Source organism: Nocardia sp. NPDC056000 (assembly GCF_042269265.1).
Classification (GTDB): Bacteria; Actinomycetota; Actinomycetes; order Mycobacteriales; family Mycobacteriaceae; genus Nocardia.
On the sequence record NZ_JBHJXS010000002.1, the window covers coordinates 1 to 56,831 of the forward strand.

General features: G+C 67.8%; 55 protein-coding genes, 1 tRNA gene and 1 riboswitch (1 of these 57 running past the window's edge). Of the genes, 39 read left to right on the top strand and 17 right to left on the bottom strand.

What is annotated here, in order from left to right; all coding sequences use genetic code 11:
• On the bottom strand, window positions 1–249 hold a 249-nt coding region (locus tag ACFC4D_RS05010), incomplete at its 3' end, for a haloacid dehalogenase-like hydrolase (RefSeq protein WP_376061900.1).
• Window positions 250–629: 380 nt separating this feature from the next.
• Between ACFC4D_RS05010 and ssd the strand changes: the two genes are divergently transcribed.
• From ssd to ACFC4D_RS05045, 7 genes are all read left to right on the top strand, one after another.
• Window positions 630–1,985 carry a septum site-determining protein Ssd gene (gene ssd, locus ACFC4D_RS05015; RefSeq protein WP_376061901.1) on the top strand — a complete coding sequence of 452 codons (1,356 nt, stop codon included), beginning with the start codon at window positions 630–632 and terminating at the stop codon, window positions 1,983–1,985.
• The gene (locus ACFC4D_RS05020) at window positions 1,982–3,166 is read left to right on the top strand and encodes a TadA family conjugal transfer-associated ATPase (RefSeq protein ID WP_376061902.1); all 1,185 of its coding nucleotides are present in this window, start codon (window positions 1,982–1,984) and stop codon (window positions 3,164–3,166) included. Before ssd ends, ACFC4D_RS05020 begins: the two co-directional genes overlap by 4 nt.
• Before the next feature lie 615 nt (window positions 3,167–3,781).
• The gene (locus ACFC4D_RS05025; RefSeq protein WP_376061903.1) at window positions 3,782–4,369 is read left to right on the top strand and encodes a type II secretion system F family protein; all 588 of its coding nucleotides are present in this window, start codon (window positions 3,782–3,784) and stop codon (window positions 4,367–4,369) included.
• A gap of 85 nt (window positions 4,370–4,454) precedes the next feature.
• Complete coding sequence (locus ACFC4D_RS05030) at window positions 4,455–5,060, top strand: type II secretion system F family protein (protein ID WP_376061904.1); 606 nt, start codon at window positions 4,455–4,457, stop codon at window positions 5,058–5,060.
• A gap of 69 nt (window positions 5,061–5,129) precedes the next feature.
• Entirely contained in the window at window positions 5,130–5,333 is a 204-nt protein-coding gene (locus tag ACFC4D_RS05035; protein WP_364637998.1) for a DUF4244 domain-containing protein, read from the top strand.
• Between the two features lie 59 nt (window positions 5,334–5,392).
• On the top strand, window positions 5,393–5,707 hold the full coding sequence (locus ACFC4D_RS05040; protein ID WP_376061905.1) for a TadE family type IV pilus minor pilin: 315 nt from the start codon (window positions 5,393–5,395) through the stop codon (window positions 5,705–5,707).
• 80 nt (window positions 5,708–5,787) lie between these two features.
• On the top strand, window positions 5,788–6,198 hold the full coding sequence (locus ACFC4D_RS05045) for an Rv3654c family TadE-like protein (protein ID WP_376061906.1): 411 nt from the start codon (window positions 5,788–5,790) through the stop codon (window positions 6,196–6,198).
• 354 nt (window positions 6,199–6,552) lie between these two features.
• Here the strand turns inward: ACFC4D_RS05045 and ACFC4D_RS05050 are convergent, their stop codons facing one another.
• Window positions 6,553–8,886 (bottom strand): DEAD/DEAH box helicase, encoded by a 2,334-nt coding sequence (locus ACFC4D_RS05050; protein WP_376061907.1) that lies wholly within the window; start codon window positions 8,884–8,886, stop codon window positions 6,553–6,555.
• Window positions 8,887–9,385: 499 nt separating this feature from the next.
• Here ACFC4D_RS05050 and ACFC4D_RS05055 point away from each other — a divergent pair, with 499 nt between their 5' ends.
• From ACFC4D_RS05055 to ACFC4D_RS05075, 5 genes are all read left to right on the top strand, one after another.
• The gene (locus ACFC4D_RS05055; protein ID WP_011206895.1) at window positions 9,386–9,592 is read left to right on the top strand and encodes a cold-shock protein; all 207 of its coding nucleotides are present in this window, start codon (window positions 9,386–9,388) and stop codon (window positions 9,590–9,592) included.
• A 252-nt stretch (window positions 9,593–9,844) separates the two neighbouring features.
• Window positions 9,845–12,790, top strand: a complete 2,946-nt coding sequence (topA, locus tag ACFC4D_RS05060; RefSeq protein WP_376061908.1) for a type I DNA topoisomerase — start codon at window positions 9,845–9,847, stop codon at window positions 12,788–12,790.
• A 116-nt stretch (window positions 12,791–12,906) separates the two neighbouring features.
• Window positions 12,907–13,413, top strand: coding sequence for a DinB family protein (locus tag ACFC4D_RS05065; protein WP_375962268.1), 507 nt, complete (start codon window positions 12,907–12,909; stop codon window positions 13,411–13,413).
• A 31-nt stretch (window positions 13,414–13,444) separates the two neighbouring features.
• A complete protein-coding gene (locus ACFC4D_RS05070; RefSeq protein ID WP_376061909.1) occupies window positions 13,445–14,662 on the top strand; it encodes a DNA polymerase III subunit delta' in 1,218 nt (405 codons plus the stop codon).
• Window positions 14,663–14,724: 62 nt separating this feature from the next.
• Window positions 14,725–14,800: transfer RNA gene (locus tag ACFC4D_RS05075), tRNA-Thr, on the top strand.
• Between the two features lie 48 nt (window positions 14,801–14,848).
• On the opposite strand, the gene ACFC4D_RS05080 is transcribed toward ACFC4D_RS05075, so the two are convergent.
• From ACFC4D_RS05080 to ACFC4D_RS05090, 3 genes are all read right to left on the bottom strand, one after another.
• Entirely contained in the window at window positions 14,849–15,100 is a 252-nt protein-coding gene (locus tag ACFC4D_RS05080) for a hypothetical protein (RefSeq protein ID WP_376061910.1), read from the bottom strand.
• Window positions 15,101–15,386: 286 nt separating this feature from the next.
• The gene (locus ACFC4D_RS05085) at window positions 15,387–16,451 is read right to left on the bottom strand and encodes a diacylglycerol kinase (RefSeq protein WP_376061911.1); all 1,065 of its coding nucleotides are present in this window, start codon (window positions 16,449–16,451) and stop codon (window positions 15,387–15,389) included.
• 13 nt (window positions 16,452–16,464) lie between these two features.
• Entirely contained in the window at window positions 16,465–17,253 is a 789-nt protein-coding gene (locus tag ACFC4D_RS05090) for an SDR family oxidoreductase (protein WP_376061912.1), read from the bottom strand.
• A 107-nt stretch (window positions 17,254–17,360) separates the two neighbouring features.
• Between ACFC4D_RS05090 and ACFC4D_RS05095 the strand changes: the two genes are divergently transcribed.
• On the top strand, window positions 17,361–17,987 hold the full coding sequence (locus ACFC4D_RS05095) for a TetR family transcriptional regulator (RefSeq protein ID WP_364637561.1): 627 nt from the start codon (window positions 17,361–17,363) through the stop codon (window positions 17,985–17,987).
• Here ACFC4D_RS05095 and ACFC4D_RS05100 read toward each other — a convergent pair.
• Window positions 17,962–18,411 (bottom strand): hypothetical protein, encoded by a 450-nt coding sequence (locus ACFC4D_RS05100; protein ID WP_376061913.1) that lies wholly within the window; start codon window positions 18,409–18,411, stop codon window positions 17,962–17,964. The two genes, ACFC4D_RS05095 and ACFC4D_RS05100, sit on opposite strands and share 26 nt — an antisense overlap.
• A 137-nt stretch (window positions 18,412–18,548) precedes the next feature.
• On the opposite strand from ACFC4D_RS05100, the gene ACFC4D_RS05105 reads away from it, so the two are divergent.
• Both ACFC4D_RS05105 and ACFC4D_RS05110 read left to right on the top strand, forming a co-directional pair.
• Window positions 18,549–19,001, top strand: coding sequence for a DUF2752 domain-containing protein (locus tag ACFC4D_RS05105; RefSeq protein ID WP_364637565.1), 453 nt, complete (start codon window positions 18,549–18,551; stop codon window positions 18,999–19,001).
• A gap of 53 nt (window positions 19,002–19,054) precedes the next feature.
• Window positions 19,055–19,243 carry a hypothetical protein gene (locus tag ACFC4D_RS05110; protein ID WP_375962281.1) on the top strand — a complete coding sequence of 63 codons (189 nt, stop codon included), beginning with the start codon at window positions 19,055–19,057 and terminating at the stop codon, window positions 19,241–19,243.
• Here ACFC4D_RS05110 and ACFC4D_RS05115 read toward each other — a convergent pair.
• Complete coding sequence (locus tag ACFC4D_RS05115) at window positions 19,240–20,553, bottom strand: aminotransferase class V-fold PLP-dependent enzyme (RefSeq protein ID WP_376061914.1); 1,314 nt, start codon at window positions 20,551–20,553, stop codon at window positions 19,240–19,242. The genes ACFC4D_RS05110 and ACFC4D_RS05115 overlap by 4 nt on opposite strands.
• A 53-nt stretch (window positions 20,554–20,606) precedes the next feature.
• Window positions 20,607–20,720, bottom strand: a riboswitch (SAM riboswitch).
• A 192-nt stretch (window positions 20,721–20,912) separates the two neighbouring features.
• Between ACFC4D_RS05115 and ACFC4D_RS05120 the strand changes: the two genes are divergently transcribed.
• Entirely contained in the window at window positions 20,913–21,578 is a 666-nt protein-coding gene (locus ACFC4D_RS05120) for a heme oxygenase (biliverdin-producing) (protein WP_376061915.1), read from the top strand.
• A gap of 111 nt (window positions 21,579–21,689) precedes the next feature.
• Window positions 21,690–22,328 (top strand): LysE family translocator, encoded by a 639-nt coding sequence (locus ACFC4D_RS05125; RefSeq protein ID WP_376061916.1) that lies wholly within the window; start codon window positions 21,690–21,692, stop codon window positions 22,326–22,328.
• Window position 22,329: 1 nt separating this feature from the next.
• Here the strand turns inward: ACFC4D_RS05125 and ACFC4D_RS05130 are convergent, their stop codons facing one another.
• From ACFC4D_RS05130 to ACFC4D_RS05140, 3 genes are all read right to left on the bottom strand, one after another.
• Window positions 22,330–22,794, bottom strand: a complete 465-nt coding sequence (locus ACFC4D_RS05130) for a flavin reductase family protein (protein WP_375963846.1) — start codon at window positions 22,792–22,794, stop codon at window positions 22,330–22,332.
• Between the two features lie 145 nt (window positions 22,795–22,939).
• Window positions 22,940–23,413, bottom strand: coding sequence for a YbaK/EbsC family protein (locus ACFC4D_RS05135; RefSeq protein WP_364637577.1), 474 nt, complete (start codon window positions 23,411–23,413; stop codon window positions 22,940–22,942).
• Window positions 23,414–23,452: 39 nt separating this feature from the next.
• Window positions 23,453–23,773, bottom strand: a complete 321-nt coding sequence (locus tag ACFC4D_RS05140; RefSeq protein WP_376061917.1) for a 2-oxo-4-hydroxy-4-carboxy-5-ureidoimidazoline decarboxylase — start codon at window positions 23,771–23,773, stop codon at window positions 23,453–23,455.
• A gap of 145 nt (window positions 23,774–23,918) precedes the next feature.
• On the opposite strand from ACFC4D_RS05140, the gene ACFC4D_RS05145 reads away from it, so the two are divergent.
• Entirely contained in the window at window positions 23,919–24,740 is an 822-nt protein-coding gene (locus ACFC4D_RS05145; RefSeq protein ID WP_375962288.1) for a crotonase/enoyl-CoA hydratase family protein, read from the top strand.
• 94 nt (window positions 24,741–24,834) lie between these two features.
• Here ACFC4D_RS05145 and ppa read toward each other — a convergent pair whose 3' ends face one another.
• Window positions 24,835–25,326, bottom strand: coding sequence for an inorganic diphosphatase (ppa, locus tag ACFC4D_RS05150; protein WP_364637581.1), 492 nt, complete (start codon window positions 25,324–25,326; stop codon window positions 24,835–24,837).
• A 154-nt stretch (window positions 25,327–25,480) separates the two neighbouring features.
• Between ppa and dacB the strand changes: the two genes are divergently transcribed.
• The 5 genes from dacB to ACFC4D_RS05175 all read left to right on the top strand — a co-directional run bounded on the left by dacB (window position 25,481) and on the right by ACFC4D_RS05175 (window position 31,028).
• Entirely contained in the window at window positions 25,481–26,914 is a 1,434-nt protein-coding gene (dacB, locus tag ACFC4D_RS05155) for a D-alanyl-D-alanine carboxypeptidase/D-alanyl-D-alanine-endopeptidase (protein WP_376062239.1), read from the top strand.
• Between the two features lie 13 nt (window positions 26,915–26,927).
• Entirely contained in the window at window positions 26,928–28,109 is a 1,182-nt protein-coding gene (locus ACFC4D_RS05160; protein WP_364637585.1) for a zinc-dependent metalloprotease, read from the top strand.
• 114 nt (window positions 28,110–28,223) lie between these two features.
• Window positions 28,224–29,186, top strand: coding sequence for a tRNA lysidine(34) synthetase TilS (gene tilS, locus ACFC4D_RS05165; RefSeq protein ID WP_376062240.1), 963 nt, complete (start codon window positions 28,224–28,226; stop codon window positions 29,184–29,186).
• 16 nt (window positions 29,187–29,202) lie between these two features.
• A complete protein-coding gene (hpt, locus tag ACFC4D_RS05170; RefSeq protein WP_364637587.1) occupies window positions 29,203–29,757 on the top strand; it encodes a hypoxanthine phosphoribosyltransferase in 555 nt (184 codons plus the stop codon).
• 383 nt (window positions 29,758–30,140) lie between these two features.
• A complete protein-coding gene (locus ACFC4D_RS05175) occupies window positions 30,141–31,028 on the top strand; it encodes a LysR substrate-binding domain-containing protein (RefSeq protein WP_364637589.1) in 888 nt (295 codons plus the stop codon).
• Between the two features lie 147 nt (window positions 31,029–31,175).
• Here ACFC4D_RS05175 and ACFC4D_RS05180 read toward each other — a convergent pair whose 3' ends face one another.
• Window positions 31,176–32,603: an amidase family protein gene (locus ACFC4D_RS05180; RefSeq protein WP_364637591.1), complete on the bottom strand. Its 1,428-nt coding sequence runs from the start codon at window positions 32,601–32,603 to the stop codon at window positions 31,176–31,178.
• 246 nt (window positions 32,604–32,849) lie between these two features.
• On the opposite strand from ACFC4D_RS05180, the gene ACFC4D_RS05185 reads away from it, so the two are divergent.
• The 3 genes from ACFC4D_RS05185 (at window position 32,850) to ACFC4D_RS05195 (ending at window position 38,523) form a co-directional block, all read left to right on the top strand.
• Complete coding sequence (locus ACFC4D_RS05185; RefSeq protein WP_376061918.1) at window positions 32,850–35,504, top strand: serine/threonine-protein kinase; 2,655 nt, start codon at window positions 32,850–32,852, stop codon at window positions 35,502–35,504.
• Complete coding sequence (locus ACFC4D_RS05190; RefSeq protein ID WP_376061919.1) at window positions 35,501–37,726, top strand: protein kinase; 2,226 nt, start codon at window positions 35,501–35,503, stop codon at window positions 37,724–37,726. The genes ACFC4D_RS05185 and ACFC4D_RS05190 overlap by 4 nt, the downstream gene beginning before the upstream one ends.
• Window positions 37,727–37,839: 113 nt before the next feature.
• Window positions 37,840–38,523 carry a nucleoside/nucleotide kinase family protein gene (locus tag ACFC4D_RS05195; protein WP_364637597.1) on the top strand — a complete coding sequence of 228 codons (684 nt, stop codon included), beginning with the start codon at window positions 37,840–37,842 and terminating at the stop codon, window positions 38,521–38,523.
• Here the strand turns inward: ACFC4D_RS05195 and ACFC4D_RS05200 are convergent.
• The gene (locus ACFC4D_RS05200; protein ID WP_376061920.1) at window positions 38,508–39,380 is read right to left on the bottom strand and encodes a PfkB family carbohydrate kinase; all 873 of its coding nucleotides are present in this window, start codon (window positions 39,378–39,380) and stop codon (window positions 38,508–38,510) included. The two genes, ACFC4D_RS05195 and ACFC4D_RS05200, sit on opposite strands and share 16 nt — an antisense overlap.
• A gap of 51 nt (window positions 39,381–39,431) precedes the next feature.
• Between ACFC4D_RS05200 and ACFC4D_RS05205 the strand changes: the two genes are divergently transcribed.
• Window positions 39,432–40,811, top strand: a complete 1,380-nt coding sequence (locus tag ACFC4D_RS05205; protein WP_376061921.1) for a TerD family protein — start codon at window positions 39,432–39,434, stop codon at window positions 40,809–40,811.
• A 78-nt stretch (window positions 40,812–40,889) separates the two neighbouring features.
• Here ACFC4D_RS05205 and ACFC4D_RS05210 read toward each other — a convergent pair whose 3' ends face one another.
• Complete coding sequence (locus tag ACFC4D_RS05210; protein WP_376061922.1) at window positions 40,890–41,720, bottom strand: SDR family oxidoreductase; 831 nt, start codon at window positions 41,718–41,720, stop codon at window positions 40,890–40,892.
• Complete coding sequence (locus ACFC4D_RS05215) at window positions 41,717–43,315, bottom strand: aldehyde dehydrogenase family protein (protein WP_376062241.1); 1,599 nt, start codon at window positions 43,313–43,315, stop codon at window positions 41,717–41,719. Before ACFC4D_RS05215 ends, ACFC4D_RS05210 begins: the two co-directional genes overlap by 4 nt.
• A 306-nt stretch (window positions 43,316–43,621) precedes the next feature.
• On the opposite strand from ACFC4D_RS05215, the gene ACFC4D_RS05220 reads away from it, so the two are divergent.
• Complete coding sequence (locus tag ACFC4D_RS05220; protein WP_376061923.1) at window positions 43,622–44,869, top strand: PucR family transcriptional regulator; 1,248 nt, start codon at window positions 43,622–43,624, stop codon at window positions 44,867–44,869.
• Window positions 44,870–44,890: 21 nt separating this feature from the next.
• On the opposite strand, the gene ACFC4D_RS05225 is transcribed toward ACFC4D_RS05220, so the two are convergent.
• Window positions 44,891–45,175, bottom strand: a complete 285-nt coding sequence (locus tag ACFC4D_RS05225) for a DUF2277 domain-containing protein (RefSeq protein WP_364637607.1) — start codon at window positions 45,173–45,175, stop codon at window positions 44,891–44,893.
• A 201-nt stretch (window positions 45,176–45,376) separates the two neighbouring features.
• Between ACFC4D_RS05225 and ACFC4D_RS05230 the strand changes: the two genes are divergently transcribed.
• Window positions 45,377–46,240, top strand: coding sequence for a DUF1266 domain-containing protein (locus tag ACFC4D_RS05230; RefSeq protein WP_364637609.1), 864 nt, complete (start codon window positions 45,377–45,379; stop codon window positions 46,238–46,240).
• 60 nt (window positions 46,241–46,300) lie between these two features.
• Here the strand turns inward: ACFC4D_RS05230 and ACFC4D_RS05235 are convergent, their stop codons facing one another.
• The gene (locus ACFC4D_RS05235) at window positions 46,301–47,230 is read right to left on the bottom strand and encodes a hypothetical protein (protein WP_375962313.1); all 930 of its coding nucleotides are present in this window, start codon (window positions 47,228–47,230) and stop codon (window positions 46,301–46,303) included.
• Between the two features lie 303 nt (window positions 47,231–47,533).
• Here ACFC4D_RS05235 and ftsH point away from each other — a divergent pair, with 303 nt between their 5' ends.
• The 10 genes from ftsH to panD all read left to right on the top strand — a co-directional run.
• A complete protein-coding gene (ftsH, locus tag ACFC4D_RS05240; RefSeq protein ID WP_364637613.1) occupies window positions 47,534–49,894 on the top strand; it encodes an ATP-dependent zinc metalloprotease FtsH in 2,361 nt (786 codons plus the stop codon).
• A gap of 232 nt (window positions 49,895–50,126) precedes the next feature.
• Window positions 50,127–50,747: a GTP cyclohydrolase I FolE gene (folE, locus tag ACFC4D_RS05245; protein ID WP_375962315.1), complete on the top strand. Its 621-nt coding sequence runs from the start codon at window positions 50,127–50,129 to the stop codon at window positions 50,745–50,747.
• 77 nt (window positions 50,748–50,824) lie between these two features.
• Complete coding sequence (folP, locus tag ACFC4D_RS05250) at window positions 50,825–51,682, top strand: dihydropteroate synthase (protein ID WP_376062242.1); 858 nt, start codon at window positions 50,825–50,827, stop codon at window positions 51,680–51,682.
• On the top strand, window positions 51,679–52,056 hold the full coding sequence (gene folB / locus ACFC4D_RS05255) for a dihydroneopterin aldolase (protein WP_375962318.1): 378 nt from the start codon (window positions 51,679–51,681) through the stop codon (window positions 52,054–52,056). Before folP ends, folB begins: the two co-directional genes overlap by 4 nt.
• A gap of 2 nt (window positions 52,057–52,058) precedes the next feature.
• A complete protein-coding gene (gene folK, locus ACFC4D_RS05260) occupies window positions 52,059–52,595 on the top strand; it encodes a 2-amino-4-hydroxy-6-hydroxymethyldihydropteridine diphosphokinase (RefSeq protein WP_376061924.1) in 537 nt (178 codons plus the stop codon).
• Window positions 52,592–53,062: a DUF3180 domain-containing protein gene (locus tag ACFC4D_RS05265; protein ID WP_375962323.1), complete on the top strand. Its 471-nt coding sequence runs from the start codon at window positions 52,592–52,594 to the stop codon at window positions 53,060–53,062. Before folK ends, ACFC4D_RS05265 begins: the two co-directional genes overlap by 4 nt.
• A gap of 69 nt (window positions 53,063–53,131) precedes the next feature.
• Entirely contained in the window at window positions 53,132–54,448 is a 1,317-nt protein-coding gene (locus ACFC4D_RS05270; RefSeq protein ID WP_376061925.1) for a DUF6779 domain-containing protein, read from the top strand.
• 114 nt (window positions 54,449–54,562) lie between these two features.
• On the top strand, window positions 54,563–55,492 hold the full coding sequence (locus tag ACFC4D_RS05275) for a Rossmann-like and DUF2520 domain-containing protein (protein WP_376061926.1): 930 nt from the start codon (window positions 54,563–54,565) through the stop codon (window positions 55,490–55,492).
• Window positions 55,492–56,421 carry a pantoate--beta-alanine ligase gene (panC, locus tag ACFC4D_RS05280; RefSeq protein WP_375962331.1) on the top strand — a complete coding sequence of 310 codons (930 nt, stop codon included), beginning with the start codon at window positions 55,492–55,494 and terminating at the stop codon, window positions 56,419–56,421. The genes ACFC4D_RS05275 and panC overlap by 1 nt, the downstream gene beginning before the upstream one ends.
• A gap of 14 nt (window positions 56,422–56,435) precedes the next feature.
• Window positions 56,436–56,831, top strand: partial view of an aspartate 1-decarboxylase gene (gene panD, locus ACFC4D_RS05285; protein ID WP_364637629.1) — the 5' portion only. The gene runs 24 nt beyond the window's last position; only the first 396 of its 420 coding nucleotides appear in the window; the start codon lies at window positions 56,436–56,438; its stop codon lies off the right edge, out of view.

Here is a 56,831-nt window from a genome sequence, read left to right on the forward strand (position 1 = left end):
GGAGCGCACCTGATCCACATCCCAGCCCGCGACCATGCGGGTCAGATGTTCGCGCATGCGCTCCATCTGATCGTGGTCCGCGCCCGACAGCAGGAACAGGAAATGCGCATAGCTGCTCTCCAGGACGGCACGGCGACTGAGCAGGCCCTGGTCCAGGAACGGCTTGCTGAAGACGAAGGCGCTCGACCTCGCGATCACCGTCTTGTCGAGATCGAAGAATGCGGCCACTCGTCCACGTTCGGCTGTCACGGCGTCCAGGATATGTTTCGCGAGTGACGGCTGCGTGTCGCGGTGTGCTCGATGCCGGATATTTCCCTGTTTGCCCGGGTTAGCCAGCGGGAAGCGGAGCCGGGTCCGCGGGAAAAAGACTCGCCCGGCGGACTTGCAAACCCGGCGGGGCTTGGGTGTAGTATCGCAGATACCTGGACTTGTTCCAGGCGCGTTCAGCCCGACCCCCCGGGGCTGAACCCGACGACCCCAGCCTCCTCCCCCCCCGGCTGGGGTCGTCCTCTATCTACGGACTGTTATGTCCCACTTGGTTACCCGGGTTTTATCCACAGCCCGCGTGTTATCCACAATCGCTATCTTCCCTCTTTCGGCGCGCTTCGCGCTGGGCGACGCTGACCTGCATGGACTCTCATATCGATGACTCGCCACGAGCCCTCGCCCTGCTGTCCGACCCGCGCCTGCGCGAAGAGGTCCGCCGCATAGCGGCCGCCGCCGACCGCCCCCTCGACGAACGCACCGCACCGGTCGCCCGCCACCCCTGGGCCGCCGCGCCCGTCATAGTCCTGGACACCCCCGCCGCCCGTTGCTGCATATCCGCCGGATCCACCCGCCGCCCCGGAATCCTCCTGGTGACCGACGGTGAACCGGGTTTGCTCGACTGGCAGACAGCCACCGAACTCGGCGCCGAAAACGTCCTCCCGCTCCCCACCGCCGCACCCATCCTCATCACCGCCTTCACCACCGGCAACCAGCCCGGCTCCGCCGACGGAGCGATAGTCGCCGTGGCCGGAGCCGCCGGCGGCTCCGGCGCCTCAACCCTCGCCGCCGCCATCGCCCTGGCCGCCGCCGCCCGCACCCGCCACACCGGCCACCCCAGAGTCGGCACCACCCATCCGCACCGGACCTCCGCACCGCCCCTCGCTCCTGGTCGCGATGAGCCGGTCACACTCGCGGGAGCGACCAGCCCGCTGGGCAGCAGCTCCGGGTCGCGCGGTGGTTCGAGTGCCACGCGCGGTGCGGGACAGGGTGTTTCGGCTTCGATGCGCAGTGGTTCGGTGTGGGGGCGTGGAGAGTTCGTGGCCGGTCGAGAACCTGCGCATACCCTGCTGGTGGATGCCGCTCCTTTCGGTGGCGGGATCGATCTGTTGCTCGGACTGGAGGGGGTGCCGGGTCTGCGCTGGCCGGATCTGGTGATCGAGGACGGGCGGGTGTCCGCGTCCGCTTTGCATGACGCGCTTCCGAGTGTCGGTGGCGCGGCGGTGCTGTCCTGTGGAAGAGGGCTCTCCACAACGGAACTCGCGCCCTCGGCGGTGCGGGCGGTGCTGGACGCGGGCCGGGGCGCGGGGGATCTGGTGGTCTGCGATGTATCCGCCGAACGCGGTCCGCATGCCGAGGAAGTGCTCGATGCGGCGGATCTGGTGGTGCTCGTGGTGCCCGCGCGGTTACGCGCCATCGCCGCGGCCGAATCGGCGGCCGCCTATCTGGCGCGGCGAAATCCGCACGTGCGCTTGCTGGTTCGCGGGCCGTCGCCGGGAGGGCTGCGCGGGCGCGAGATTTCCGAAACCCTGGGCCTGCCGCTGCTCGCCGCGTTACCACCCCAGCCGGGTCTGGCCGAACGTCTCGAGCGCGGCGGTCTCACCATCAAACGGCGTGGCCCACTGCGAACGGCGGCCGATCTGGTGCTCACCGAGCTGGGCCACCGTAGTGCTGTGCGGGCCAGTCGAATTGGATCGGCACTGGCGGGAGCTCGGCGATGAGCGCCCTGGTCACGCCCGAACTGCTGGATCGGGTGCGCGAGCGCCTGGCCGATGGCGCGGGCGATCCGGATCCGGCACGGGTGGCGGCCGCCATTCGGGCCGAGGCCGGTGGGGTGCTCGGCGATACCGATCTACTGCGGGCATTGCGGCTGTTGCAGACCGAGATGACGGGCGTGGGTGTGCTGGAACCGCTGCTGCATGACCCCGATGTCACCGATGTGCTGGTCACCGCCCCGAATGCGGTCTGGGTGGATCGCGGTCGCGGCCTGTGCCGAGCGCCGGTGCGCTTCGAAGACGAGGCGTCCGTGCGCAGGCTGGCCCAACGCTTGGCACTGTCCGCCGGCCGCCGGCTCGACGACGCGCAACCGTGGGTGGACGGCCGACTCTCGGGAACCGAAGCAGCCCTGGGCAATTCGTTCGGCGTTCGCCTGCACGCGGTCCTGTCGCCCATAGCGCACGGTGGCACCTGCCTGTCCCTGCGCGTACTGCGCCCCGCCTCGCAGGGCCTTGACGCCCTCGCCGCTTCCGGTGCGATCCACCCTGACGCGAAAGTGCTGCTGGAGAAGATAATCCGAGCCCGCCTCGCCTTCCTCGTTGTCGGCGGGACCGGAAGCGGAAAGACCACTTTGCTGTCCGGTTTGCTTGCCAAGGTCGACCCGTCCGAACGCATCATCTGCGTCGAGGACGCGGCCGAACTCGCCCCACCCCACCCGCACGTGGTCCGCCTGGTGGCTCGCCCCGCCAATGTCGAAGGCGCGGGCGAGGTGACGGTCCGCGACCTGGTCCGTCAGGCCCTGCGCATGCGCCCCGACCGCATAGTGGTCGGCGAAGTCCGCGGCGCGGAAGTCGTAGACCTCCTCACCGCCCTCAACACCGGCCACGACGGCGGCGCAGGCACCGTCCACGCCAACTCCCCGCGCGAAGTCCCCGCCCGCCTGGAAGCCCTCGCCGCCCTGGGCGGCATGTCCCGCGCCACCCTGCACAGCCAACTGGCCGCCGCCATCCAAATAATCCTGCACGTCCACCGCCACCCCGACGGCACCCGCACCCTCCGCGAAATCGGCCTGGTCACCCCCACCCCCACCCGAATCGACATAACCCCCGCCTGGTCCGCCGACCCCCGCCCAACGCCCGCCGCCGCAACCCTGAACGCCCTACTGAACGACAGAACCGCGCTATAGCCCGGGCGTCCCGCCCCTGCTCGAGCCGCTGACGAACCGGGAACGCTACCCGGCCCCTCCGGAAGGCCCTCTCTTCCGGCCTCCGCGTCCACACAGCCCATGACCGTGGTGCGAACCCATCCAAAAGCTCTCTACTCCAAGCCTATTCAGCTCCGCAGCGAAAGGACGAGCTATGACCGCCGCATCGAACGGCCCGGATCGGCACCCTTCCGTTCCGCCACAATCGCAACCCGACTGCTGCACCGACGAGCACTGTCCCATGCGAGATCAACGCTGCGGCAAGCTCTTTCACTGGCGCCACAGCCAGCCGCCCGGCCTACGCTCCGGCTGGCGGAGCCGCTGTGTCAATCACCGCACAGCCGCCCCGCCCACCGACGGCGGTGAGGATCGATGACTTCGGTTGTGGGGTATCCGGCTTCGATTCTCGGTTGTGTTGCGTTGGCGCTGGTGGTGGCTCCCGAGTCGGCGGGGCGGCGGCGGTTCGCGCGAATCTTTCGGCGCACCGGTCGGTTTCGCTTGTCTCGGCGTCTGACGGCTGGTCGGCTCGGTGTGGTCGCGGTGCTTCCGGTTGTGTTTTTCGTCGGGGTGGGGCCGTTGGTTGCCGGGATCTTGGTCGTGGGGACGCTGGTGTTGCGCTGGCGGCGGGCGCGGGCGGATCGGGAGCGGGCGGCGGAGAGTGCGCAGCTGCTGGAGGGGTTGGAGGCGGTGATCGGGGAGTTGCGGATCGGGGCACATCCGAGCGCGGCGGCGGAGGTCGCGGCGGTCGAGACCGTCGGTCCGACAGCGCGCGTCTTCGCGGTCAGCGCCGCGCGGAGTCGGCTCGGTGGCTCCGGTGCGGACGCGTTCCGCCGCACCGAGACCGCCGTGCCGGAGGAGCTGTCCAGGATCGCGGATGCGTGGCAGGTCGCGGATCGGCATGGGTTGGCGTTGGCGGAACTGCTGGCCGCCACCCGGCTGGACCTACTGGGCCGCAAGCGTTTCCGTGATCGGACCAGGGCCGCACTGGCCGGTGCGCGCGCCACCGCCGCGGTGCTGGCGCTGTTACCGCTGCTCGGGATCGCGCTGGGTCAGCTCATGGGAGCCGCACCGTTGCGCGTGCTGTTCGCCTCGGCGGCGGGTGCCTATCTACTACCGCTCGGGGCCGCTCTCACCTGCGCCGGTCTGCTCTGGACGGACGCCATTACCGGAAGGGTACTGCGGTGACCACCTCACTCGAAGTTGGGCGGCTGCCTCGATCAACCGGCCCAGTGCGGTCGGGTGTGTGGCTGTCTCGTGCGCGGGAGGCGTTGTGGTGAACGCGCTTTCGCTGGCGGGGGTGTGCGCCGCGCTGGCTTTGCTCGTGGAGCCGGGCCGTATCGCCGCACGACGGCGGTTGGCGCGGTTGGGTTCCGGTACCGCGCGGGGTGAGTCGGAGGTGCGGCCGATGCGGCGCGCGGCCGATCCACTGGGGTCTTCGGGGACCTTCGATCTCTTCGCGGCCTGTCTGCGCGCCGGGCTGCCTGCGGCGGCTGCCGCCGGGGCCGTCGCGCCGGGAGCCGGCGAGCCCCTGGGTTCGGTATTGCGGCGCGCGGCGGAATTGCTTGCGCTGGGGGCGGATCCGGTGGCGGCGTGGGAGCAGGCGGCCGCCGGGTGCGCGGATGAGGGCGTGGCGGCGCTGGCCCGGATGGCGCGGCGGTCGGCGCGCTCGGGGGCCGGATTGGCCACGGCGGTGGGTGAATTGGCGGAGCAGCGGCGCGGCGCGGTCGAGGACGCGGCGGCGGCGCGGGCCGAGCGGGCCGGGGTGTTGATCGGGGGACCGCTCGGCCTGTGCTTCCTGCCCGCCTTCGTCTGCCTGGGCATCGTGCCCGTGGTGATCGGACTGGCGAGTTACGTACTGGGCGGGGGTCTGCTGTGAACGGAAACGACTGTGCCGAAGCGGAATCGCCGCATCGGAGCGAGGAGAGGAGAGATCGTGCGCACATCCATTCGGGGCCCGGAGTGGGACCTGCGAAACCGGTTGCTGCTGGTCGCGGTTCGCGAGGACGGCATGAGCACCGCCGAATACGCCATCGGCACCATCGCGGCGGCGGCGTTCGGCGCCGTCCTGTACGGGGTGGTGACGGGGGACAGCATCGTCAGCGCGCTGACCGGGATCATCGACAGGGCGTTGAAGACCTCCGTCAACTGATCCAGGCGCGGCAGCCGCCGCCACGTCGCCTCCCCGATCGTGTCGGTGACGAGCTGGGCATGGCGACCGTCGAGGCCGCCATCGCCCTGGCTGCGCTGGTCACCGTCCTGGTGCTGTGTATCGGCGCGCTGCTGGCCGTTTCCGCGCAGGTGCGGTGTGTGGACGCCGCCAGGGAGACGGCGCGCCTGACCGCCCGAGGAGAGGCCGCCAAGGCTCTCCCCGCCGGGCAGCGGGTCGCGCCACCCCATGCCTCGATCACCGTCCGCTCCGAGGGCGACCTGGTGGTGGCGGTGGTGACCGTCCGCGCACCCTTGCTACCGCTCACCCTGCGCGCGGAGGCGGTGGCGGTCCGGGAGCCGGGGGAGTCACCGTGATCCGCCGGAACCGATGCCGCGAGCCCGGGAGATCCCCGGTGATCCGCCGGAACCGATGCCCTGAACCCGGGAGATCTGCGGTGATCCGGCGAGGCGCGCGCGGTCGGATCCGTGAAATCGCCGCATTTCGGCCGGATCGGCGAGGCGAATCAGGGGGAGTGACGGTGCTCGCAGGTGTGGCGTTGGTCGCTCTATTGAGCCTCACGGTGCTGCTGGCGCAGGTGGGTGTCGCGGTGGTGGGCAGGCATCGCGCGCAGTCCGCGGCCGATCTGGCGGCGCTGGCGGCGGCCGCCGGATTGGCGGCCGGTGCCGAATCGGGATGTGCGCGCGCACGGGAGATCGGTATGCGAATGGGTATGCGTGTGATCGATTGCGCGGTGCGCGAGTGGGATGTGACCGTCACCGTCGAGTCGCGAATGGCGCTGGGTCCACTCGGCACTCGATCGATCAGTGCGAAGGCAAGGGCGGGACCGATGGGACATAGCGACTAATGGCGACTATCTCGTACCGAGCGGTTGGTTAGAGAATGGATGGCGCGCACCACACCGCGTGTCGATCAATGTCGATATTGGATGAAAGTGGTAAGCGAATTGTTTGGATCTCGATCGCTTTCCTATTCGTTCCAGAAGTCGGAATCGAATGAATGCACTGGTAAATGCGTGATCGACAATATCGAACGGAGCAATCCTCCAGTTAACAGGATCACATCCCTTTTTATTCGGCTATCGGCCACGTGTCGCGAGACCGGCCCCGGACCGCCCGTGCGCCCGTCGGACACCTCCCAGTTGCCGGATTCCGGCCGGTCGGCGCGATGGCGGTCCGGCCTCGCTCCGGCTTCGAGCTGATCACGAAACGGTGTGAGCGCCGTCACCTTCGCCGAGCTCGCCCAATACCGCCGCCAGCAGCCGCGCCGCCCCCGCCTTATCCAGCGGATTATTGCCATTTCCGCACTTCGGAGACTGTACGCAGGACGGGCACCCGCTCGCGCAGCCGCAGGATTCGATGGCCGAGAGGGTCGCCCCGAGCCACTGCCGCAGTCGCGCGAACCCGCGCTCGGCGAAGCCCGCACCGCCCGGATGCCCGTCGTAGACGAAGACGGTGGGCAGTCCGGTATCGGCGTGTTCGGCGGTCGATACCCCGCCGATATCCCATCGATCGCAGGTCGCGACCAGCGGCAACATGCCGATGGCGGCGTGTTCGGCGGCGTGCAGCGCTCCAGGCGCCCGTTTCGCATCGATTCCGGCGCGTGCCAGCAGGTCCGGGGTGACGGTGTAGAACACCGCCCGGGTGGGCAGCAGCTGCGCGGGCAGGTCCAGCGGCACCATGTCCAGCACCTCGCCACTGGGGAGTTTGCGCAGGTAGCCGATGACCTGACGGGTCACCAGCACCCGTCCCAGCGCGATGGTCACCTCCCCGTGCACGTGTTCATGCAGTACTTCCTCGACCTCGATCGAGGTCACCGCCCGCGCACTGGTGGACCACCCCGGAGTCTCGGCGCGCACGAGCGCGACGCCCTCCTCCAAATCCAGCTCGTCCACCACGAAACTCTCGCCTTGATGCAGGTGAACGGCCCCTTCGTGCAGGGTCGCCGGCGCCCGCCCGGCATCGGTGGTGCCCAGCATGCGCCCGCTTTCGACATCCACCACCGCGATCGCCGTGCCGATGCCCCCGCGCACGTCGACGGCATCGTGCGGATGCGAGTCCACGGTGCTGAACCAGCGCGCCGACCCGTCCTTACCGGCCCCCGCCCGCCGCCGGATCAAACCCTGTTTCGCCAGGTCGGAGAGCAGTTCCCAGGCTCGATAGTCCAGGACTTCGGCATCGGTGAGCGGTTGTTCCATGGCCGCGCAGAGCAGATGCGGGCCCAATACATAGGGATTGTGCGGATCGGTGATGGTGGCCTCCACCGGCCGCCCGAGCAGCGCCTCCGGGTGATGCACCAAATACGTGTCCAGCGGGTCGTCCCGTGCGATGAGCAGCACCAATGACCCCTGCGTGCGCCGCCCCGCCCGCCCGGCCTGCTGCCAGAACGAGGCCACCGTGCCCGGATACCCCGCCACCACGACCGCGTCCAGTCCGGCGATGTCCACGCCCAGTTCCAGGGCATTCGTGGTGGCAGCGCCCAGCAGCGAGCCCTCGGACAGTGCGGTTTCCAGTGCCCGCCGGTCCTCGGCCAGATATCCGGCCCGATAGGCGGCGATCCGGCTCGGCAGCGCGGGGTCGACGTCGGCGAGCAGCCTTCTCGTATCCATTGCGATGGCCTCGGCCCCGACCCGGGACCGTACGAAGGTGAGCGTGCGCGCCCCCTCGGTCACCAGATCCGCCATCACCTTGGCCGCCTCGGCACCGGCCGAACGCCGCACGGCCGCACCATTTTCCCCGGTCACGCCCGCCCCGAGCAGCGGCGGCTCCCAGAGCGCCACGGTCCGCGCCCCTTGCGGTGACCCGTCCTCGGTGACTGCGACGCAGGGCGCTCCGATGAGCCGCGAGGCCGCCTCGGCCGGTTCGGCGGTGGTCGCCGAGCAGAGCACGAAAACCGGATCCGCTCCGTATCGCTGCGCGAGCCGCCGCAATCGGCGCAGTACCAGCGCCACATGCGATCCGAAAACCCCGCGATAGGTATGGCATTCGTCGACCACCACGTACTTCAACTGCCGCAGCAGCCGCGCCCACCGCTGATGCGATCGCAGCATGCCGACGTGCAGCATGTCCGGATTGGTGAAGACCCAGCGCGCGTTGGCCCGCACCCACTGCCGGATCTCGACCGGTGTATCCCCGTCATAAGGAGCGGGGTGGATTCCTCGAAGCGGGTCCTGACCGGTGAGTTCATTGACCATGCGCAGCTGATCGGCCCCGAGTGCCTTGGTCGGCGACAGATATAAGGCCGTGGCCCGCGGATCCTGCTGCAGGGCGGTGAGCACCGGCAATTGATATGCCATCGACTTACCGGACGCCGTCCCGGTGGAAACCACCACGTGCCGTCCCTGAGCGGCCAGGTCGGCGGCCCGCACCTGATGTGTCCAGGGCTGTTCCACCCCGGTCGCGCACATCGCGGCAACCACGTCGGGAGAGGTCCATTCGGGCCATTCCGTTACCTGAGCCGCACGTGGCGGTAGCTCCGCGACATGGGTGAGACGCGGGTCACCACCCACCGCCCCGGTAAGGACACGATTCAGCAACGATCGACCATAGCTGGGGGAGTTGTCACCGTCCGCGCGGTCCGCGGCGTCCGCGATATTCACGATCGCGGGGTCCTGCGGGGCGAGTGCGGTGCGAAACGTGTGTATGTCTGGTCCTCTACCTGCCATTTCACTACAGAGTAGCGGCCTGTCTCACAGGGGGTTTGCCGGATGCTCGCTCTGTTATCCGGAAGCAAACCTACTTCGAGTACGGATTTGGGCATTACGCCCCTCACCTGCGCATTCGCAAGATCAACTTTTTTGCAAATTGTGGGTAACTCAGCTGTTGAATTGCTCGCGGACATGGTTCACTGGTTCCTGGTCGCAAGCTTCTGTGTTCGAGGGAACGGATCCAAAGTCCAAACCATCAAGCAGGATCGATGTTGCGAACGGTGTACTGATGGCTTTCCTGCAGGGGGAACAGAGTACAGCGGTCTCAACGGACCCGGTGGACGAACCTACTTGTCTACCGTTCCGGTATGGAAAGAGAAGGAACAGAATGGCACAGGGAACTGTGAAGTGGTTCAACGCGGAGAAGGGGTTCGGCTTCATCGCGCCCGAGGACGGCTCCGCTGACGTCTTCGTCCACTACTCCGAGATCCAGGGTTCGGGCTTCCGCACCCTCGAGGAGAACCAGAAGGTCGAGTTCGAGGTCGGTCAGGGCACCAAGGGCCCGCAGGCCACCGGTGTTCGCGCGCTCAGCTGAGCGGGCCAACCCCCAGGTACCCGTCCCCCATCGCCACATGGCGGTGGGGGACGACCCATATCTGCACCCATTACACTCGATCACAACCCGGGGCCATATCGTCGCTGCGACCGAGGCTAAGCCTCTGAACACGGTATAAACGTTGCTGGCAGCGATATAACGAGTCGCAGCCGCTTGCCCCACCCGCGTATCGGCGCGGCCGTGCCGCTGAAATATGAGCGGCGCGGATCGACAGGAAAGGTGTGTTCGCCGGTGGCAACACGAGACCGCGGTGCAGCGCCGAACTCCAAGGCAGCGCCCGACCAGGGCCGCCCCCTGCGTCGTCTCGTGATTGTCGAGTCACCGACGAAGGCCCGAAAAATCGCCCCCTACCTGGGCCGCGGCTATGTGGTCGAGGCATCGGTGGGTCATATTCGGGATCTGCCCAGAGGCGCCGCCGATGTACCCGCCAAATACAAGGGACAGCAGTGGGCCAGACTCGGCGTCGACGTCGACAATGACTTCGAGGCCATCTATGTGGTGAGCCCCGATAAGAAGGCCAAGGTCGCCGAGCTCAAGAGCCTGTTGGCCGATGCCGACGAACTTTATCTCGCCACCGACCCCGACCGCGAGGGCGAAGCCATCGCGTGGCATCTGCTGGAGACGCTGAAGCCCAAGGTCCCGGTCCGGCGCATGGTGTTCCACGAGATCACCGAGCCCGCCATCCTCGCGGCGGCCGCCGACACGCGCGAGCTCGACAAGGATTTGGTCGACGCGCAGGAGACCCGGCGCATCCTCGACCGGCTCTACGGTTATGAAGTCTCGCCGGTGCTGTGGAAGAAGGTCATGCCGCGTTTGTCGGCGGGCCGCGTGCAGTCGGTGGCGACGCGCGTCATCGTGCAGCGCGAGCGGGAGCGCATGGCGTTCCGGTCCGCCGAGTACTGGGATATCGCGGCCAAGCTGGACGCGGGCGATCAGGGCGAGGGCAATCCGCGGGTCTTCGGTTCGCGGTTGGTGAGTGTCGACGGCGCTCGCGTGGCGGCCGGTCGTGATTTCGGATCCGACGGGCAGTTGAAGTCCTCGGGCGTCACCGTGCTGGACGCCGATTACGCGCAGCGGCTCGCGGAATCGCTCACCGGGGTCGATCTCAATGTCACCTCGGTCGAGTCCAAGCCGTACACGCGTAAGCCGTACGCGCCGTTCATGACCTCGACGTTGCAGCAGGAGGCGGCGCGCAAGCTGCGTTTCACCTCCGAGCGCACCATGCGGGTCGCGCAGCGGCTGTATGAAAACGGCTACATCACCTATATGCGTACCGACTCGACCACGTTGTCGGACACCGCGATTCAGGCCGCGCGGGCGCAGGCGACGCAGTTGTACGGTGCGGAGTATGTGAGCCCGACGCCGCGGCAGTACACCCGCAAGGTGAAGAACGCGCAGGAGGCACACGAGGCGATCCGCCCGTCGGGTGATGTGTTCGTCACCCCGGGGCAGATTCATTCGCGGGTCGACAATGACGAGTTCCGGCTGTACGAGCTGATCTGGCAGCGCACCGTGGCCTCGCAGATGCAGGACGCGCGTGGCACCACCATGACGGTGCGCATCACCGGTATCGCGAATACCGGTGAGGAGTGCGTGTTCTCGTCGTCCGGCCGGACCATCACGTTCGCGGGCTTCCTGAAGGCGTATGTGGAGAGTGTCGACGAGGACGCGGGCGGTCAGTCCGATGACGCCGAATCGCGACTGCCGGTGCTGACCGAGGGCCAGGGCGTGACGGCCGTCGAACTGCTGCCGGATGGGCACACCACCAATCCGCCCGCGCGGTTCAATGAAGCCTCGCTGATCAAGACGCTGGAAGACCTCGGTATCGGGCGTCCTTCCACCTACGCGTCGATCATCAAGACGATTCTCGATCGCGGGTACGTGTACAAGCGCGGTAATGCGCTGGTGCCGTCGTGGGTGGCGTTCGCGGTGGTCGGTCTGCTGGAGGCGCATTTCGGGCGGCTGGTGGATTTCGATTTCACCGCGGCCATGGAGGATGACCTCGACGCCATCGCCGGTGGGCGCGAGCAGCGCGGAAACTGGTTGTCCAGCTTCTACTTCGGCGGTGAGCACGGCGCCGAGGGTTCGGTGGCGCGCGAGGGCGGCCTGAAGAAGATGGTCGGCGAGCGGCTCGACGGTATCGATGCGCGCGAGGTCAATTCGATCAAGCTGTTCGTCGATGACGAGGGCCGCGATGTGGTCGTGCGGGTCGGCAAGTTCGGTCCGTATCTCGAGCGCATGATCGTCAATCCCGATGACCCGCAAGGGGATCCGATCTCGCAGCGGGCGAACCTGCCCGATGAGCTGCCGCCCGACGAGCTGACCGCCGAGGTCGCCGAGAAGCTGTTCTCGACGCCGCAGGAGGGTCGCTCACTCGGTGTGGATCCCGAGAGCGGGCACGAAATCGTCGCCAAGGAAGGACGTTTCGGTCCGTATGTGACCGAGGTGCTGCCCGCGCCGCCGGAAGAGGCCGAGCCCAAGAAGGGCGCGAAGAAGGCCGAAGCGCCGAAGCCGCGTACCGGATCGCTGTTCAAGTCAATGGATTTGGAGAGCATCACGCTCGATGACGCGTTGAAGCTGTTGTCGCTGCCGCGTGTTGTCGGTGCCGACCCGGCTACGGGTGATGAGATCACCGCGCAGAACGGGCGCTACGGGCCGTATCTGAAGAAGGGCACCGATTCGCGGTCGCTCACCGGTGAGGACCAGATCTTCACTGTCACTTTGGAAGACGCGCTCAAGATCTATGCCGAGCCCAAGCGGCGCGGTGGGCAGTCCGCGAGTGCGCCGCCGCTGCGTGAACTGGGTGTGGATCCGGTGTCGGAGAAGCCGATGGTGATCAAGGACGGCCGGTTCGGGCCGTACGTCACCGACGGTGAGACCAATGCGAGCCTGCGCAAGGGTGATGAGGTGGAGTCCATCACCGATGCGCGCGCCTCGGAACTGCTGGCGGATCGGCGGGCGCGCGGGCCGGTGAAGAAGACGGCCAAGAAGACCGCGGCGAAGAAGGCTCCGGCCAAGAAGGCGGCGGCGAAGAAGACCGCCGCGAAGAAGGCGGTCGCGTCCAAGACCACCGTGGTGAAGAAGGCGGCGGCGAAGAAGGCCGCGGCCAAGACCGCCGACGGGGTCACTACCAAAAAGGCTGCGGCGGCCAAGAAAGCTGCGGCGACCAAGTCCTGAAAATGATCCTCCGCCCCGGCTCTGAGCTGGGGCGGAGTCATTTTTTCCGGGGCTGTTTCCTGTCGGTGCGCTGCCGTAGCGTGTGGTTCGAACACGCACCGGCGGAAGGGCATTCGATGGCAGTCGATCACGAGCGCGAAGAGCTGATCACGGTATTGGCGAGTCAGCGCGAACTGTTCCGAATCACCCTTCGGGGTCTCGAGGACGATCAGGCGCGCGAGCGCAGTACGGTCAGTGAGCTGACGCTGGGCGGGCTGCTGCACCACATCATCAATACCGAGCGGCACTGGACGACGATCCTGGTCGAGCGCGATCCGGAATCCGAATTCGATGTCTCCGGAATGGATTCCGAGTACAAGCTGGGTCCGGACGAGACGGTCGAGGGCTTGCTCGCCGAATGGGATGTGGTGGCCGAGCAGACCGCGAAGCTGATCCGCGAACTACCGAATCTCGAGGATTCGATTCCCACCCCGACCGCGCCCTGGGCTCCGGAGCGGGTCTGGCTGACGGTCCGGTACATCCTGCTGCACATTCTGCGCGAGATCTCGCAGCATTCCGGGCACGCCGACATCATTCGCGAGGCGCTGGACGGTGCGAACACCACCTACCAGCGCGCGGTCTGAGCTGTCGGCGGTCGACAGTAGTCTGTACGGCGTGGCAGGAGTCTTCGATCGACTGGTGGGACAGGACGCGGTCGAGTCCGATCTGCGGACCGCCGCGGTGGCGGCTCGCGGCGGGGAGGTTGTTTCCGCCTCGGCCATGACGCATTCGTGGCTGTTCACCGGTCCGCCCGGTTCGGGTCGGTCGGTGGCGGCGCTGTGTTTCGCGGCTGCCCTGCAGTGCACCGATCCGAAATCTCCGGGTTGCGGGCGGTGTCATGCCTGCACCACCACCATGGCCGGAACGCACGGTGATGTGCGGCGCGTGGTGCCGGAGGGTTTGAGTATCGGCACCAAGGAGATGCGCGAGATCGTGCAGGTCGCCTCGCGGCGGCCGAGTACCGGTCGCTGGCAGGTCGTGGTGGTCGAGGATGCCGATCGTTTGACCGAGGCCGCCGGAAACGTGCTGCTCAAGGTGGTGGAAGAGCCGCCCGCGCGGACGGTCTTCCTGTTGTGCGCGCCGTCGGTGGATCCGGAGGACATCTCCATCACGCTGCGTTCGCGCTGCCGCCACGTGCATTTGGCGACGCCGTCCGTCGATTCCATCGCCGTGGTGCTGCGGGATCAGGATGGTCTCTCACCCGAGGCCGCCGCCTGGGCCGCCTCGGTGAGCGGCGGTCATGTCGGCCGGGCCCGGCGTTTGGCCACCGATGAGGAGGCGCGTGCCCGGCGCAAACGGGCTCTGGCCCTGGTCGCCGCCACCGCGCGGCCCGGTGTGGCCTATACCGCCGCCGATGAATTGGTGAAGTCCGCCGATGATGAGGCGAAGCAGGTCAGCGCGGCCCGCGATGAGAAGGAACGCGATGCCCTCGCGACCGCGATGGGCGCGGGCGGCACCGGTAAGGGTGCGGCCTCGGCGACCCGAGGTTCCGCGGGCGCGCTCAAGGACCTCGAGAAGCGCCAGAAGTCCCGTGCCACCCGCACCGGTCGTGACGCCCTCGATCGTGCGCTCATCGATGTCGCCGGTATGTACCGCGACGCGCTCGCCGTCCGCTTCGGTGCGGCGAACGCCACCGCGAAAACCGGTGTCACGCTGACACATCCCGATATGGCCGACCAGATCCGCGCCCTCGCCGCCGACGTCCGCCCCGAGGGCCTACTCCTGTCCATCCAAGCGGTCCTGGATTGCCGCGACGCCCTGGAAACCAACGTGAAGCCCCGCTTCGCCGTAGCCGCCATGGTCGCGGGCCTGATAGCCGCCCGCTCCGCGTGACCGTGACCACCGATTTTCGGATTCCGGCCATCAGACGATAGACTCGCACCGCCGGAAGGCACGCCGCCTTAGCTCAGTCGGTAGAGCGCTTCACTCGTAATGAAAAGGTCGGGGGTTCGATTCCCCCAGGCGGCTCCAAACAAGCAGGTGGAGAGCGTTTATCGCTCTCCACCTGTTTTTTGTTGGTCAGGGTAGGCAGGGTGGTTGGGTGGTGGGGGTGCAGCGGCGGCTGTCGTAGTGGGGGTTGCGGTTGGCGGCGGGGGCCGGGGCGTTGCGGTCTTCGGCGCGGCGGTTGTCGCCGGCGGTTGAGGTGTTGGAGCCGGTGGTGGTGGCTTGGGCGGGGGCCGCGAGGGTGGCGGGGGCGATTGCCAGGAGAGCGGTGAGGGTGCAGGCCGCGAACAGGGTGCGGGCAGCGGTCATCGACGGGTGTGTGGACATGCGGGATCTCCAGTGAGGTCGCCGCTGAAAGCGGCGGGGATCAATTTCGGATCGCCGCGTGGGGTGCGCGGTGTGGGAGCCCGTGCGCTGAGCGCGTCAGGTGAGACTTCGGTGGGCGGTGCCGGTGAGCGTCAAACCTCTACCGGTGAAACGGGATTGCGCCGCGGGGCGTTCATATCGGAGATGTTGCGGATCGGTCATGGCTTGGCGGCGGGGCACGGTGCGACCCGGTGACATGGCGAAGGCCCCCACTGCCGAGCACGGCGGTGGGGGCCTTCGATTCGGGTCAGGAGACCAGGCCGCGGCCGGTGGTCAGGGGGAGGTCCATGGCGGTGAGGAGGCCGGGGCGGGCGCTGACCAGGGCGGGGATGGCGCTGACCAGGCGGGCGGCGGTGCCGACGACGCCCGCTTCGGCGTGGTCGCCGTTGCTGTAGAGCTGCAGGTCCAGGAGGTAGTCGGGGTCGCCTTTGATTTCCACTCGGTAGCAGCCTTTTCCGGCCGGTTGGGGCCAGTCGGGTGCCAGGTCGGGGTGCAGGCGGGTGACGTGTTCGAGGGTGAGGATTTCGCGGCCCGCGCGGACGCCGTGGATTTGGAAGCGCAGGGCGGCGGCGGTGCCGGGGGCGATGACGCGTTTGCCGACGAGGAGTTCCTCGGTGGCCGGGAGGCGTTCGTAATGCTGTGTGACGGAATCCAATTCGACGTCGAGGGCGGAGGCGAGCTGGCGGATGACGCTGCCCCAGGCGAGGGTGAGGACGCGGGGTTGCAGCAGCAGGGGCAGGTCGTCGAGGGCGCTGCCGAAGCCCATGATGTCGAACAGGACTTTGGGGTTGTCGTAGGTGGAGTAGTCCATGATCTCCGAGCAGATGACGGCGTCGATGCGCTCGGAACCGCTGGAGAGCAGGAGCGGGAGCCAATCATTGGCCCAGCCCGGATCGATGCCGTTCACCCACAGCGAGGCATTGCCCTCGTTCGCGGCCGCGATGATCGGGTCGATGGCCTCGTCCGGCAGTGTGCCGTAAGGGAATTGGAGGAAGACGGGGCTGCTGGAGACCACGTTGATGCCCGCGCGCAGGAACATCTTCAGGTCCTCGACCGCTTCCATGAGCCGGTCGTCGGCCATGGCGGTGTGCACGATGCAGTCCGGTTTCAGGGCGATGAGGGCCTGCGCGTCGGTGGTCGCGGTGATGCCGGTTTCCAGATCCAGGCCCGCGAGTTCGCCCGCGTCCCGACCGGCTTTGGCGTCACTGGACACCCATACGCCGACCAGATCGAGTTCTGGGCGGGCGATGATATTGCGGAGCGTGCGGCGGCCGACATTACCGGTACTCCATTGCACGACACGGTATTTCATGGCTGACTCCGGTTCACAGGTCGGGGAGGCCGAGTTCGAGGTTGGGTGCTTCGATACCGCCGTCGACCTCGAGGATCTTGCCGGTGATGTAGCCGCCCGCCTGCGAGCTGAGGAAGACGATGGCGGCGGCGATCTCCCAGGGCTCGCCGAGGCGGCGCAGCGGGGTCGCGCCCTCCATCTTGGCTTTGATTTCCGGTTGCTGCGCAACGACTTCCAGTGCGGAGGTGAGGACCGAGCCGACGGCGATGGCGTTCACGCGTACGCGCGGGGACAGGTCCGAGGCGGCCATCCGGGTCCAGTGTGCGAGTGCGGCTTTGGCGGTGCCGTAGGCGAGGAAGCCGCGGCCGGGCGCGCGCCCCATCATCGAGGAGATGCTGACCACCGAACCGCCGTCGTTCTTCAGCATGTGCGGCAGTGCGGCCTGGGTGAGGGCGTGCGCGGTGGACACATTGAAGTGGAAGGCGTCCTCCAGGAATTGCGGGGAGGTGGTGGCGAAGGTGTTCGGCATGGTGCCGCCGACATTGTTGACGACGATATCGAGGCGGCCGAGTTCGGCGGCGGCGGTATCGGCGAAGGCGGTGACGGTGTCGAGATCGTTCAGATCGCAGGGGACGATCACCGCCTGTCGGCCCAGGGCGCGGATCTTGCCCGCGACCTCTTCGAGCTGCGCGGGGGTGCGGGCGGCGAGGGCGACATCGGCACCGGCCTCGGCCAGCGCGAGCGCGGTCGCGGCGCCGATTCCGCGGCCGGCGCCGGTGACGACGGCGACGCGGCCGTCCAGTCGGAAGGTGTCCAGGATCATCGGGTGCAGTCCTATCGAGTGATGGCAGTCACTCAGAGCTTTAAGAACAAGTGCTTAACTGTCAAGGATGAGTTCTTTATCGGCTGGTGGGCGGCTATTCTGCACCTGTGGGAGTGAACGAGGCGCGGGAGCGGATCATCTTCGCGGCCGAGCGATTGATCGCCGAACGCGGGCAGGCGGTGCCGCTGCGCGATATCGCCGCGGCCGCCGGACAGCGGAACAATTCGGCGATCCAGTACCACTTCGGCTCGCGGGACGGACTCATCGAGGCCGTCGTGGAATTGCGACTCGGCGCGCTCGAGGTGCGGCGATTGGAAATGCTCGCGGAACAGGTCGGCGCGGGCGCGGGGGTGCACGCGCTATTGGAGGCGCTGGTGGTGCCGATGTTCGAACTCGGGGCGAGCGAGGGCAGTCATCATTACGCGCGCTTCCTGGAACAGATCCACACCCATCCCGCGGTCACCGACGCCTCGAATCTGGAGAGCGATCGGCGCACCTCGGTGCGGGTGATCATGCAGCGGCTCGGTGATGAAATGACCACGCTCGCACCGCGATTGCGGGTGCACCGGCTGCGCGCGCTACCGACCATGCTGTTCGCGCTGCTGGCCGATCATGAGCGGGCGGTGGAATCGGGCCGGGTCGCGGCGGGCGATGCGAATGCCTGGGCGGAGATCATCGACATGCTCGCGGGCGCGCTCACCGCACCGGTCAGCGAACGGGCACCGATTCGCTGAGGCCCACGGTCGGTGGATCATCGTGGGTGCCGACGATGCCGACGGTCGGTGGATCATCCGGCGTGGCGACGCTGTAGTGCACCGGCATGGTCGGCGGCTCTTGATGATTCGAGATCAGGGCCTGCGCGGAGACGGTGGCCACCGCGGCGGCGGGGTCGGCGGTCTGCTGAGTCGCGGCCGGGCCGGTGACCCGCTGGGCGGCAGGCGGAGTGGGGCTCGTGCCCGATGACCTGGGGCACTCGCGGCGCTGGAACAGCAGGTATGCGCCGACTATCGCCGCCACCACCAGCAGGATCAGCAGGCTGTTGGGGAATGAGTAGCCGAAGGTCATGCTGCCCGCTTTGGCGACGATGATGAGCGCGAGTGCGCCCGCGGAGAGTGCCGCACGGGTGATTCTGCCGCTGTCGGTCCGGCGTCGGTTCATGTGAGCTACCTCCCGCTGGATCGAAAACCGTTGCAGGGGAAGCATACCCACGGGTACGGAGTGTCAACCGCACTGTCTGGGAGTGCGAAGTCGTGCGGAATATGGCGGGTTGGGGCGGGCCCGGTTACGGTTGTCTGGTGGAAACCGTGCAGGCGCGCGACGCCGAATCCGCTGCTCACCCCAGGTGGCTGAGTGCCGGATTGCCGCTGCTCGGTGGTGCCGTCGTGGCGGGCGGCCTGGCGCTACTGCACTTTCGCGATCCGCATGAGTCCGGGTCGTACGGGCTGTGCCCGTTCAAGGAATTGACGGGGTACTGGTGCCCCGGCTGCGGCGGCCTGCGCGGGCTGCACAATCTCACCGACGGCCGGGTGCTCGACGCCATTCACAGCAATATCCTGCTGGTGCCACTGCTGCTGGGGTTCCTGGTGTGGTGGGGAACCTGGCTGGTGAGCGGGTTCCGCGGGCGCACGAGTCCGCCGCCGCTACCGCGGGTGCTGCCCAGGGTGGCCCTGTGGGTGACGCTGGCTTTCCTTGTCCTATATACGGTCGTCCGCAATACGCCGTGGGGGAGCTGGCTCGCGCCGGTGTGATCGGTCGGCGTGCCTGGCCGAATTACCTCGGGCAAACCGGGCATGCTCTGGCTATGAGTGATTCGCTGAAGGAGCGCGTGCGCGCGAAACTGATCCGGCAGCTCGATGAGGACGGGCCGCCGGATCCGGATCAGGAAGACGGACGCCAGGTTTCGGTGCAGGACGATCTCGATATCCTCGAGGCCGTCGCCGACGACGACCCCTTCGTGGAAGAACTCGCCCGGCGCTACCTGGTGTTCTAGATCGCGCAGGGAGCCGCGCCGTCGGCCGAGCTGCCGAAGGGGCGGGTCTCCGGGGTGGGATTCCAGTGGCCTTCGGTCTTGGCGTAATCCCAGGCGGGACCGTTCTCGACCAGGGCGGCGATGGCATTGACGAGGCGATCCACATCGGCGGCGGTGGTGCCCAGGCCGATGCTGGCCCGCACGGCGGCGTCCACGCCGAGGCGTGACAGCAGGGGGTGGGCACAGAAGCGGCCGTCGCGGACGCCGATGCCGTGTTCGGCCGAAAGGTAGGCCGCGACCTGCCCGGGTTCGAATCCGTCGACGGTGAAGGCGACGATGCCGACCGCATCGGTGCTGTCCCGCCAGATGCGCAGGAAGTTCACGCCCGGAACGGTTTTCAGGCCGTAGCGCAGGCGGTGGGTGAGGTACTGCTCATGCTCGAGCAGGGTGGTCTCGTCGATTTCGGCCAGCGCGTCACAGGCGGCGGCCAGGGCGGCCACGCCCAGCACATTGGGGGAACCGGCCTCGTGGCGCTGCGGGGCGGGGGCCCACTCCACGCTGTCGGCGCTGACCGAGCGGACAGCGCCGCCACCCGCGAGGTACGGCTCGGCGGCGTCGAGCCAGTCGCGGCGGCCGACCAGGACGCCCGCGCCGAACGGGGCGTACGCCTTGTGGCCGGAGAAGGCCAGGTAGTCGATACCGCTGGTCGCCAGGTCGATGCGGCGGTGCGGGGCCAGCTGCGCGGCGTCCACTAGTACCCGGGTGCCGCACTGGTGCGCGATCCAGGCCAGGCGCTCCAGCGGGAGCAGTTCCCCGGTCACATTGGACGCACCGGTAATGGCAAGCAGCGCAGCGGGTTTGGTGCACAGTTCGGCGACCACGCGCTGAATGGTCTCCTCGATGGTGTCCGCGATCGGCACCACGCGGCGGCCGTTGCGGGTCCACGGCAGGAAATTGGCGTGGTGTTCGGAATCGAGCACCACGGTGTCACCGGGTACGCAGGAGGCCAGCAGGTTCAGCGAATCGGTGGTGTTGCGGGTGAAGACCACGACCTGATCGTCGGCCGCGTTGAGGAAGCGGGCGACTGAACCGCGGGCGGATTCGTAGCAGTCGGTGGAGACGCGCGAGGCGTAACCCGCGCCCCGGTGCACGCTGGCGTAGAACGGCAGCAGATCCTGTACGCGGGTGGTGACCTGCGCCAAAGCCGGTGCGCTGGCGGCATAGTCGAAGTTGGCGTAGCGAATCGTTCCACCCTGCACGAGCGGTACCTGGAGCTCACAACCGGAAACGGTGGCGAGGGCGGCACAGGTCTGGTCGGCGAAAGCAGTCATCACGAAATCCCATCGGGCAAGGGACACGCGATCAAAAGAAATGAATGATCGAGAGTCCGCGCTTGCCGCGCCCGGTCGGGCGGCGGCCCGGTCGTCACCTGGAGCACCCCACCGCGGAGGAGGGTTGCCGACCAGCTAGCCAGGGCTTGACGCTGGTACTCATGACCTGGTTGAAGAGCTTGCAGAAGATCGCGGTTCTTGTCAACCCCGTCGAGAAAATCATCCGAAAGTTGGATCGGGAGGGCCGAAAAGGTCGAATCGCGAGATCGTTGCTGAAGCGTATGGTCGGAGAGGAAGTTAGGGTATCCAAAGGTGGGCGCCCCGAGACGTAGATTTTCGACCGAACGAGGAGCTCGACCATGTTGGACACCAGCACCGCCGCGCCGTTCTCGACGCTCATCCGCAGCGCGACCGAACAGCAGCACGCCGAGGCCGAGCACTCCACCTTCATGCGCGATCTGCTCACCGGTGAGCTCGGTGTGGAAGCCTTCTACCGCTACACCTCGCAGCTCTGGTTCGTCTACGAGGCACTCGAAAAGCATTCCGCCGCACTGGCTTCCGATCCGGTCGCGGGACCGTTCGTACAGCCGGGGCTGGCCCGCCTGGCCGCCCTCGAAGCCGATCTGGCCTACCTCGGCGGCGCGAACTGGCGCGATGAGCTGACCCCGCTGCCCTCGACCGCCGCCTACGCCGCCCGCATCGAGGAGTGCGCGACCGAATGGTCCGCCGGCTACGTGGTGCATCACTACACCCGCTACCTGGGTGATCTGTCCGGTGGCCAGGTCATTCGCGGTACCGCCGAGAAGCTGTGGAACCTGCCCAAGAAGGGCGACGGCGTGCGCTTCTACGTCTTCGACGACATCTCGAATCCGGCCGCGTTCAAGCGCGAGTACCGGGAGAACCTGGACGGACTGCCCATCGATGGCGCCGATGTCGAGCGCGTGCTCGATGAGGCCCGCCTCGCGTTCACGATGAACACCGATGTGTTCCGCGAACTGGGCGCGGAATTCAGCGCGCGGAACTGAATCTCTGCCGCTCCGAGGGCCGCCGCACGTTTCTCCTCCGGAACGTCGGCGGCTTTCTCATGCGTGGTGAAAACACTTGCGCCGTGGCCCGTGGTGGGTTGCCATGGACGGGTGAGTATTCCCCTGCTGCTGAGCTTTCTCGGGTTGTGCGTGCTGCTGGCCCTGACCCCCGGCCCGGATACCTTTCTGGTGCTGCGTTTTTCGATGGCCGGGCCGCGTCCGGGGATCGCGGCGGCGGCCGGATCGGCGTTCGGCGGGATCGTCTGGGCGGTGGTGGTCGCGGCGGGGGTGGCGGCGCTGCTGGAGCAGTCGGCCACGGCCTATCGCAGTTTGAAGGTGGTCGGCGGAATCTACCTGTTGTACTTGGGGATTCGGGCGCTCATGGCGCATCGTAAGGGGCTCGCGGACGCGGAGTCGGAGTTGGCCGCGCGGGGGTCGCGGGAACGGGCGTCATCGATTCGCTCGGCATTCGCCGCGGGGTTGCTGTCCTGTATTTTCAACCCGAAGGTCGGGCTTTTCTATCTCGCGGTGCTGCCGCAGTTCCTCACCCATGTGACGTTCGCGAATACGCTCACCCTGGGCGCGATCGAATCATCCATCGCCGCAATCGAAATGGTGCTGCTGGCGGTGGCGGCTTCGCGGGCCGTCGAGCTGCTGCGCAAGCCGAAGGTGCGGGATCGGCTGGAGCAGGCGAGCGCCGGAATTCTGGCGGCGCTGGGGATCGGAACCGTCGCGTCCGCGGCGGCGTGAGTCAGTCGGCGATCTCGGCGCGGTGGTAGACGCCGTTGTAGTAGACCAGCGGGCCGACGGCGGGCGCGTCCTCGGTGTTGTCGTGCACCCGCGTGACCAGGCCGATCACCAGGGTGTGATCGCCGATCGGAATCAGCTGGTGCACGGTCGCGCGCACCCAGATCGGGGTGCCGTGCAGGACCGGTTCGCCGGATTCGAGGGTGGTCCATAGCGACCGGTCGGTGAATCGCTCCTCGGCGCTGCGACTGAACCGCTGCGCCAGATGCTTCTGATGTTCGCCCAGGAAGTGCACCACCACCGATTCCGCCTGCGACATGGCCGCGATGCTGGACGAGGTCTCGGCGATATTGAACGAGATGAGCGGCGGCTGCGCGGACAGCGATGCGAACGAGGTCGCGGTGAAACCGACCGGCCCGTCCGGAGATTTCAGCGTGACAATGGTGACGCCGGCCGGATAATGGCGCATGGCGGCGCGATACTGCTGGGCGGTGATGCCGCTCAGGTCGTCGGGCACATGGAGCTCGGCGCCAGGCGTCGGAGAATCGGTCACCTTCCGAACCTACGTCCACGGCCCGCCGGATATTCCATCCGGTGCGGAAATTCGCCGGCACTCAATCGACGTCGATCGCCAGACCAGCGGTTATCCGAACCAGCTCACCAAAAGTGGTGCGGAATACCGTGTTCGGATGCCCGCCCGCCGCCCACAATTCCGAATGCCGCGCGAGCGCGGTATCGATGTACGTGGGCAGATTGATCGGATGCCCGACCGGGGCGACCCCGCCCACCGGCTGACCCGTCACCTGCTGCACCATGGCCGCCGGGGCCCGGGTCAGCGTGCCCTCCAGGCGTTCCCCGGTGCGATCCAGATCGACCGTGTGCGCGCCGGACACCAGCAGCAGCACCGGATCGTCGTCAAGCAGGAACAGCAGCGATTTGGTGATCGCGCCGAGCTCCACGCCGAGCGCCTGGGCGGCCTCGGCCGCGGTGTGGGTGGGTTGCGGCTGGGTGAGGATGACCCCGTGATGACCGCGAGCAATCAGTGTGTCGGAAACTTTGGAAGCGACCGGTGGCAGGGACCTGCGCATGGCACCAGAGTAGAGCGATTGCGGTGGATGTGCGGGGGATCAGTATTCGGGATAGCCCTCTTCCGGGCCGAGCATTCGCTCGATGCGTGCTCGGGTGACGCGCTGGAGCTCGGCGACACTGTGCTCCGAAATCGTTTCGCGCGCACACGAATCGAAGGCGTGCTCCAATTCGGCCGCGGAGAGCGCGCGCAATCCCGTCGCGACGGCGGTCTGCAAAGCGTCGTAGCCGGGGTAGGGGCGGCCGTCGGCGATCTTCTCGGCCCAGCTGACACAGCTGCAGCATTCGTACAGGGCGTGTACGGCGCGCTGGCGGGAACAGGAATTGAAGCGGTCGAGGCCGATTCCATGATGCATCAACACGGGAAACTCCCAGCCCGGAGTGTGGCTTGCGGACCCTGCTAATCGTCCCGTCCGCGAGCCCCCGGAAACCAGTGCGGGACAGCAGATTTAGCACAGGATTTACACCGCCCGCCCGGACCCTCCGCACCCCCGATACGCTGGACCGATGACCGACTGGAAGGCTTTCGAGGTCGAAAGCAAGGACCACATCGCGACCGTCACCCTGACCGGTCCCGGCAAAGGCAATGCCATGGGCCCGGACTTCTGGCGTGAACTGCCGCTCATCTTCCGCGAGCTCGACGCGGATCCGGAAGTACGGGCCGTCGTGCTCACCGGGTCGGGTAAGCATTTCTCCTACGGGCTGGACCTGCCCGCCATGAGCCCGCTGTTCGGGCCGCTGCTCGCCGATAAGGCGCTCGCGGGACCGCGCACCGACTTCCTGCGCCACGTGCGCGAGATGCAGGCCTCGGTCACCGCGGTGGCGGATTGCCGTAAGCCGGTCATCGCGGCCGTATCGGGCTGGTGCATCGGCGGCGGGCTGGATCTGATCGCGGCGGCCGATATCCGGCTCGCCAGCGCGGAGGCCAAGTTCAGTCTGCGCGAGGCGAAGGTCGCCATCGTCGCGGATATCGGTTCGCTGCACCGGCTGCCCGGAATCATCGGTGAGGGGCATCTGCGCGAACTCGCCTACACCGGCAAGGACATCGACGCGGCCCGGGCGGAGAAGATCGGTCTGATCAACGACGTGTTCGCCGATCAGGAAGCGGTGCTGGACGCGGCGTACGCGCTGGCTCGCGAGATCGCCGAGAACCCGCCGCTGGTGGTGCAGGGCATCAAGGATGTGCTGGATCAGCCCAAGGCGGGCAAGGTCGCCGACGGACTGCGCTACGTCTCGGCGTGGAACTCCGCGTTCCTGCCCTCGCACGATCTCACCGAGGCGATTCAGGCCGTCTTCGAGAAGCGCGCCCCGAAGTTCGAAGGCAAATAACAACTTTCGTAGCTGAACGGGAGGGAAGTCCCGCTGCGAATGACGGTGGGCGGCACGGAAACCGCACCGCCCACCGCATGATTCGGCACCGAGATCAGTGGCCGCCCTGCTCCTTCAGGCGTGCGTACGCCTCGGTGACCAGGGTTTCGGCCTTGGCGCGGTTGTCCCAGCCCTCGACCTTGACCCACTTGCCGGGCTCCAGGTCCTTGTAGCGCTCGAAGAAGTGCGCGATCTCCTTGCGCTGGAACTCCGGGATGTCCTCGACGTCCTGGATGTGATCCCAGCGCTTGTCCTTGTTCGGGACCGCGACCAGCTTCTCGTCGGTGCCGGCCTCATCGCTCATGATGAGCACGCCGACCGGACGGGCCTCGACCAGCACACCCGGGAACACGGGCTCGGGCAGCAGCACCATGCAATCCAGCGGATCGCCGTCGCCGCCGAGGGTGTTCTCGATGTAGCCGTAGTCGGCCGGGTACATCATCGGCGTGTACAGGTAGCGGTCCAGCCGCACCCGGCCGGTCTCATGGTCTACCTCGTACTTGTTGCGCTGACCCCGGGGGATCTCGATGGTGACGTCGAACTCCACGTCATCTCCTTCTTCGGTGCGGGTATGGCTGCCGACTCGCCAGCTCGTTCGGGGGAACGACTGCGCAACGAGGATAGTGTGATGCGCGGATGCGTGGGTTCGGCAGGGACGGGTATCAGGGAGACGGCGGCAGGTGGCTCGGAACAAGCAGAACATCGGTGGGCTGGAAGCCAAGCGGCGTCGGAAGACCTGGATCCTGGTGGCATCGGTCTTGGTGGTGGTGCTCGGCATCGCCACGGGTGTGGTGTTGACGCTGAAACCGTGGACGGAGGAATTCCGGCACGGGGGCTTGACGATCGCGGACCCGCCGTCGCCGGTGCAACCGTTACCGCAGGTGGCGCCCGCTCCGGCGGACGCACCGGCGCCGAGCGCGAACGGTTTGGCCGCCGCGCTCGCACCCGTGGTCGGCAATCCGGATCTGGGGATTTTCGCGGCCTCGGTCTCGGACGCGGACAGCGGCAAGGTGCTGTGGACGACCGATCCGGGCAAGCCGATGATTCCCGCCTCCACCGCCAAGGTGCTGACCACGGCCGCCGCACTGCTGGCGCTGCCGCTGGACCATCGGGTGACCACGCAGGTGGTGACGGGCGCGGCCGCCAATGAGCTGGTGCTGGTCGGCGGCGGCGATCCGACGCTGACCGCGCAGCCGGATGGCAAGGGCTACTACCCGAATGGGCCGAAGCTCTCGGATCTGGTGGCGCAGATCAAGTCCTCCGGGCAGAAGCCGGACACGATCGTGGTGGACACCTCCGCGTACGCCGGGTCGGCCATGGCGCAGGGCTGGGATCCGGCCGATATCGGCGGCGGCTCCATCGCACCCATCGATCCGGTGATGATCGACGGCGGGCGATTGAATCCGCTGGTCGAGTATTCGCCGCGCACCGCGACCCCCGCGCTGGACGCGGGCCGCAGGCTGGCGAGCGATCTGGGACTCGACCCGGGCAAGGTGCGCCTGGGCAAGGCGGCCGCCGGATCCACCAAGGTCGCCTCGGTGCAGTCCGCACCGCTGCGAGATCGACTGCGCGACATGATGGTTCACTCCGACGATGTGCTGGCCGAGACCATCGGGCGCGAAATCGCCGTCGCCGCGGGCTCGGAGGCGTCGTTCACCGGCACCGTCACCGCCATGGCCACCACCCTGCGCGCCGCCGGATTCGATACGAGCGGCCTGACCCTGCTCGATGCCAGCGGGCTGTCGGTGGACGATCTCATTCCGCCGCGCCTGCTGGACCGCATCGTCACCGTGGCCGCACTGCCGGGTAGTGGCGAGGGACAAGGCAATTCGGGCGTCACCGCGACCGCGAACACCACGGACCATCCGCTCGCGGGCCTGCTCGACTATCTGCCCGTGGCCGGGGCCACCGGCTCGCTCGCCGACCGCTACACCAGCCGTGACCGGGCCGGAGCGGGCTGGGTGCGGGCCAAGACCGGAACTCTGGACGTCGCGAGCGCGTTGGTCGGATATGTGCTGGATCGCGATGGGCGCGTACTGACCTTCGCGCTGATGTCCAATCAGCGGCTGCCCGAACAGAGCCGCCCCGCCTTGGACGCCATCGCCGCCGCACTGCGCAACTGTGGCTGCTCCTGACGGGTGGATGACTATGACCGGACCCGAACACCCCGCCGATCGGCCGGGCGCAGAGACAGGTCGTACCGATGAGAAGGCCGTCACACGTATCGAATTCGCGGACGGCCGTGACGATGGGCAGGCACCGGTGAGCATCGACACCCGAGAGCCGTCACGGCTCAAATCCACGCTGACCGGTTCGGTCGATTGGAGCCTGGCCGCCCGCACCGGGGCCGCGCTGGTGCCGTCCGGGCCGCGCACTTCCCGGTATTCGGCCGAACAGGCCGTGCGCGAGCTCGCCGAGGCCTCCAAACGGGCCGAGGGGCCGGTGCGCGAGGTGAGCGGGCTCATCGACGGCCGGGCGGTGCCGGACGCGCGCGTGGTCGACCGCAAGGGCTGGATCGCGGCCGCCGCCGAATCCATGGGACAGCTCACCGGAACCGGCGTCGAGGCCGGGGGTAGGGGCAAATTCGTCGGCAAGCCCGCGGGCGTACAGGCCGGGGCCATGCTGGCATTCCTGTCCACCGCGATCCTGGGGCAGTACGACCCGTTCAGCGGTCCGGACGGCACCCTGCTGCTGGTCGCGCCGAACATCATGGCGGTGGAACGCGCATTGGGCGTGCCGCCCAGCGACTTCCGGCTCTGGGTGTGCCTGCACGAGGTCACGCACCGGGTGCAGTTCTCCTCCGCGCCGTGGCTCGCCGAATACATGCAGCGCAATGTGGAGATCCTCGGTGACGCCGGGGAGGAGCCGATGGCGGATATGCTCGGCCGCCTGGTGGAGGCCGTGAAGGAACGCCGCCGCGGGATCGAGGATCCGGCGGGCGGCATGGTCGGGCTGCTGCGCGCTACCCAGGCCGAACCGCAGCGCGAGGCCCTGGACCGATTGCTCATGCTCGGCACGCTGCTGGAAGGCCACGCCGACCACGTGATGGATGCCGTCGGCCCGGCAGTGGTCCCGTCGGTGGCGCGCATTCGCGCGGCCTTCGATCAGCGCCGCAAGCGGCCCGCCAATCCGCTGCAACGACTACTCCGCGCGCTGCTCGGCATGGATGCCAAAGTGGCGCAGTACGTTCGGGGCAAGGCCTTCGTCGACGAAGTGGTGAACACCGTCGGCATGGATCGGTTCAACCACATCTGGACCGATGCCGACACGCTGCCGCGCACCGAGGAGATCGGTGACCCGCAGCGCTGGGTCACCCGCGTTCTGGGCTGAGCCGGCCGCGCCGACCGATCGGCGACCTCGACCGCGACGGGTCGGGTAATCGCGCCCGCATGCGACGATCGGGGCGTGAATCCACGGCTACCCGAGACGCGTGCGGCGCTGGAAATGCGTCATGCGGTGCGGGATTGGCTGGGGAAATACGCCTCGGACGGGGTGGTCGCGGTCGGATTGTCCGGTGGCGCGGACTCATTGGCGCTGACCGCCGCCGCGGCCGTCGAGGCGGATGTCGTGGACGCCTACGTGGTCGATCACGGCTTGCAGGATGGCTCGGCCGAGATCGCGGCGCGGGCGGCCGCGACAGCCCTGGAGCTGGGATGCCGATCCGCGCGCGTGCTCACGGTCCGGGTGGGGACCGCGGGCGGCCTGGAAGCCGCGGCGCGACAGGCCAGATATGCCGCACTCGACCATGCGCGATCCGGGCTGCCCGTACTGCTCGGGCACACCCTTGATGATCAGGCCGAAACCGTCCTGCTCGGTTTGGCTCGCGGGTCCGGTGGCCGGTCGATTCAGGGGATGACCGATTACGCCGAACCGTGGGGGCGGCCGCTGCTCGGGGTGCGGCGGAGCGTCACCCGGCAGTTGTGCGCGGATCTCGGGTTGGAGCCCTGGGAGGACCCGCACAACAGCTCGCCGGAGTTCACCCGGGTGCGGCTGCGCACCGAGGTGCTGCCGCTGCTGGAGGAGGTGCTGGGCGGGGGAGTCGCCCCCGCGCTGGCCCGGACGGCGGCGCAGCTGCGGGAGGACGGCACCGCCCTGGACGCGATTGCCGAAGAGTTGCTGAAATCCGAGATTGATGGCGACGGGTTGCGTCTCGAGACGCTCGCCACTGTCGCGCCCGCGCTGCGGCGGCGCGTCATTCGCGCGTGGTTGCTCGCGGGCGGCGCAAAATCATTGACGGACAGCAATTTACGAGCGGTCGAGGCACTGATCACCGACTGGCGCGGTCAGGGCGGGGTGGCGGTCGGTGGTTCGGTCACCGGGACCAGGTTGGTTGCCGCGCGTGAACGTGGCAGGCTCATACTGGGCTCGGCCCACAGCGGACCCGATCGGGGTCGACATCATCTCTGAAGGGAAACCAGCGGACGTGTACGGGGACGACATCGCGTCGGTGCTGATCAGCGAAGACGAGATCGCGGACAAGGTTCAAGAGCTCGCCGAATTGGTCGCCAAACGTTATCCCGCCGGTGCCCCCGAGGGTGATCTGCTGCTGGTGGGCGTGCTCAAGGGCGCGATCTTCTTCATGACGGATCTGGCCAAGCGGCTGACCGTGCCCACCCAGATGGAGTTCATGGCGGTCTCCTCCTACGGATCCTCCACCTCCTCCTCGGGCGTGGTCCGGATCATGAAGGATCTGGACAAGGACATCGCCGGGCGCAATGTGCTGATCGTCGAGGACATCATCGACTCCGGTCTGACGCTGTCCTGGCTGCTGCGCAATCTGTCCAGCCGCAATCCGGCCTCGCTGGAGGTGGTGACGCTGCTGCGCAAGCCGGACGCGTTGCGCACCCAGGTGGATGTGATGGCGGTCGGTTTCGATATCCCGAACGAGTTCGTGGTCGGCTACGGCCTGGATTACGCCGAGCGGTACCGCGATCTGCCGTACATCGGCACCCTGGACCCGAAGGTCTACGGCGGGTAAACCGCGTCACACGAGCCTTCGCACGGAGACCGTTCGCCGGATTCGGCGGGCGGTCTTGCTGCTTCTGTGATGAAACTCACGTTAGAACCGTGGACGCGGTGAGCCGGGTTGCCGGGGCTTGTTGCCGGGGGTCAGCTCTCGAGTCGCGCCGGTCGGCGGGGGTGTGTAGCGTGGTGCGTGTTACTGCTGGTCACATGTCTGTATCAATTTCGGGCATGCGTGTCGGGGGGAATGGCCAGGAATTCGCGGTGCCGGTTACCGGAAAGTTTCGGGCGCGCCCTATGCTGTCTTTAACAAACCTGACGGCTGTTTTCTGACTCAGTTTCAAACTTTTGGGTCGGATACGGCTGGATATTCAAGACCGATTCTGATAGCAAGGGGCTATGGACCCGCATTTGCGCGACCTGCGGTATTTCGTCGCCGTCGCTGAGGAACTGCATTTCACCAACGCCGCCCAGCGGCTGCACATCGCGCAGCCCACGCTGTCCCGGCAGATTCGACAGCTGGAGCGTCAACTCGACGTGGTCCTGTTCGACCGCAATCAGCGCAGTGTCGCACTGACTGTCGCGGGCAAGGAACTGCTGGAGGGTGCGCGCCGCATCCTCGAGCTCTGGGAAGTCACCAATGTCGCGTTGCAGGAGGCGGGTGAGGTGCTGCGCGTCGGCATCCAATCCTCCATCGGCCGCGGCCTGATCACCGATCTGGAGAGCGCCAGCGGGCATCGCCTCGCCCTGCACTCCGCATCCTGGACCGACCCGTCCAGTGGCCTGGCCGGGCGACAGGCGGACCTGGCGCTCATGTGGCTGCCCGTACCCGACACCGGTCGCTACCGGTGGCAGGTGCTGCGCACCGAGCCGCGCTGGGTACTGCTGCCGGAGAACCATCCGCTGGCCGGACAGGACACCATCGAATTCGCCGCGCTCGCCGATGAATCCTTCATCGCCATGCCCGCCGAAGCCGGTGCGGCACGCGATTTCTGGCTCGGCGCGGACGCCCGCGGCGGCCGCCAGGCCAAGATCGGCGCGGAAGCGGCCACCGCCGAGGAGCGCCTGGAGGCGGTCTCGCTCGGACTCGGTGTCTGCCTGCTCGCCGAGAACAATGTGCCCATGTACCGCTGGCCCGGCCTGACCGCGCGACCCGTCGCCGGACTCGCGCCGTGCGAACTGGCCGTGGCCTGGCGCGCCGATGACGATCGTCCGACCATCCTCGAGTTCGCCGCCCGCGTACTCGAAGGCGGATTCGCGGACCGGGAACCGGTCGCCGCGCAGTAGCTCAATCGGGCGCGGTAGCTCGAATCAGACGGCGGTAGTGGGTCGGAGGCATTGCCGCCGCCGCTGAGCAGCGATATCGAAAAGGGCGGTCCCGCACCGGGACCGCCCTTTTCGTGCCTGAAGCGATTGGCGGCGTGGCCGCCGGGTCTACTCCTTGCCCGGCGCGGTGCGCTCCCACGGGCAGGCGGCCTCGAGCTGCGCTGCCAGTTTCAGCAGTGTGCTCTCGCTGCCCGGCGGGCCGATGAGCTGCGCGGCCAGCGGGGTGCCGGTGCGCTGATGCACACCCATCGGCACCGAGATGGCGGGCCAGCCGACCAGATTCCACAGCGGCGTGAACGGTGAGAACCGAGCGCTGGCAACGATATTGGCGAGCCACGGCCGCGAATGCCAACGGCGCGCGCGGGGCGGCGGGGTGGCCAGGGTCGGGGTGATGGCCACGTCATAGCGTTCGAAGTAGTCGAGCAGGCGCGCCTCGATGCGATCCACCTGGGACGCGCGCAGCAGACCCGATTTCAGTACGAAGCGGCCGAGCGCGATATGCGTGCGGGTGCGGCGCTGCAGCAGTTCCGGATGCGGAACCGTGCCCGCCTCGCGCGCGGCATTGGCCACCCAGCGCAGGGCGAGCGCGAAAGTCGCGCCCTGATAGGGGAGTTCGGACACCCCGATGGTGTGCCCGGCGGTGGAGGCGGCGGCCGCGGCCATATCGGCGGCGCCCGCCCAGGCCCGATCCACCCGGGACAGCGGGGTCGGCGCGGCGGTGGCCAGGCCGATGCGCAGTGTCTTGGGCGGATCCAGTTCGGCGAGCGCGGGCCGATCGGCGAGCACCGACAGCATGAGCGCCGCGTCCGCGACAGTGGTTGCCAGCACGCCGTTCTCGGTCATGCCGCCCCAGGAATCGAGTCCCACCTCGGCGGGCACCAGGCCGCGCCCGGGTTTGACGCCGACCACGCCGGAGCAGGCGGCCGGAATGCGCACCGATCCCAATCCGTCATTGCCGTGCGCGATGGTCACCATGCCCGCGCCGACCGCCGCGCCCGAACCGCCGGACGAGCCGCCCGCGCTGAAGCGCGGATTCCAGGGACTGCGGGTAATGCGCTCGGGGGTGTCGGTGACGCCCCAGAGTCCGAACTCCGGAACCGTGGTCAGGCCGACGATGACCGCGCCGGCCGAGCGTAGTCGCCGCACCACCGGATGGTCCGCGGTCGCGGGCCGATTGTCCCCGGCCAGCGATCCGGCGCGGGTGACCTCGCCGGTGACGTCGATATTGTTCTTCACCGCGACCGGAACCCCGGCCAGCGGCAATACGTCCAGATCGGGCCGCTCGGCCAGCGCGCGCGCTTCGGCACGGGCGGCGTCGAAGCGAACCTCGCTGAACGCGTTCACTTTTCGATCTTGTGCGCGAATCCGCGCGAGTACATCGTCCACCATCTGCTCGGCCGTCACCGATCCGTTCTGGACGGCGGAGGCGATCCCGGTCGCGGTGGTCAGATCCAAGGGTGGAAGGATTTCGGGAGTTTCGGGTTCTGCCGCGCAGATGTGCGGCTCCGGCTTCATATCGGCTTTATCGTCGTTCACCACTGCCTCGTTCACCGCTGCGTCAACCGCTAGCGCGGCTCCCTCGTCGTACATGCTGGTGTTCCCCCGTCGCTTCGAGTTCGAAATCGGGTGATCCGCTGTTCAGCCGCAAGTTATCATTCCGGCTATTGCTCAGGGATGATGGTGTCTGGTGTGGCGGATTTTTCCGGTATCGGAAAACCGTCCATCTATGGATCGTCAGTACGGATTCGAACGGTATCCGTGCCGAGCCAGATGGGTGCGGACATGGTTTCAAGTTCCGAGCGCCGCTCCGGCCGTCACTCGGCCGGAACGGAATTCACCGTGGTCGCGGCGTTCACCGCGGCGTGGGGCAGTGCTGCCACGCCGCCGGATATCGCAGCTTTCCTGCCTGACGCAAGCACGCTGCGACGGGACGCGCTGCTGGAGTTGATCCGGGTCGATATGCGCCATCGCTGGCTGCGCCGCCCCGGTGGGCCGGTCCCGGCGCAGGAACGGCGCAAACGCCTCACCGAGTACTGCGCCGAGTTCCCCGAACTCACCGAGCCCGATCTGCCCGCCGGGCTGGTGTACGAGGAGTTCGTCATCCGCAGGCACAGCGGGGAACGCGTGGATCCGCGCGACTGTCTGCGTGAGTATCCGCACCAGGCCGGCGAGTTGCGCGAACTGCTCAATGCCGATGACGAGGATCAGAGCACCCGGCGGGCCGCCCGGGACGACTCCACCCGCGGCGGCACCACCCACGTGCCCTCGGCCGAGTTCACCCGGGCCGCCGATATTCTCGACGAATTCACCAGGGGCACAGACTCTTTCGGTGATTCCACCGTCATTCGCGATGGCGATGACGCCACCCGGGCCGCACCCTTCGACGACAGCGATTCCACACATCCGGGCATTCCGCTCGATATCGACTCCACCCGCGCGGGCGGCCTGCTGGACGGCGATTCCACCCGGGTCCCCGACCAGGGCGAACTCACCCAGCAGGATCCGTCCGCCCTGGCCGCGGCGATGGACGGCACCCGCGCCACCGGCGGCGGACTCAGCGCCCCCGAAACCGGTGAACTGCTGGACCGGCTCGAAATCGGCCAGCGCATAGACGATTTCGATCTGCTCACCAGCCTCGGCAGCGGTGCGTTCGCGCGCGTATTCCTGGCCCGGCAGCGCTCCCTGCAACGGCTGGTCGCGGTCAAGGTGTCCGCCGATCACGGCACCGAACCGCAGACCCTGGCGCAACTGGATCACGACTACATCGTGCGGGTCTTCGACCAGCGGCTCATTTCCGGCATCCGGACCAGCAGCGGGCGGCGCATGCGGCTGCTCTACATGCAGTTCCTGCCGGGCGGCACCCTGCTCGGGGTGCTGCGCTGGGTGCGCGCCACCCCGGTCGCCGAACGCAGCGGGCAATTGCTGCTCGACGCCGTGGACGCGGCCATGGAGGAGAAGGGCGAGATCCGGCCCACCGATTCCAGTGTGCGCGACGAGCTCGCCGGACTGAGCTGGCCGGAAACCGTTGCCTGGCTCGGCCGCAGACTCGCCGAGGCGCTCGACTACGCGGACAGCCACGGGGTGCTGCACCGGGATGTGAAGCCCGCGAACGTCTTGCTCACCGCCGAGGCCGTGCCGAAACTGGCCGACTTCAACATCAGTTTCAGCCGCAATCTCGATGACGCCAGCCCGGTCGCCTACTTCGGCGGCTCGCTGTCGTATATGTCGCCCGAACAGTTGGAGGCGTGCCATCCCGGCCGCGCCCGCTCGGCCGCCGAACTCGACACCCGCGCCGATATCTTCTCGCTCGGCGTGGTGCTGTGGGAATTGCTCACCGGTGCGAAACCATTCGATGACTCGACCGCCGGACCCGGCGGCCACGGCGACCACACCACCCTGGAGGCCATGCTGGACCGGCGGCGCGGCGGTGTGGAACAGGTCGCCCTGGAACGCGTGCCCGCCGACTGCCCGGCCGCACTGCGCCGCGTGCTGCTCACCTGCCTGGCCCCCGACCGCGAGGACCGCTGGAGCAGCGGGACCGTACTGGCAAGCCAATTGGAGATGTGCCTGGATCAGCGCGCGCGGGATCTGGTCGATCCGCCGCCGCACAGCTGGCGCATGCGGCTGCGGCCCTGGCTGATCCCGATCGTCGTCCTGGCCATCGCGATTCCCAATGTGCTGTCCTCGCTGTACAACATCGTGCACAACAACACGCTGATCATCAGCAGCATGTCCGAAGCCGCCATGCACACCTTCACCCTCATCACCGCGCTGGTGAACGTGCTGTTCTTCCCGCTCGGGGCGGCGCTGATCATCTATCAGTGCCGGAGAGTGATCCGGGTGCCGCGTGGCCTGCGCAAAGGCAAGACCTACGACGCGGACACACTGCGCAGCGCCAGAGCCGATGTACTCCTTGCCGGAGAACGCATTTCGCTCATCGTGTTCTCACTGTGGCTGATCAGCGCGATCACCTTCCCGGTCGCGCTGCGCCTGTCCACCGGTGAGATACCGACGCGCGGCATGGTGCATTTCGTGGTGTCGCTGGTGGTGTGCGGGGCCATCGCGGTCGCGTACCCGTTCTTCCTGGTGACCTTCTTCCTGGTGCGCTGTATCTATCCGATGTTCCTGCGGCACGGCGATATCAGCGGTGAGGACGCGGTGTGGCTGCATCGGCTCGGGCACCGCTGCACCACCTATCTGGCGGTGGCGGCGTCGGTGCCGCTGCTGGCCGTGGCGGGTGTGACATTCCTGCCGCCCGAGGACATTCCGCGCGTCATCGTCGCGGTGCGGGTGCTCAGCGTGGGCGGCATCCTGGCCTTCGTGGCCGTGTACATCATGTTTCGTGCGCTGGAGGCGGATCTGCAAGCCCTGGAACGTGTGGTGGCGCCCGGTCGCCGAGTTCACGACACCGGGGAGCCCGTGGGTACCGGATCGTGAACGAGCATCCGGCGCAGGCGGTTTCCCGCTTCACCGCCGAATGGGAATCCACCTTGCGCGGCGACCGCCTCGAACCGCCGGAACTGGACGGCTACGTTCCCGACGGTGAAGCGCTGCAACTCGATGTGCTCACCGCGCTGGTGCGGGTGGATATGCGGCAGCGCTGGCGGCGCACCGGTATGGAGAAGCGCATCGCCGATTATCGCAGCGAATTCCCGGCCGTCACGCGCAGCGCCGAATTCGCGGATCTGGTGTGTGAGGAATACCTGGTCCGCAGCCGGTACCGGCCGCTGGACGTCGATACTTTCAGCGCCGAATACCCGGAGGTGGCGGGGGAGATCCGCCGCCGCTTCTCGGACGGCATCACCCCAGCCCCGCCGCCCGAACTGCCCGCGGGCATCGAAACCGGCCGCCGCCTGGACGATTTCGATCTGCTCACCGATCTCGGCGGGGTGACGCACAGCCGCATGTTCCTGGCCCGCCAGCGCTCCATGCAGCGACTGGTCGCGGTGCGGGTGGAGTCCGGCGCGAACAGCGACAGCCCCACCGTCGCCCAACTCGACCACCACTACATCGTCCGCGTCTACGATCAGCGCCTCATCGCGGGCAACGGCAACCCGCTGCGCCTGCTGTACATGCAGTACCTGCCGGGTGGCAATGCCGCGGGGGTGCTCAGCCTGCTCCGCGCGCAACCCGGTCCCGCGGCCGGCGGTGAGCTCTTGTTGCGGGCGGTGGACGCCGCGATGGAGGCGCGCGGGGAGATTCGGCCCGCGGATTCCAGTGTGCGGCGCGAGATTTCGGAGTTGAGCTGGCCGGAGACCGTGGCGTGGGTGGGGCGGCGACTGGCGGCGGCGCTCGATTACGCCGAGCGGCACGGGGTGTTGCATCACGATATTCGGCCGGAGAATGTGCTGTTCACGGCCGAGGGCGTGCCCAAACTCGCGGATTTCGCACTGGGGCCGCTGTATTGGAACGCCGGTATCCCGGGTTCCGGTGGGATGGCGTCGGATTCGCCCGAGGGTTTGCGCTGGCGGTCGCCGGAAGCCCTTGCCGCACGGCTGGATCCGGCCGCGCCGATGCCGGACGCGCGCAGCGATATCTTCTCCCTCGGCGTGCTGCTGTGGGAAATGCTCACCGGCGCAGCGCCATTCGATGATCCCGCGGCGGACGGCATACCCGGGCACGAGGTCGTGACGGCCATGCTGGCGCGGCGGCGCGCAGGCGTGCAACCCGCCGCGCTGGCCGCACTGCCCGCGGACACCCCGGCCACGTTGCGACGCGTCCTGCTGGAATGCCTGGACCCGGATCCGGATCGGCGCTGGCAGAACGGCGTCGAGCTGGCCGGGCAATTGGATCTCTGCCTGGACGCGCGCGCCCGGGACCTGGTCGATCCGCCGCCGAAGAGCTGGCGGTCGCGGGCCAGGAGCTGGCCGGTGCCGATCGCGGCGCTGTGCGTCGGCGTGCCGAACGCGCTGGCCAGCGTCTACAACATCCGGCTGAATCAGAGCCTGATCGTTGATCGGCTGTCCGCGGTCGATCAGCAGCGGTTCGGCACGGTCGCGCTGGTCAACAATGCCATCGCGTTCCCGCTCGCGGCGCTGCTGCTGCTGTGGCTGGCGCGGCGGCCGCTGACGGTCACCTATCGGCTCGCCCGCGGGCATCGGTATTCGCCCGCGGCGCTGGCCCGCGCCCGCGCGGACACACTGCTGCTCGGTGAGCGCGCGGTGTGGATACCGTTCCTGATGTGGGTGATCGCGGGCGTGGCCTGGCCGCTGGCGCTGTCCGCGTCCGGGGCGCGGCTGCCACCGCATACCTTCCTGCATTTCTTCACGGCCCAGGTGGTGTGTGCCGCAATCGCTCTCGCGTATCCGTTCTTCCTGATCGCCGGGTATTCGGTGCGGGCGCTGTATCCGCAGTTGCTGGTGCGGGGCGCGGTGGGACCGGCCGATCGGCGACAGCTGCTCGGTTTGGCGCGGCGCAGCAATGTGTATCTGGCGGCCGCCGCGTCGGTGCCGCTGCTCGGTGTCGTGACCGCCACTTTCGTCTCGCGCGAGGACCTGGAATTGGTGATCGTCCCGGTGCGCTGGCTGAGTGTGGGCGGCGTGCTCGCCTTCGCGCTCAGCTACTGGCTGTTCCGCCTGCTCGAGGCCGATTTACAGGCACTGGTGCGCGCGATTCCGAAGGGTGGCCGAGCGCCGGGCGATTCCGGGCGCGACGGGTAACCGGTGAGCTCGCGTGGTCGTGACGAACGATCGCGGACGCGGCGGATATCGATCGGCCCGCGGACCTGGCGAGGCGGCAACGATTTTCGGGTCGATTCCGTAGGGTTGGCGGCGTGACCCGCGGCAGTGTCGAAACTTCCCTGGCGGAGCTGGCGTCGCGTATCAGGCAGCGCGCCGATGGACAGTCCGGTCGGTTCGTCCTGGGGATAGCCGGACCGCCCGGTGCGGGCAAATCCACCCTCGCGCGCGGTGTCCGCGATGAATTGAATCTGGCCGCGGGGACCGCCATCGCGGAGGTCGCACCGATGGACGGATTCCACCTCACCAATGCGCAATTGCGGGCGCTCGGCGAACTCGCGCGCAAGGGCGAACCCGATACCTTCGACGCCGCCGGATATGTGGCCCGGTTGCGCGAACTGCGCGAAACCCCACTCGGACAACCGGTTCCGTGGCCGACCTACGATCGCGAGATCCACGAACCGGTACCCGGCGGTGTGGTGTTCGACCGGCAGCGCATCATCGTCACCGAGGGCAACTACCTGCTGCTGAACGATCACGGCGCGCCCGGCTGGTCCGCGGTGCGGCCGCTGCTCGACGCCACCTGGTACCTCGATGTCCCGCGACCGGTCATCGAACAACGCCTGGTGCGCAGGCATATTCGCGGCGGCCGCAGTCCCGAGGCCGCGCGCACCAAGGTCGCCGAGAGTGATCTGCTCAATGCCCGCCTGGTCGAGGGCACCCGCCCCAGCGCCGATCTGGTGCTGCGCAAATTCGGCCGCGCCTACCGCATCGTCTGATCCATCCAGGCCCGGGTACCGACGGAAACGCACGAGCGCGAAGCGACCTCGGCCGCATGCCGCAGCGCCGCCGGGAACGGTTCGCCGAGCTGATGGAAATGACAGAACGCGCCGTGCAGGATATCGCCCGCGCCCAGGGTGTCCACGGCATGCGTTGTGCCGATGGGGATTTCACCGCGTTCCCCGGGCATGGAATAGGTGATGGGGTGCGCGCCGTGCGTGACGGCCACCCACGCCGGGCCGATCGCGTGCAGCTGGTCGAAGAGTTCGGCGGGAGCGACACCGGGTGGGGCGAAGGCCGCCGAACAGATGGCGATATCGATCAGCGGCAGCAGTTCGGTGTGCACCGGCCGCCAGCGCCCCGCGTCCAGCACCACCGGGATGCCGCGCTCGCGCGCCGCCGCCGCGATCCGCAGGGACGGTTCGGCATAGTGCCCGTCCACCAGCACCACCGCCACCCGGTGCAGGTGTTCGGCGGCCTCGCTGTCGAATGGCGCGTATACGCGGGAACCGTCCAGCGACACGATGGTTCGCGTCGCCGCCGCGGTCGCCACGATGATCGAGGACACCGGCGGCTGCTGCGCGCTGTCCGGCGTCAGATCGGTGACGCCGACCCCGTGCTGGTGCAGATCGCTCCGGATGAGCTCCGCCAGTGGATGTTTGCCCAGCGCCGTGACCAGCGTCGGCACCCGGCCGGACAGGTGCGCGTAGGCGACCGCGGCATTGGCGGCCGGACCGCCCGCGCCCAGGAACAATTCATCGGCCTGGGTCTTGCTGTCCTCGGCGGGATACCGGTCCACCGCGTACGCCAGGTCCAGGGTGGACAGTCCGATGAATACCGCTCCGTTGTCGTCCATCAGGTGACGATACGGCGCTACCGTGGTGGAAACGGGGAGGTAAGGCAGGCAATGGAATTGACCAAGGGCGCGAACGCGCCGATCAACGCGGACGAAGTGGTCGTCGAGGTCAGCGCGGCCACCGCGGTGGATGTGGCGGCCCTGCTGCTCACCGCCACCGGCAAGGTCCGATCCGACAGCGATTTCATCTTCTACAACCAGCCGGTCGGTCCCGGCGTCACCGCCCAACCGCCCAACCGCATTCGGATCGCCACCCGGCAGGTGCCCGCCGAGATCGACCGGATCGTGGTCACCGCCAGCCTTGACGGTTCCGGACCGCCCAACTGGGGCCGCGCCGGACGACTCACCATCACCGTCGCCGATCCGACCGGGCGCACCACCCTGGCCAGTTTCACACCCACCGATCTGAGCACCGAGACCGCGCTGATCGGCGTGGAAATCTATCGGCGGCAGGGGAGTTGGAAGGTGCGCGCCGTCGGCCAGGGCTACGCGAACGGGCTCGCCGGAATCGCCACCGATTTCGGCATCACCGTCGATGACGCGCCCGCACCGCAGCAGGCGTACACGCCGCCACCGGTCAACTATCCGCCGCCCGCGCCGACGACGGTGAATTACCCGCCACCCGTGCCGAACTATCCGCCGCCCGCGCCCACCACGGTGAATTACACGCCGCCCGCGCCGACGACGCCGAACTATCCGCCGCCGCCGTCGTATTACCCACCGCCGCAGCAGAATCCGTATCAGGCACCGCCGCCGCCGTACCAGCAGGGTGCGCCGCAGCAGCCGTACGCGCCGCAGCCGCAGTCCTTCACACCTCCGCCGCAGCCCAGGTTCGGCGAGGCGACGGTCAGCCTCGACAAGGGCCGAGTGTCCCTGAGCAAGAACGAGACCGTCTCGCTCACCAAGACCGGCGCGCCCTCGCTCACCCGCGTGAAAATGGCGCTCGGCTGGGATCCGGCCAAGCGCGGCAAGGATATCGACCTCGACGCCTCGGTGGTCGCCTACAACCGGCAGGCCAAGGAATTGGGCAAGGTCTGGTTCGTGAAGCTGTCCGCGTTCAAGGGCGCGATAAAGCATTCCGGCGACAATCTCACCGGTGCGGGCGAGGGCGATGACGAGGTGATCACGGTCGACCTGCCCGCGCTGCCCCCCGACGTGTACGCCCTGCTCTTCACCGTGAATTCCTACTCGGGCCAGAAATTCGACGAAATCGCGCGCGCCTTCTGCCGTTTGGTCGACGATTTCTCCGGCGCGGAACTGGTGCGTTTCGAACTGTCCCGCGGTGATCGCCGCACCGGACTTTTCATGTGCATGCTGACCCGTGCGCCGCAGGGCTGGAATATGACCGCACTCGGCGAATATGGCGACGGCGCAACGGTTTCCAAGATGATCGATCCCGGAAAACGTTTCGTGCTGGCCACCGTGCACTGATCACGACACGGAAACGACAACGGGTTGCGGCCGAATTGCTCTCGGCCACAACCCGTTTCAGTTCTGAACGCGGTGAAACTAACCGCGTACCCGTGATTCGTACGCCTTGCGCGCACCGGAGTCGACATCGTCCAGGAACGCGCTCTGCGCACCCAGCGCCCGCCCCAGCGCATCACCCAGCGCCTCCGGCAGCAGCCCGACCACCTGCGAGATGAGACCCGCCACCGTGGTCACCCGCACCTTGGATTTGGGCTCCACGATCAACCGGGTGATGGCGTCCGCGATCTCCTCCGGCTCGGCCGGGCGCAGCAGCGCCGGCGTCGAAACACCGGACCCCAGTTCGGTTTTGGTGAGCGTCGGCAGCACCGACGAGAACCGCACCCCGGTGCCCCGGTACTCCTCGCGCAGGGTGTCGGTGAACCCGAGCACCGCGTGCTTGCTCGCGTTGTAGGTGGCCAGACCCGGAATATGGGTCTCCCCGGCCAGCGACGCGATATTGATGACGTGGCCCCTGCCGCGCGGCAGCATGCGCGCCACCGCCAGCTTGGAACCCAGGATCACGCCGTACACATTGATATCCAGAATGCGGCGGGTGATCGCGTCCGGCTCGTCCACCAGTCGCCCGGTGGGCATGATCCCGGCATTGTTGATCAGCACATCGATCGGCCCGAGCTCCCGTTCGACGTCATCGAGGAAGCTCTCGAACGACTGCTGATCGGTGACGTCGAGCCGCCCGTACACCTCGAAACCCCGTGCGGCGCCGGACTCCTTGACGCTCACCTCGTCGATATCACCGATGGCGATCTTCGCGCCGAGCGCCCGCAACGCCGTCGCGGTGGCCAGCCCGATACCGCGCGCACCACCGGTGATCACCACGACCTTGCCGGAAATCCCACTGAAGTCGGTCACTTACCGGTCCCCTTCACGGTGTCGAACACGGCCTGCACGCTCAACCGGCGCAGTCCGCGCGCACCCGCGGCCCGCATGGCGGCCAGCGAGAACGCCAGCTTGGTCGGCGAATACGGGAACCACAGCAGCTCTTTGGTCTGCGTCGGCAGGATCGGCTTGGTGATGGCCTGCTGCCGGCAGTACTTGCGCACCCCGTTCGCGCCACCCCAGCGCGCACCCACGCCGGACAGCCCCCAGCCGCCCATGGGCAGCGCGAAACTGAACATGTTCGCGAATACGTCGTTGATATTGACCGCGCCCGCATTCAGCTGGCGCGCAATGCGTTCCGCGCGATCCTTGTCACCGCTCCACACCGACGCGGACAGGCCGTAGATCGAATCATTGGCCAGCCGAATGGCTTCCGCCTCATCGGCCACCTTCATGACCGGCACCGTCGGGCCGAAGGTCTCCTCGGTCATACAGCTCATGGAGTGATCGACATCGGCCAGCACGGTCGGCTCGAACAGCGTGCCGACACCGGTGCGCTTACCGCCGGTGAGCACTCGCGCACCCGCCTTCACGGCCTCGTCGACATGCCGCTGCACGATCCCGGCCTGCGCCTCGTTGGCCAGTGCGCCGATGTCGTACTTGGGTTCCCGGCCGTCCACGCCCTGCCGGACCTCCTTGACGGCGGCGGTCAGCTTCTTCAGGAATTCGTCGTAGACCGGCGCTTCCACGTAGACGCGCTCGACCGAGATACAGACCTGCCCGGCGTTGAACAGGCCGCCGAAGGCGATACCGTGCGCGGCGCGATCCAGATCGGCGTCGGCGAGCACGATGGCCGGATCCTTACCGCCCAGCTCCAGGCTGTACGGAATCATCCGCTCGGTGCAGGCCGCGGCGATCTTGCGGCCGGTCGGGGTGGACCCGGTGAACTGCACGTAGTCGACATGGCCTACGACCGCCGCACCGGTCTCGCCCGCGCCCGTGACGATATCGAGCACCGGCGGCGCACCGATCTCACGCCAGCCGCGCACCAGCGCGACCGCCGAAAGCGGGGTCACCTCAGAGGGTTTCAGAATGACGGCGGCACCCGCGGCCAGCGCCGGAATCACATCGATCACCGGCATGGCGAGCGGGAAGTTCCACGGCGTGATGACACCGACCACCGGATACGGCCGGAACACCCGGGTCAGCGACTTCACCCGGGCCAGCGGGCTGTGCGGCGAAGGATGTTCGTCCGCAAGGAATTTCGCGGCCCGGCGGGCGTAGTACCCGGTCAGGTCGATGGAGAACGCGGGATCGATGAGCGCGTCGATGCGCGCCTTACCGGTCTCGGACTGCAGGATGTCGGCGAGCGCGTCGGTATTGTCGACCAGCCAGTCCTGGAGTTTGAGCAGCCATTCCTTCCGCCCGTCCGGGCCGATGGCCTCCCATTCGGGCTGATGCAGGCGCAATTCGGCCACCTTGGCCGCCACCGTCGCCGCCGAATCGATCGGCACCGTGCCCGCGATCTCGCCGGTGGCGGGATTGCGCACCTCGAGCTCGGTCGGAATCACCTGTGCGGCAGCCGGTTCCGGTGCCGCGGCGGCGGCTTCCGGAGCGGCGGCGACCACGGCCGCGGGCTCCACCGGGGCGGCGGGCTCGGCCTTGGCCGCCGGTTTCGCGGCCGCCTTCTTGGCGGTGCCGTTGGCGGCGGCCTTACGGGGTGCGGTCTTACGGGCGGAACCCGCGGCGGGCTCGGTATTGGTCACGGTGTGCTCTCCCACGTGCGCTGCATTGCGAACCGGTTCGGCTCCGTGAGCTGTGCGACAGCTCACTGAACTATGATCGTGACACAATTTCGCCGGGACATTCTTGGCTTCTGGGCTCAAGGATTCCGGTCGCTTTTGTGCTCTGGAACCAAAGGGGAAGGTCCACCCGTGGCCATTATCGAGACCAGCGAGGCCACCCGGCAGTGGATCGCCGATTTCGTCGCGGAAAACCTGCGCACCGAGAACCTGGAACAGGTGCTTACCCGCCTGGACAGCGCGATCATCGCCCGTGTTCCCGAACTCCGCGACCGGGATATGCGCCGCGATCTGTCCGCCAGCACCCGCGCGCACGCCTACGAGGTGCTCAGCGGACTCACCCAGGACCGGTTCGACTATCCGGTGCCCGAACAGGCGCACGCCTTCGCCCGCACCGTCGCCCGGCGCGGTCACGATGTGCGGCTGCTGCTGCGCGTCTACCACGTCGGCCAGGAGGCGCTGCTCGACTACATGACCGAGATCGTCGGTCAGGGACAGCTGCCCCGCGAGATCGAAAGAGATGTCCTGCTAAGGCTTTTCGACCGTTCCACCCGCTGGATCAGCACCTCGGTCGAGGCGCTCACCGACACCTATATGCAGGAGCGCGAGAGCGGTCTGCGCGCCGCGCTCAATCAGCGCGCCGAAATCGTGCGCGCCCTGCTCGGCGGCGGCGAACTCGATATCGAACTCGCCTCCGCCCGGCTCGGCTACCGGCTCGCACAGCGACATCTGGCCCTGGTCCTGTGGACCGATGAGGACACCACGCTCACCCCGCCCGACGGCTCGGACGATATCGCCGGACTGCTGGACCGCGTCGCCGCCCGCTGCGCCGGCGCCCTCGGCAACGGCAGTGTCCTGACCGTCCCCTCCGGGGCCGCGGCGCTGTGGGCGTGGATCGGCCTGGACGATGAGCTCCCGGACTCCGCACGAGCCGCCTGGCCGGTCGAAACGGCCGTCCGGGTGGCCGCCGGGGTGCCCGCCGCCGGGGTCGCCGGATTCCGCGGCGGACACCGCGAGGCCATCGCCGCCCGGCAGGTCGCCGAACGCGCCCGGCCCGGGCTACCGGCCGTGGTGCGCTATCCCGACGTCGAGGTGGCCTATCTGGCCGGAGCCGACGAGACCGCCATGCGGGCACTCATCGACAGGGAATTGGGCGCGCTCGCGGCACCCGACGCACAATCGGCGCGCCTGCGCGAAACGCTGCACGCCTATTTACGCGCCCGCCGCAGTCCGGACGCGGCCGCGAAAATACTGGGCGTACACAAGAACACCGTGCGCTACCGAATTCAGCGCATAGAAGAACTACTCGATCACTCCATCGACCGGCGCGGCCCGCGCCTGGAGATCGCGCTCGACTGCGTGGCCGTCTACGGCGTCTGAACCGGACGCCTTCCGCCCGCTCTAGCTCGCGTCCTCATCGCGGGCGGCGGCCTCACGAGCGGCGATGCGGCGCAACGGCGGCTCATTGTCCGCCGCCACCGGCACCCGCCGATCCGGCAGCTCCGCCAGCAGCTGCGTGGTGGCGGCCGCGATGGCCTCCACCGCCTTGTCCACGGCCGGTTTCGTAGCGGTCGTCAAGCCCGAGACGCCGCTGATCTTGCGGACGAATTGCTGCGCGGCCGCGTAGATTTCCTGGTCCGTCGCGGGGGGCTCCAGCCCGCGCAGGATGGTGATATTTCTACACATGCCCGAGAGAGTAATGCCGGAATTAAAAGCATGACAGGTGAAGAAACAAGAGCTTGCCGGACAGCACGTCCGAGGTTCGCGGCCGTCCCGCTTCTGGACTGAGTGGAGCGGGGGAGCGAAGCGGAGGAGCGGAGGGAGGGAAGAAGTGGGACATCAGGGCCGTGAACCCGCCGGAGCGAAGCGGAGGCAAATAAATCGCTGATGAGTAAGAATCGAGGCATGCCCGCCCGCGACGTGCCAACGCTGACGACTTTCCCCTACCCGGAGCTCGACCAGCGCGAGGAAGACCACTGGTCCGGCGCACAGGTCTCCGACGACGAACTTCGCGCTCTGGCGCTCGGCGGTTTCTACTCCGCCCGCTGGGACGCCTTCCACGACGCACTGCTGCTCGGACCCGAACGCGAGCATCCCCTCGGCGACCGCCGCGAACTCGCCATCGACACCCTCACCGGAGCCTGGGGCATCACCGACGGCACCGAGGCCATGGCATCCATGGAGCAACTCCTGGAGGGCATGCATTCACCGCTCTACGCGCTCGTGCATCCACTGGTGATGGCGGGCATCAATTCCCCCGAACGCGACCGCTTCGGCGAGCGCGCCGACCGGCATCGCGCGTTCCTGCGCCAGGTCGGTTCGTTCCGCGGGATGGAGAATCCCGAAGCGCTGGTGCGCGATTACGACATCTGGTCCCAGGCCATCAAACTCGGCCTGACCGAACATCTGGTGCGCCCGCTGCCCACCGATATCCAGGCGTGGGATCTGGCCCGCGTCGTCGCGGTCAGCCGGATGGCTTACACCGCAGGCTATTTCGAGGCCGATGTGGCCTGGGACTACCTCATGCGCGCCCTGCCGCTGGCTCAGCGCAAATACCGCAACTGGCGGCAATTCGGCGATGCCTATCTGGCGGGGTGGACCTACTGGCAGGCGTGTGAGGATCTCGCCGAACTCAAATCCGGCGGGGTGGACCGGCGCATGGAACTGCTGCGCCTGTGGATGCGCCCGACCAGTCCGTGGCGGCGCATCGAACTCCAGCCCGAGGCGGAACCGGAACAGCCGGAGGACTAGGCCCATCGACTGACCCGCCGCACGGCGGGTCAGTTCTCTTTTTCCTCGGCCGGATTCTTCTCAGTCGGGCAGGGACCGCAGAATGCCACGGCCGTAGCGCTGGAATTGCGCGTCGTCGACCATGGCGAGGGAGTGCCGCTCGACGAGCAGCTCCCATTCGGAGTAGAGCTTGTGCACGCCCGGATCGGCGGGACCGGCTGCCCCGTCGGCGGATTCCCGTTGGATCGCGAAATTCAGTGCGCCGGTGACCCTTTCGGTATCGGCGCGATCGGTCCCGGTGAAATGCCAGGACAGGTTGCCGTCATTCACCTCGACGCCGTACTCGCCCGGCGCGGTGCCCGAGCCCGCGGTGTCATCGGTGGTGCGCGCCCACAGCAGGGCCGCGATGGGTAGCTCGTGCGCGAACCGCTTACCGGTGCCGAGCGAGATGAACATCAGCCGGGTGGTGCTGACCGCAAGCAGCCCAGCGCCTTTCGCGGCGGGCGGCTGCGCGTTCACGAGCGCGGCCTCCAGCAGATACTCATCGGCGGTGACATAGCGGTGCAGCGCGGCGACGGCCGGTTTGGCATCGCGTTTGGGCGCCATCCGGCGCACCGCGCGATCCACATCGGCGCGGGCGGGACCGGTGCGGCCCCAGGACGGTGCGGGCGGATTCAGGTCGGGGGAAGCCACATCCAGGCGCTGGGTGGCCAGGATCTGATTGTTGATCCGCTCGACGATGACGGTGGCGGCGGGCACATCGTGTTCGGCGATGAGCACCGGCAGGGGAGTGCGGTCGGCGGGCACGCCGGTGAGCACGGGGGTGGGATAGCGGAGATAGATCTCGATGACGACGGCGTCATCCGCGCGCCGGTTCAACCGCACCTTGAGGAGTTCGGCGACCGGTACGTCGAGCACGCGCTCGCCGTCCGTTCCCGGCCGCAGCACCGTCAGTCGCCCGTTGCCGTGCCGCACAATCGCTGTGGGTGTCCGTAGCTCGACTATGTCCATACCCCCTGCGCTCTGTTGTGTCGTCGCTCACGATGGGACGACCATGCCATCATTGTGACCACTCGGTCCGACACCAGGGGGTGACCGTCCCGACGTGTTGCCGCAGATGGTCGGGGAACCACCCGCGTTCTTTAGCCGTTTACCTGTTGAACTGCATTAGCTGCCGAACTGCGCGATGTAACGACTCGACCCTACGGGGTAACGTGGCATGTCCGCATCCGTTCGCTGGAACGGGCGCGCCACAAGCATCGCAGGCAAACCGGATACACCCCCCGGAAAGGACTGGCCGCCGGCCGACGCTCTATGACCCGCAAGAATGTGTTCCGCAACCTGGCCATAGTCGCGGGCTTCCTGCTCGTGATCTATCTGGTCAGCATCTTCAGTGATGACACGCGCGGCTGGCAGAAGGTCGACACGTCGGTGGCGCTTTCCCAGCTGCAGAACAAAGACAATGTCGACAACGTTCAGATCGACGACAAAGAACAGCAGCTGCGCATCACGCTGAAGAACGGCAATGATGCGACCAGCGGCGAGAAGAAGATCATCGCCAAATATCCGGGCGGTGGCGAGATCTCGCAGCAGATCTTCCAGGCCGCGCAGAATTCCGGCGCCAAGGTCAACACCTCGGTGAAACAGGATTCCTGGCTCAGCCAGATCCTGCTCTTCATGCTGCCCATGGTGATTCTGCTGGGCCTGTTCATCTTCGTGATGTCCCGCATGCAGGGCGGTGGCCGCGGCGGCATGATGGGCTTCGGCAAATCCAAGGCCAAACAGCTGTCGAAGGATATGCCCAAGACCACCTTCGCCGATGTGGCAGGCGCCGACGAGGCCGTCGAAGAGCTGTACGAGATCAAGGACTTCCTGCAGGCCCCGGCCCGCTATCAGGCCCTGGGCGCGAAGATCCCCAAGGGCGTGCTGCTGTACGGCCCGCCCGGTACCGGTAAGACGCTGCTGGCCCGCGCGGTCGCGGGTGAGGCGGGCGTCCCGTTCTTCACCATCTCCGGTTCGGACTTCGTGGAGATGTTCGTCGGTGTCGGTGCTTCCCGCGTGCGTGATCTGTTCGATCAGGCCAAGCAGAACAGCCCCTGCATCATCTTCGTCGACGAGATCGACGCGGTCGGCCGCCAGCGCGGCGCCGGCCTCGGCGGTGGCCACGACGAGCGTGAGCAGACGCTGAATCAGCTGCTGGTGGAGATGGACGGTTTCGGTGAGCGCACCGGCGTCATCATCATCGCGGCCACCAACCGCCCGGACATCCTGGATCCGGCGCTGTTGCGCCCGGGTCGTTTCGACCGGCAGATCCCGGTGAGCAATCCGGATCTCGCGGGTCGCCGCGAAATCCTGCGGGTGCACTCGCAGGGCAAGCCGATCGCGACCGATGCCGACCTCGAGGGTCTGGCCAAGCGCACCGTCGGCATGTCCGGCGCGGACCTGGCGAACGTGATCAACGAGGCCGCACTGCTCACCGCGCGTGAGAACGGCACCGTGATCACCGGTGCGTCCCTGGAGGAATCGGTCGATCGCGTGATCGGCGGCCCGCGCCGCAAGTCCCGCATCATCAGCGAGCACGAGAAGAAGATCACCGCCTACCACGAGGCCGGGCACACCCTGGCCGCGTGGGCGATGCCGGATATCGAGCCCGTCTACAAGGTCACCATCCTGGCCCGCGGCCGCACCGGCGGTCATGCCATGACGGTGCCCGAGGACGACAAGGGCCTGATGACCCGGTCGGAGATGATCGCCCGCCTGGTGATGGCCATGGGTGGTCGCGCGGCCGAGGAACTGGTGTTCCACGAGCCGACCACCGGCGCTTCCTCCGATATCGACCAGGCCACCAAGATCGCCCGTGCCATGGTCACCGAATACGGCATGAGCGCCCGCCTGGGCGCGGTCCGCTACGGCCAGGAACAGGGCGACCCGTTCCTGGGTCGTTCGATGGGCACCGCCTCGGATTATTCGCACGAGGTCGCCCGCGAGATCGACGAGGAGGTGCGCAACCTCATCGAGGCCGCGCACACCGAGGCGTGGGCCGTGCTCAACGACTACCGCGATGAGCTGGACGCCCTGGCGACCGCGCTGCTGGAGCGGGAGACGCTGCACCGCAAGGATCTCGAGGTCGTGCTCGCCACCATTGAAAAGCGGCCGCGCATAACCGCTTTCAACGATTTCGGCGGCCGCACCCCGTCCGATCGCCCGCCGGTGAAGACCCCGCGCGAGCTGGCCACCGAACGCGGCGAGCCGTGGCCGGAGGAGCCGGTGCGCCCGGTCGTTCCGGTCGGGCAGCCCGCCAACGGCTATCCGGCGGCCGATCCGGCCTATCCGGGCGGACAGCAGTACGGCGGCTACCCCGCTCCCGCTCCGGCCGGTTATCCGCTGCCGCAGCCGGGCGGTTATCCGCCGCGGCCCGCGGGCACGCACGGTTCCCGTCCGGATTACGGCGCTCCCGCCGGATGGTCGGCCCCGGGCTGGCCGCCGCAGGAGGATCAGCCGCAGACGCAGCCGCCACAGCGGCAGGCGTACGGGGGCTGGGCCCCCGCGGGTGGTCAGCGGTACACGCCGCAGCCGCCGCAGCAGCCGGACTACGGGCAGCAGCAGCCGGAGGGCCAGCAGCCGCCCGCCGGTGAGGACAACGGTGAGTGGGACGGACCGAACGGTCGCCGCTGATCGAGCCCCGGATAGGCTCATCTGGTTCGCGGCCCGGTTCGGGTCCGGTCCGGTAGGTGCGGGCCCGCGCGACGGGCGGTGAGGTTCCGCGCGCGGGTGGGTGCACCACCGCACCGCGTGCGGGTGCACCGCTCGCGGCGGGCGCCACGCCTGGTGTCCGGGCCCGTACCGGCGGCAGCCGCGTACGCCGCACCCTTTTCCACGTGCGGCAGTTCTCTACAGGAGGTGTCGATTGTCGGCCAACAACCGTGTCGTCTCCGGTCCGATCGCGCTCGACACCGGTCGGCCGTTCGATCAGGATCGCGCAGAGGCCGCCGTTCGCGAATTGCTGCTCGCGGTCGGTGAGAATCCGGATCGTCCCGGTCTCGCCGATACCCCGGCCCGCGTGGCCCGGGCGTACAAGGAGATGTTCGCCGGGCTCTACACCGAGCCGGACAAGGTGCTGGACACCACGTTCGACGAGGGGCATCAGGAATTGGTGCTGGTCCGCGATATCCCGATGTACTCGACCTGTGAACACCATCTGGTGGCGTTCCACGGTGTCGCGCACGTCGGTTATATCCCGGGCGCGCACGGCCGCGTGACGGGTTTGTCCAAACTGGCGCGTTTGGTGGATATGTACGCCAAGCGCCCGCAGGTGCAGGAGCGCCTCACCAGCCAGGTCGCCGACGCCCTCATGCGCAAGCTGGACCCGCGCGGCGCGATCGTCGTGGTGGAGGCCGAGCACCTGTGCATGGCGATGCGCGGAATCCGCAAGCCCGGCGCGAGCACGACCACCTCCGCGGTGCGCGGTCTGCTGCAGACCAATGCGTCCTCGCGCGCCGAGGCCCTGGACCTCATTCTCCGGAAGTGAGCGCACCGACCATGACCGAAAGCGGTTCGCGGGGGACGCAATTGGTGCTGCCCCGCGGGGGCCGCACATGTGTCGTGATGGGCGTCGTGAACGTCACCGCGGATTCGTTCTCGGACGGCGGCAAGTTCCTGGATGTGGGTGCGGCCGTCGCGCACGGGTGGCGGCTGTACGAGCAGGGCGCGGACATCATCGATATCGGTGGTGAGTCGACCCGTCCCGGCGCGCACCGGGTCTCCCCGGAGACCGAGGCCGCACGCGTCGTCCCGGTGATCCGGGAGCTCGTATCGCTCGGCGTCCCGACCAGTGTGGACACCATGCGTGCCCGGGTGGCCGAGGCCGCCATCGAGGCCGGTGCGTCGGTGGTCAATGACGTCTCCGGTGGCCGCGCCGATGCCGATATGGCGAAAGTCGTTGCGGCGGCCGGTGTTCCGTGGATTCTCATGCATTGGCGCGCGGGTGCGAACTATGAGCACACGGGCCCCGCCGAGCACTATGGCGATGTCGTCGCCGAGGTGCTCGCGGAATTGCGCGATCAGGTCGATGTGGCCGTCGCCGCCGGGGTGGATCCGGGCCGCCTGGTGCTGGATCCGGGTCTGGGTTTCGCCAAGAACGCGGACCATAATTGGGAATTGCTCGGTGCGCTACCGGAATTCGTGGCGACCGGGCTGCCGATTCTGATCGGCGCCTCGCGTAAGCGTTTCCTCGGTTCGCTGCTGGCTGATGCCGATATTCCGCGTCCCCCCGCCGGTCGCGAAACCGCGACCGCCACCATTTCCGCCCTGACCGCCGAGCACGGCGGCTGGGGTGTGCGCGTGCACGATGTGCGCGCCTCGCTGGACGCCATCGCGGTCACCGATGCCTGGCGCAATGCCCGGCGGGCCCGCGCGGGCGGGGTCGTCGACAGGTGGACTTGGACACAGGGAGAACAACTTTGAGCACCGACCGCATCGAATTGCGCGGCCTGCGCGTCTTCGGCCATCACGGCGTCTTCGATTACGAGAAGCGGGACGGCCAGGATTTCGTGGTGGATCTGACCGTGTGGACCGATTTCGCGGCCGCGGCCAAATCCGACGATATCGCCGACACCATCCACTACGGTGAGCTGGCCGATCTGGCGGTGCGCATCGTGGCGGGTGAACCGCGCGATCTGGTCGAGACGGTGGTGTCCGAATTGGCCGACGCGGTGATGGCCGATACGCGAATTCGCGAGGTCGAGGTGGTGTTGCACAAGCCCTCCGCGCCGATTCCGCATAGCTTCGAAGATGTCCGGGTCGTCACGTCCCGTCGGCGCGAACCGGAGGAGGCGTAGCGGTGAGCCGGGTAGTGCTGTCGATCGGATCGAATCTGGGTGATCGGCTGGCGCACCTGCGCGGCGTGATCGAGGCGCTGCGCCCGCGCCTGCTGGCGGTGTCGTCGGTGTACTCCACGCCGCCGTGGGGCGGTGTGCCGCAACAGGATTACCTCAACGCGGTGCTGGTGGCCGAGGATCCGGAGCTGGAGCCCTCGGATTGGCTGCGGGTGGGGCAGGAGCTGGAGCAGGCGGCCGAGCGGGTGCGCGAGGTGCGCTGGGGCGCACGGACTCTCGATGTGGATATCGTGTGGGCCGCACAGCGCCGCCGGGACGGCGAGGTGCCGTGCCGCAGTGCCGATCCGATCCTGACGCTGCCGCATCCGCAGGCGCACAATCGGGCCTTCGTGCTGGTGCCGTGGCTGGAGGTGGAGCCCGATGCCGCGCTGGAGGTGAGTGCCGGTGCGCCGCAATCGCTTCGGGAGCTGCTCGAGGTGCTGGACGCGGCCGAGATCGAGGGTGTGCGCCGCACCGAGCTGGCGCTGGGGTGGCCGGTGTGAAGCCGACTCGCGTATTGGATCTGTGCCTGAATGTGGCGCTGGCGGCGGTGGTGGCCTGGATCGCCACCAATGTCGCGTATTCGAGTTTCCCGCCCATCACGGTGTTCTCGGGGGCCTCGCTGCTGCCGGTGGCGGTGCTGGAGGCGGTGCTGGCGTTCGTGATTCGGGCCCGGGTGGAGAACCGGGGGATCGGGGACAGTCCGCGGCAGTTGCATCCGATCACCGCGGCGCGGGCGGTGGCGCTGGCCAAGGCGTCGGCCCAGGTGGGTTCGCTGGTGGGTGGCATCTGGCTGGGGTTCCTGATCTGGCTGCTGCCGCAGGGCTCGGATCTGCGGGCGGCCTCGGCGGACACCCCGGGTGCGGTGGTCGGCCTGGTGGCCGGGCTGCTGCTGGTGGCGGCGGCATTGTGGCTGGAATATTGCTGTCGCGCGCCGATTGATCCGCCCGATGAAGCGGCTACCTCATAGCAAACATAAAGTCGACGATGATCGGCAAGGTTGAAGCCGGAGTGTCCAGTTCAAGCTATGTTGGTGGCTATGGTTTCACCCTCCCGGAGCAGTGCTTCCCGTCGACGACGTGAAGACGCGGGAAAATTCTTCACCGGTCTGCTGCTTCTCCTCGGTCTGGTTGCCAGTATTTTCCTGGTCTTCAGCGATAACGTCCACATGATCCGTGTGGGCCTGGTCGCGGCGCTGTGGGCGGCCGCCATCGGAGCCCTCGCCGCGACCCGTTATCGCAGGGAGTCGGCTACGGACCGGGCCAAAGTAGGTGACCTGCAAAAGGTCTACCAACTGCAGCTGGAGCGCGAGGTTGCTGCCCGCCGCGAATACGAGCTCGGCGTCGAGTCGCGAGTGCGTAAAGAGGTCGGCGCCGATGCCGAGGAAATGGCCGCATTGCGTGCCGAACTGACGGTATTGCGCGAGAGCCTGCAGCGTCTCTTCGACGGCGATCTGCCCGGTGAACGCCCCGCTCTGCGCGCCGATGCCGTCCGAGTGCAGGAATTGCCGGCCAGCAACGGCAATTCCCCGAATGGGTCGGCGAACGGTAACTGGGAGGACACCGACTCCTGGGATCCGTGGTCCGCGCCCGTCGATCCGATCGAACAGGACCTCGGCAGCCGCATCACCCCGGTCTTCGACGCCGACCATCCCGAGCCCCCGGCCTTCGCCAGTCCCTTCGACGATCCGGTGACCGCGGAGACCTCCATCGTCACCGACAGCATCGACCGGCTGCGCGTGCCGCATCATCCGGCCGATCGCAATCGCGATTACGAGCCGCCGCACGATTTCGAGCATCTGCGCCCGTTCGAGGACGACTTCGCCGCCAAACCCGCCGCACCGCAGGATGATTCCCGCGATGACGTGGACGCCGCGCGGGCCGCCGCCGACGCCCTGCGCTCGGGTTCGGGTTCGGCGCAACCGATTCCGCGAGCGAACAACGGCGATGACGCCGAGCGCAAGCACACCGAGCCGCTCACCAGCCTGGAAGGTGAAGGGCCCGAGCAGGTTCCGTGGTTCGAGACCGATCTGTCCGAGGCGGGCGGGGTGCCCCGCACCGCGACCGGCAATGGCGCGCAGTCGGGTGCCGCGGCACCGGCCGCCACGGGCGGTGCGACGCAACCCGCCGACAGCGGTCAGCCGCAGTCGGCGAACGGCGGGGAGCAGGACGCGGCCGAGCAATCCGGATCGTCCGCCAATCCGCGGCTGGCCCCGCCCGCCGCGCCCGCGCAGCCGATCGGCACCGCGAGTTCGCGTCGCCGTCGTCGTTCCGACGAGGACGCCGACGATGATTCGGGCCGTCGCCTGTCGGTCGCCGAGATCATGGCGAACCTGCGTTCCGAGGGTGGCCGGTAACCGCCTGTAAGACATCCCACAGTCGGTGGCCTCGCCGTATCGAGGCCGATATCCTCGGGCCGTAACGTCTGGTACCCGCGATGCGGGACTGGAACGAACTTCGAGAGGACAAGGGTGACCTCGGACAAGGATGTCTGCGGAACCGATCTTGCGCCTGCACGACTGACGGTGGGAATCGTCTCGGCGGGACGCGTCGGCTCCGCCCTGGGTGCGGTACTCGAGCGCGCCGGGCATGTGGTCTTCGGTGTTTCCGCGATTTCGGACGCCTCGATTCGGCGCGCCGAGACGCGGCTGCCGGATTCCCGCATTCTGCCCGCCGAAGAGGTGGCGGCGCGCAGCGAACTGCTGGTGCTGGCGGTGCCGGACAGCGAATTGGCCGGGCTGGTCGCGGGTTTGGCGACCGCGGGCGTGGTGCGCCCGGGCACCATCGTGGTGCACACCTCCGGTGCGAACGGCATCGCGATCCTGGCCCCGCTCACGGCGCTGGGCGCGCTGCCGCTGGCGATTCATCCGGCCATGACCTTCACCGGACATGACGAGGACATCGCGCGACTGGCCAATGCCTGCTTCGGCGTGACCGCCGCGGACGATATCGGCTATGCCATCGCGCAGGCGCTGGTGATCGAGATGGGCGGTGAGCCGGTCCGTGTCTCGGAGGAGAACCGCACCCTCTATCACGCGGCTCTGGCGCACGGCAGCAATCATCTGGTGACCCTGATCGTGGACGCCGTGGCGGCCCTGCGCGCGGCGCTCGCGGGCCCCGGCCTGCTCGGTCAGCAGATGGTCGACGAACAGCCGAACGGACTTGCCGAGCGCATGCTGGCCCCGCTGGCCTCTGCCGCATTGGACAACGCGCTGCGCCGCGGCCCGGCCGCGCTCACCGGCCCGGTGGCGCGCGGCGATGTGCCCGCGGTGGCCGCGCATCTCGAGGCGCTCGAGGATCTGGACCCGCGCATCGCGGCCGGATATCGCGCTCTCGCACTGCGTTCGGCCGAGCGCGCCAAGACCAACCCCGCCCTGTTCGATCTGCTGGAAGGACACTGATGGACCCGAAACTGCGTGGTGCGTACAAGCGCGGTGAGCTGACCGTGTTGCACGAGCCTGCGGTGGTCACCTCGGTTGCCAAGGCTTTGCGTTCGACGGGTCGTACGGTCGCGCTCGTGCCGACCATGGGTGCACTGCACGAGGGCCACTTGGAGCTGGTGCGGCGAGCCAAGCGCACCAATCAGGTTGTCATCGTGTCCATCTTCGTGAATCCCCTGCAATTCGGTGCGGGCGAGGATCTGGACAAGTACCCGCGCACCCTGGACGCCGATGTGGAGCTGCTCCGCGCCGAGGGCGTGGAGCTGGTGTTCGCGCCCAGCGCCGCCGAGATGTACCCGGACGGCCCGCGCACCACCGTGCACCCCGGCCCGATCGGCGATGAGCTCGAGGGCGCGGTCCGCCCCGGCCATTTCGCGGGCATGCTGACCGTGGTGGCCAAGCTGTTCCAGATCTGCCGCCCCTCCGAGGCGTTCTTCGGCGAGAAGGATTATCAGCAGCTGACGCTGATCCGGCAGATGGTCCGCGATCTGAATTTCGATCTGAAGATCGTCGCCATTCCCACCGTGCGTGAGCAGGACGGTTTGGCGCTGTCCTCCCGGAACCGATTCCTCGATCCCGCCCAGCGTGAGCTGGCGACCACGCTGTCGGCCGCGCTGGCCGCGGGCGGGCATGCCGCCGGACTTGGCCCGAAAGCCGTATTGGAAGCGGCACATTCGGTACTGTCCACGGTGTCGGGCATTGAACTCGACTACTTGGAGATCCGCGACTCCAATCTCGGTGTGGTGCAGACCAGCGGAAACGCGCGTCTGCTGATCGCCGCCCGAGTGGGCGGCACCCGCCTCATCGACAATCTGCCCGTCACCCTCGGTACGCCTGTCGACGGCAATCCGAACACTCCCTACCGGCCTGCTCAGGCCACAATTCGTTAGAAAGGCAACAGGCGATGTTGCGCACCATGATGAAGTCCAAGATCCACCGTGCCACGGTGACCCATGCCAACCTCCACTATGTCGGCTCGGTGACCGTGGACCAGGACCTGCTCGATGCCGCCGATCTGCTCGAGGGTGAGCTGGTCGCGATTGTCGACATCACCAATGGCGCCCGGCTCGAGACATACATCATCGCGGGTGAGCGCGGTTCCGGCGTGATCGGAATCAATGGCGCCGCCGCCCATCTGGTGAATCCGGGTGATCTGGTGATTCTCATTGCCTACGCACAGCTGAACGAGGCGGAGTTGCGGGAGTACGCGCCCCGCGTGGTATTCGTCGACGAGCGCAATCGTCAGGTGGAGCTGGGTTCGGATCCGGCGCACGCGCCCGAGGGCTCGGACCTGATCTCA

What these genes read in the sequence shown, in the direction of transcription:
- ssd (WP_376061901.1), top strand. Translation starts at nt 630, where the DNA reads ATGGACTCTCATATCGATGACTCGCCACGAGCCCTCGCCCTGCTGTCC.
- ACFC4D_RS05020 (WP_376061902.1), top strand. Translation starts at nt 1,982, where the DNA reads ATGAGCGCCCTGGTCACGCCCGAACTGCTGGATCGGGTGCGCGAGCGC.
- ACFC4D_RS05040 (WP_376061905.1), top strand. Translation starts at nt 5,393, where the DNA reads ATGGCGACCGTCGAGGCCGCCATCGCCCTGGCTGCGCTGGTCACCGTC.
- ACFC4D_RS05055 (WP_011206895.1), top strand. Translation starts at nt 9,386, where the DNA reads ATGGCACAGGGAACTGTGAAGTGGTTCAACGCGGAGAAGGGGTTCGGC.
- ACFC4D_RS05065 (WP_375962268.1), top strand. Translation starts at nt 12,907, where the DNA reads ATGGCAGTCGATCACGAGCGCGAAGAGCTGATCACGGTATTGGCGAGT.
- ACFC4D_RS05080 (WP_376061910.1), bottom strand. Translation starts at nt 15,100, where the DNA reads ATGTCCACACACCCGTCGATGACCGCTGCCCGCACCCTGTTCGCGGCC.
- ACFC4D_RS05085 (WP_376061911.1), bottom strand. Translation starts at nt 16,451, where the DNA reads ATGAAATACCGTGTCGTGCAATGGAGTACCGGTAATGTCGGCCGCCGC.
- ACFC4D_RS05090 (WP_376061912.1), bottom strand. Translation starts at nt 17,253, where the DNA reads ATGATCCTGGACACCTTCCGACTGGACGGCCGCGTCGCCGTCGTCACC.
- ACFC4D_RS05100 (WP_376061913.1), bottom strand. Translation starts at nt 18,411, where the DNA reads ATGAACCGACGCCGGACCGACAGCGGCAGAATCACCCGTGCGGCACTC.
- ACFC4D_RS05110 (WP_375962281.1), top strand. Translation starts at nt 19,055, where the DNA reads ATGAGTGATTCGCTGAAGGAGCGCGTGCGCGCGAAACTGATCCGGCAG.
- ACFC4D_RS05115 (WP_376061914.1), bottom strand. Translation starts at nt 20,553, where the DNA reads ATGACTGCTTTCGCCGACCAGACCTGTGCCGCCCTCGCCACCGTTTCC.
- ACFC4D_RS05120 (WP_376061915.1), top strand. Translation starts at nt 20,913, where the DNA reads ATGTTGGACACCAGCACCGCCGCGCCGTTCTCGACGCTCATCCGCAGC.
- ACFC4D_RS05130 (WP_375963846.1), bottom strand. Translation starts at nt 22,794, where the DNA reads ATGCGCCATTATCCGGCCGGCGTCACCATTGTCACGCTGAAATCTCCG.
- ACFC4D_RS05135 (WP_364637577.1), bottom strand. Translation starts at nt 23,413, where the DNA reads ATGCGCAGGTCCCTGCCACCGGTCGCTTCCAAAGTTTCCGACACACTG.
- ACFC4D_RS05145 (WP_375962288.1), top strand. Translation starts at nt 23,919, where the DNA reads ATGACCGACTGGAAGGCTTTCGAGGTCGAAAGCAAGGACCACATCGCG.
- ACFC4D_RS05160 (WP_364637585.1), top strand. Translation starts at nt 26,928, where the DNA reads ATGACCGGACCCGAACACCCCGCCGATCGGCCGGGCGCAGAGACAGGT.
- tilS (WP_376062240.1), top strand. Translation starts at nt 28,224, where the DNA reads ATGCGTCATGCGGTGCGGGATTGGCTGGGGAAATACGCCTCGGACGGG.
- ACFC4D_RS05175 (WP_364637589.1), top strand. Translation starts at nt 30,141, where the DNA reads ATGGACCCGCATTTGCGCGACCTGCGGTATTTCGTCGCCGTCGCTGAG.
- ACFC4D_RS05185 (WP_376061918.1), top strand. Translation starts at nt 32,850, where the DNA reads ATGGTTTCAAGTTCCGAGCGCCGCTCCGGCCGTCACTCGGCCGGAACG.
- ACFC4D_RS05200 (WP_376061920.1), bottom strand. Translation starts at nt 39,380, where the DNA reads ATGGACGACAACGGAGCGGTATTCATCGGACTGTCCACCCTGGACCTG.
- ACFC4D_RS05205 (WP_376061921.1), top strand. Translation starts at nt 39,432, where the DNA reads ATGGAATTGACCAAGGGCGCGAACGCGCCGATCAACGCGGACGAAGTG.
- ACFC4D_RS05225 (WP_364637607.1), bottom strand. Translation starts at nt 45,175, where the DNA reads ATGTGTAGAAATATCACCATCCTGCGCGGGCTGGAGCCCCCCGCGACG.
- ACFC4D_RS05230 (WP_364637609.1), top strand. Translation starts at nt 45,377, where the DNA reads ATGAGTAAGAATCGAGGCATGCCCGCCCGCGACGTGCCAACGCTGACG.
- ACFC4D_RS05235 (WP_375962313.1), bottom strand. Translation starts at nt 47,230, where the DNA reads ATGGACATAGTCGAGCTACGGACACCCACAGCGATTGTGCGGCACGGC.
- ftsH (WP_364637613.1), top strand. Translation starts at nt 47,534, where the DNA reads ATGACCCGCAAGAATGTGTTCCGCAACCTGGCCATAGTCGCGGGCTTC.
- folP (WP_376062242.1), top strand. Translation starts at nt 50,825, where the DNA reads ATGGGCGTCGTGAACGTCACCGCGGATTCGTTCTCGGACGGCGGCAAG.
- ACFC4D_RS05270 (WP_376061925.1), top strand. Translation starts at nt 53,132, where the DNA reads ATGGTTTCACCCTCCCGGAGCAGTGCTTCCCGTCGACGACGTGAAGAC.
- panC (WP_375962331.1), top strand. Translation starts at nt 55,492, where the DNA reads ATGGACCCGAAACTGCGTGGTGCGTACAAGCGCGGTGAGCTGACCGTG.